General features: G+C 58.3%; 50 protein-coding genes (1 of these 50 running past the window's edge). 21 read left to right on the top strand and 29 right to left on the bottom strand.

The window, feature by feature from the left end:
* The 7 genes from GOW60_RS17385 to GOW60_RS17355 all read right to left on the bottom strand — a co-directional run.
* Window positions 1–376: the 5' portion of a DUF1523 family protein gene (locus GOW60_RS17385; protein ID WP_152459741.1), read on the bottom strand. 269 nt of this gene lie to the left of the window's left edge; 376 of the gene's 645 nt are visible here — the first part of the coding sequence; the start codon lies at window positions 374–376; its stop codon lies beyond the left edge, outside the window.
* A 10-nt stretch (window positions 377–386) separates the two neighbouring features.
* Window positions 387–653, bottom strand: coding sequence for a hypothetical protein (locus GOW60_RS17380; RefSeq protein WP_171120117.1), 267 nt, complete (start codon window positions 651–653; stop codon window positions 387–389).
* A gap of 1 nt (window position 654) precedes the next feature.
* Window positions 655–1,992, bottom strand: coding sequence for a DUF6638 family protein (locus GOW60_RS17375; RefSeq protein ID WP_171230266.1), 1,338 nt, complete (start codon window positions 1,990–1,992; stop codon window positions 655–657).
* Window positions 1,989–2,819 (bottom strand): hypothetical protein, encoded by an 831-nt coding sequence (locus GOW60_RS17370; RefSeq protein WP_171230265.1) that lies wholly within the window; start codon window positions 2,817–2,819, stop codon window positions 1,989–1,991. Before GOW60_RS17370 ends, GOW60_RS17375 begins: the two co-directional genes overlap by 4 nt.
* 4 nt (window positions 2,820–2,823) lie before the next feature.
* The gene (locus GOW60_RS17365) at window positions 2,824–4,755 is read right to left on the bottom strand and encodes an ATP-binding protein (RefSeq protein ID WP_171230264.1); all 1,932 of its coding nucleotides are present in this window, start codon (window positions 4,753–4,755) and stop codon (window positions 2,824–2,826) included.
* Between the two features lie 54 nt (window positions 4,756–4,809).
* Window positions 4,810–5,928 (bottom strand): hypothetical protein, encoded by a 1,119-nt coding sequence (locus GOW60_RS17360; protein WP_171230263.1) that lies wholly within the window; start codon window positions 5,926–5,928, stop codon window positions 4,810–4,812.
* 216 nt (window positions 5,929–6,144) lie between these two features.
* Window positions 6,145–7,224 (bottom strand): hypothetical protein, encoded by a 1,080-nt coding sequence (locus GOW60_RS17355; RefSeq protein ID WP_171230262.1) that lies wholly within the window; start codon window positions 7,222–7,224, stop codon window positions 6,145–6,147.
* 283 nt (window positions 7,225–7,507) lie between these two features.
* On the opposite strand from GOW60_RS17355, the gene GOW60_RS17350 reads away from it, so the two are divergent.
* A complete protein-coding gene (locus GOW60_RS17350) occupies window positions 7,508–8,983 on the top strand; it encodes an NAD-dependent succinate-semialdehyde dehydrogenase (protein ID WP_171230261.1) in 1,476 nt (491 codons plus the stop codon).
* A gap of 109 nt (window positions 8,984–9,092) precedes the next feature.
* On the opposite strand, the gene GOW60_RS17345 is transcribed toward GOW60_RS17350, so the two are convergent.
* The 7 genes from GOW60_RS17345 to GOW60_RS17315 all read right to left on the bottom strand — a co-directional run bounded on the left by GOW60_RS17345 (window position 9,093) and on the right by GOW60_RS17315 (window position 17,668).
* The gene (locus GOW60_RS17345) at window positions 9,093–11,318 is read right to left on the bottom strand and encodes a tetratricopeptide repeat protein (protein ID WP_171230260.1); all 2,226 of its coding nucleotides are present in this window, start codon (window positions 11,316–11,318) and stop codon (window positions 9,093–9,095) included.
* Window positions 11,319–11,462: 144 nt separating this feature from the next.
* Window positions 11,463–11,930 carry an Hsp20 family protein gene (locus GOW60_RS17340; RefSeq protein ID WP_170345716.1) on the bottom strand — a complete coding sequence of 156 codons (468 nt, stop codon included), beginning with the start codon at window positions 11,928–11,930 and terminating at the stop codon, window positions 11,463–11,465.
* 123 nt (window positions 11,931–12,053) lie between these two features.
* Window positions 12,054–12,869, bottom strand: coding sequence for a serine protease (locus GOW60_RS17335; protein WP_171230259.1), 816 nt, complete (start codon window positions 12,867–12,869; stop codon window positions 12,054–12,056).
* Complete coding sequence (locus GOW60_RS17330) at window positions 12,866–13,657, bottom strand: serine protease (protein WP_371813376.1); 792 nt, start codon at window positions 13,655–13,657, stop codon at window positions 12,866–12,868. Before GOW60_RS17330 ends, GOW60_RS17335 begins: the two co-directional genes overlap by 4 nt.
* A gap of 119 nt (window positions 13,658–13,776) precedes the next feature.
* Window positions 13,777–15,090: a glycolate oxidase subunit GlcF gene (glcF, locus tag GOW60_RS17325; protein WP_171230258.1), complete on the bottom strand. Its 1,314-nt coding sequence runs from the start codon at window positions 15,088–15,090 to the stop codon at window positions 13,777–13,779.
* Window positions 15,091–15,094: 4 nt separating this feature from the next.
* Window positions 15,095–16,195 (bottom strand): glycolate oxidase subunit GlcE, encoded by a 1,101-nt coding sequence (glcE, locus tag GOW60_RS17320; RefSeq protein WP_171230257.1) that lies wholly within the window; start codon window positions 16,193–16,195, stop codon window positions 15,095–15,097.
* Between the two features lie 24 nt (window positions 16,196–16,219).
* Entirely contained in the window at window positions 16,220–17,668 is a 1,449-nt protein-coding gene (locus tag GOW60_RS17315) for an FAD-linked oxidase C-terminal domain-containing protein (RefSeq protein WP_171230256.1), read from the bottom strand.
* Between the two features lie 79 nt (window positions 17,669–17,747).
* On the opposite strand from GOW60_RS17315, the gene GOW60_RS17310 reads away from it, so the two are divergent.
* Entirely contained in the window at window positions 17,748–18,458 is a 711-nt protein-coding gene (locus tag GOW60_RS17310; protein WP_171230255.1) for a DUF599 domain-containing protein, read from the top strand.
* Window positions 18,459–18,493: 35 nt separating this feature from the next.
* On the top strand, window positions 18,494–18,841 hold the full coding sequence (locus tag GOW60_RS17305) for a hypothetical protein (protein WP_171230254.1): 348 nt from the start codon (window positions 18,494–18,496) through the stop codon (window positions 18,839–18,841).
* 3 nt (window positions 18,842–18,844) lie between these two features.
* Here the strand turns inward: GOW60_RS17305 and GOW60_RS17300 are convergent, their stop codons facing one another.
* The 4 genes from GOW60_RS17300 to GOW60_RS17285 all read right to left on the bottom strand — a co-directional run bounded on the left by GOW60_RS17300 (window position 18,845) and on the right by GOW60_RS17285 (window position 21,723).
* Window positions 18,845–19,330: a flavodoxin family protein gene (locus tag GOW60_RS17300; protein WP_171230253.1), complete on the bottom strand. Its 486-nt coding sequence runs from the start codon at window positions 19,328–19,330 to the stop codon at window positions 18,845–18,847.
* 1 nt (window position 19,331) lies between these two features.
* Window positions 19,332–19,802, bottom strand: a complete 471-nt coding sequence (gene rlmH, locus GOW60_RS17295) for a 23S rRNA (pseudouridine(1915)-N(3))-methyltransferase RlmH (protein ID WP_171230252.1) — start codon at window positions 19,800–19,802, stop codon at window positions 19,332–19,334.
* A 44-nt stretch (window positions 19,803–19,846) separates the two neighbouring features.
* On the bottom strand, window positions 19,847–20,206 hold the full coding sequence (rsfS, locus tag GOW60_RS17290) for a ribosome silencing factor (protein WP_058276550.1): 360 nt from the start codon (window positions 20,204–20,206) through the stop codon (window positions 19,847–19,849).
* Between the two features lie 164 nt (window positions 20,207–20,370).
* Window positions 20,371–21,723: a mechanosensitive ion channel family protein gene (locus GOW60_RS17285; protein ID WP_171230251.1), complete on the bottom strand. Its 1,353-nt coding sequence runs from the start codon at window positions 21,721–21,723 to the stop codon at window positions 20,371–20,373.
* 31 nt (window positions 21,724–21,754) lie between these two features.
* On the opposite strand from GOW60_RS17285, the gene GOW60_RS21200 reads away from it, so the two are divergent.
* The 6 genes from GOW60_RS21200 (at window position 21,755) to GOW60_RS17255 (ending at window position 26,810) form a co-directional block, all read left to right on the top strand.
* Window positions 21,755–21,934 carry a hypothetical protein gene (locus tag GOW60_RS21200; protein ID WP_254442760.1) on the top strand — a complete coding sequence of 60 codons (180 nt, stop codon included), beginning with the start codon at window positions 21,755–21,757 and terminating at the stop codon, window positions 21,932–21,934.
* 43 nt (window positions 21,935–21,977) lie between these two features.
* The gene (leuC, locus tag GOW60_RS17275; protein ID WP_152459723.1) at window positions 21,978–23,381 is read left to right on the top strand and encodes a 3-isopropylmalate dehydratase large subunit; all 1,404 of its coding nucleotides are present in this window, start codon (window positions 21,978–21,980) and stop codon (window positions 23,379–23,381) included.
* 37 nt (window positions 23,382–23,418) lie between these two features.
* Window positions 23,419–23,973 carry an HdeD family acid-resistance protein gene (locus GOW60_RS17270; RefSeq protein ID WP_171230250.1) on the top strand — a complete coding sequence of 185 codons (555 nt, stop codon included), beginning with the start codon at window positions 23,419–23,421 and terminating at the stop codon, window positions 23,971–23,973.
* Between the two features lie 42 nt (window positions 23,974–24,015).
* Window positions 24,016–24,621, top strand: a complete 606-nt coding sequence (gene leuD / locus GOW60_RS17265; protein ID WP_171206408.1) for a 3-isopropylmalate dehydratase small subunit — start codon at window positions 24,016–24,018, stop codon at window positions 24,619–24,621.
* Window positions 24,622–24,954: 333 nt separating this feature from the next.
* Window positions 24,955–25,785: a hypothetical protein gene (locus tag GOW60_RS17260; protein WP_152459720.1), complete on the top strand. Its 831-nt coding sequence runs from the start codon at window positions 24,955–24,957 to the stop codon at window positions 25,783–25,785.
* Window positions 25,782–26,810: an endonuclease/exonuclease/phosphatase family protein gene (locus GOW60_RS17255; RefSeq protein ID WP_171230249.1), complete on the top strand. Its 1,029-nt coding sequence runs from the start codon at window positions 25,782–25,784 to the stop codon at window positions 26,808–26,810. Before GOW60_RS17260 ends, GOW60_RS17255 begins: the two co-directional genes overlap by 4 nt.
* Here the strand turns inward: GOW60_RS17255 and GOW60_RS17250 are convergent.
* Window positions 26,802–27,710 (bottom strand): epimerase, encoded by a 909-nt coding sequence (locus tag GOW60_RS17250; RefSeq protein ID WP_171230248.1) that lies wholly within the window; start codon window positions 27,708–27,710, stop codon window positions 26,802–26,804. The genes GOW60_RS17255 and GOW60_RS17250 overlap by 9 nt on opposite strands.
* A gap of 84 nt (window positions 27,711–27,794) precedes the next feature.
* On the opposite strand from GOW60_RS17250, the gene GOW60_RS17245 reads away from it, so the two are divergent.
* Entirely contained in the window at window positions 27,795–28,688 is an 894-nt protein-coding gene (locus GOW60_RS17245) for a LysR family transcriptional regulator (RefSeq protein ID WP_152459717.1), read from the top strand.
* A 3-nt stretch (window positions 28,689–28,691) separates the two neighbouring features.
* On the opposite strand, the gene GOW60_RS17240 is transcribed toward GOW60_RS17245, so the two are convergent.
* Window positions 28,692–29,219 (bottom strand): redoxin domain-containing protein, encoded by a 528-nt coding sequence (locus GOW60_RS17240; protein WP_152459716.1) that lies wholly within the window; start codon window positions 29,217–29,219, stop codon window positions 28,692–28,694.
* A 91-nt stretch (window positions 29,220–29,310) separates the two neighbouring features.
* Between GOW60_RS17240 and leuB the strand changes: the two genes are divergently transcribed.
* The gene (leuB, locus tag GOW60_RS17235) at window positions 29,311–30,414 is read left to right on the top strand and encodes a 3-isopropylmalate dehydrogenase (protein WP_152459715.1); all 1,104 of its coding nucleotides are present in this window, start codon (window positions 29,311–29,313) and stop codon (window positions 30,412–30,414) included.
* A gap of 76 nt (window positions 30,415–30,490) precedes the next feature.
* Here leuB and GOW60_RS17230 read toward each other — a convergent pair whose 3' ends face one another.
* Window positions 30,491–32,665, bottom strand: coding sequence for a transglycosylase domain-containing protein (locus GOW60_RS17230; RefSeq protein ID WP_171230247.1), 2,175 nt, complete (start codon window positions 32,663–32,665; stop codon window positions 30,491–30,493).
* 258 nt (window positions 32,666–32,923) lie between these two features.
* On the opposite strand from GOW60_RS17230, the gene GOW60_RS17225 reads away from it, so the two are divergent.
* On the top strand, window positions 32,924–33,262 hold the full coding sequence (locus tag GOW60_RS17225; protein ID WP_152459713.1) for a P-II family nitrogen regulator: 339 nt from the start codon (window positions 32,924–32,926) through the stop codon (window positions 33,260–33,262).
* 33 nt (window positions 33,263–33,295) lie between these two features.
* Window positions 33,296–34,618, top strand: coding sequence for an ammonium transporter (locus tag GOW60_RS17220; RefSeq protein WP_171230246.1), 1,323 nt, complete (start codon window positions 33,296–33,298; stop codon window positions 34,616–34,618).
* A 70-nt stretch (window positions 34,619–34,688) separates the two neighbouring features.
* Here the strand turns inward: GOW60_RS17220 and GOW60_RS17215 are convergent, their stop codons facing one another.
* From GOW60_RS17215 to GOW60_RS17200, 4 genes are all read right to left on the bottom strand, one after another.
* Window positions 34,689–35,873, bottom strand: coding sequence for an amino acid aminotransferase (locus GOW60_RS17215; protein ID WP_171230245.1), 1,185 nt, complete (start codon window positions 35,871–35,873; stop codon window positions 34,689–34,691).
* Window positions 35,873–36,727 carry a 3-mercaptopyruvate sulfurtransferase gene (sseA, locus tag GOW60_RS17210; RefSeq protein WP_152459710.1) on the bottom strand — a complete coding sequence of 285 codons (855 nt, stop codon included), beginning with the start codon at window positions 36,725–36,727 and terminating at the stop codon, window positions 35,873–35,875. Before sseA ends, GOW60_RS17215 begins: the two co-directional genes overlap by 1 nt.
* 71 nt (window positions 36,728–36,798) lie before the next feature.
* A complete protein-coding gene (locus tag GOW60_RS17205) occupies window positions 36,799–37,068 on the bottom strand; it encodes a hypothetical protein (RefSeq protein WP_152459709.1) in 270 nt (89 codons plus the stop codon).
* Window positions 37,065–37,628, bottom strand: a complete 564-nt coding sequence (locus GOW60_RS17200) for a helix-turn-helix domain-containing protein (RefSeq protein ID WP_171230244.1) — start codon at window positions 37,626–37,628, stop codon at window positions 37,065–37,067. Before GOW60_RS17200 ends, GOW60_RS17205 begins: the two co-directional genes overlap by 4 nt.
* A gap of 107 nt (window positions 37,629–37,735) precedes the next feature.
* Here GOW60_RS17200 and ilvD point away from each other — a divergent pair, with 107 nt between their 5' ends.
* On the top strand, window positions 37,736–39,568 hold the full coding sequence (gene ilvD, locus GOW60_RS17195; protein ID WP_171230243.1) for a dihydroxy-acid dehydratase: 1,833 nt from the start codon (window positions 37,736–37,738) through the stop codon (window positions 39,566–39,568).
* Window positions 39,569–39,767: 199 nt separating this feature from the next.
* Here the strand turns inward: ilvD and GOW60_RS17190 are convergent, their stop codons facing one another.
* Entirely contained in the window at window positions 39,768–40,586 is an 819-nt protein-coding gene (locus GOW60_RS17190) for a sulfotransferase family protein (protein WP_152459706.1), read from the bottom strand.
* A gap of 143 nt (window positions 40,587–40,729) precedes the next feature.
* On the opposite strand from GOW60_RS17190, the gene GOW60_RS17185 reads away from it, so the two are divergent.
* Both GOW60_RS17185 and GOW60_RS17180 read left to right on the top strand, forming a co-directional pair.
* Window positions 40,730–42,307 carry a DUF5928 domain-containing protein gene (locus tag GOW60_RS17185; RefSeq protein WP_171230242.1) on the top strand — a complete coding sequence of 526 codons (1,578 nt, stop codon included), beginning with the start codon at window positions 40,730–40,732 and terminating at the stop codon, window positions 42,305–42,307.
* Between the two features lie 328 nt (window positions 42,308–42,635).
* Window positions 42,636–46,235: a flavoprotein gene (locus GOW60_RS17180; protein WP_171230241.1), complete on the top strand. Its 3,600-nt coding sequence runs from the start codon at window positions 42,636–42,638 to the stop codon at window positions 46,233–46,235.
* Here GOW60_RS17180 and GOW60_RS17175 read toward each other — a convergent pair.
* From GOW60_RS17175 to GOW60_RS17165, 3 genes are all read right to left on the bottom strand, one after another.
* Window positions 46,232–47,395, bottom strand: a complete 1,164-nt coding sequence (locus GOW60_RS17175) for a hypothetical protein (protein WP_171230240.1) — start codon at window positions 47,393–47,395, stop codon at window positions 46,232–46,234. The two genes, GOW60_RS17180 and GOW60_RS17175, sit on opposite strands and share 4 nt — an antisense overlap.
* A 20-nt stretch (window positions 47,396–47,415) precedes the next feature.
* Window positions 47,416–50,691, bottom strand: coding sequence for an adenylate/guanylate cyclase domain-containing protein (locus tag GOW60_RS17170; RefSeq protein WP_171230239.1), 3,276 nt, complete (start codon window positions 50,689–50,691; stop codon window positions 47,416–47,418).
* 116 nt (window positions 50,692–50,807) lie between these two features.
* Window positions 50,808–51,692 carry a LysR family transcriptional regulator gene (locus GOW60_RS17165; RefSeq protein WP_171171890.1) on the bottom strand — a complete coding sequence of 295 codons (885 nt, stop codon included), beginning with the start codon at window positions 51,690–51,692 and terminating at the stop codon, window positions 50,808–50,810.
* A gap of 103 nt (window positions 51,693–51,795) precedes the next feature.
* On the opposite strand from GOW60_RS17165, the gene GOW60_RS17160 reads away from it, so the two are divergent.
* From GOW60_RS17160 to GOW60_RS17140, 5 genes are read left to right on the top strand one after another with little or no spacing between them, the layout of a single operon-like run.
* Entirely contained in the window at window positions 51,796–53,238 is a 1,443-nt protein-coding gene (locus GOW60_RS17160; RefSeq protein ID WP_171230238.1) for an aldehyde dehydrogenase family protein, read from the top strand.
* Entirely contained in the window at window positions 53,238–54,212 is a 975-nt protein-coding gene (locus tag GOW60_RS17155) for a membrane dipeptidase (protein WP_171230237.1), read from the top strand. Before GOW60_RS17160 ends, GOW60_RS17155 begins: the two co-directional genes overlap by 1 nt.
* A 4-nt stretch (window positions 54,213–54,216) precedes the next feature.
* The gene (locus tag GOW60_RS17150) at window positions 54,217–55,905 is read left to right on the top strand and encodes a hypothetical protein (protein WP_171230236.1); all 1,689 of its coding nucleotides are present in this window, start codon (window positions 54,217–54,219) and stop codon (window positions 55,903–55,905) included.
* The gene (locus GOW60_RS17145; protein WP_171230235.1) at window positions 55,902–56,531 is read left to right on the top strand and encodes a DUF3726 domain-containing protein; all 630 of its coding nucleotides are present in this window, start codon (window positions 55,902–55,904) and stop codon (window positions 56,529–56,531) included. Before GOW60_RS17150 ends, GOW60_RS17145 begins: the two co-directional genes overlap by 4 nt.
* Window positions 56,532–56,542: 11 nt before the next feature.
* Window positions 56,543–57,559, top strand: coding sequence for an Ldh family oxidoreductase (locus GOW60_RS17140; RefSeq protein ID WP_171230234.1), 1,017 nt, complete (start codon window positions 56,543–56,545; stop codon window positions 57,557–57,559).
* Window positions 57,560–57,671 lie beyond the last annotated feature (112 nt).

The raw sequence follows: 57,671 nt of genomic DNA, 5'->3' as shown, positions 1-57,671 counted from the left end.
TGCGCCACCCGTAGTGGGTTACGACCACCCATTTCGGGTTTTCTTTGGTGGATTTCGCATCATTGGCCTCGGTATACAGGTTCGCCGTGTCGAACTTGAAATACGGGGGCCATCCCCAGCCGGTATCCTCATTTCGGTACACGATGGGTTTTCCGTTGGCCCGCACCGCCTGAATGAACTGCACATCCCGGTTGGACAGGCTGGTGGATTGATCTTCCGGCTCTGACCAAAAGATCCGGGTCCAGTCGTTCAGATCCTGCCGTTCTTCATAGGTGTTGACGATGCGCACAATGTCATGTTGGGGCAGAGAATATTGCAGGATCACGGCAATCGTACCCCAGAAAATGATAATGAACGCCCATTTCACATAGGCCATGCCTAAACCCTCACATGTAGTTCACGATGTAGATCAGCGCGCCAATCGCCACCCACGGCACGATATAGACACCTAGGATCAGTTTACGCCGAAACGAGTTGTCATACACATGCAATCCGCGTTCGACAAAGGCTTCTTTGTTGCCCGTCTTGCCCTTTTCGTCCCACCAGTTCTCCAGTTTGCGCCGGCGTATGCCGCGCGAATAGAAAGACAGCCCGACATAGGCAATCGTCTGGATCACCAGCAAGATCAGCAAAAGGCGCAACAATCCAATCATTTCAACCTTTCCTCACCGAACCCCACGGACCGACCCGGGCAATTATGTCATCGCTGACGCGATCGTCGCCGCTCATATCCGGCTCATGTCCGAACAGGGCGGCGCGGGCGCCTTGCTTGTCCACCTGATATTCGCGTGCAAGGAAGTCGGCCACATAGGCCTTCTTGCTCTCGGGCCAGCCCGAATATGTTCGGTAGAACAATTCTTTGTGGCAGATGAACATCTGGCGCGGGTCCAGCGGGGCCAATTCGGACAACAGCATGTTCACCAGATCGCGGTTTGGCGTATCGGCGGCGCGTAGCGTGTAGAAATAGGCCGGGTGGTCCGAGGTGATGCGCGGCCACGGACCCCCGTCACTTGCCCAGCGCAGCAGTTGCGCAAGCCCGTGATAGGCCTGCGGCAGGCGATCCGCGTGGTTCCGGGCCAACCGCCGCATGTCGCTGCGATCCAGCCCGGTCAGGTTGACATCGGCATCTGCCGCCGCATCGACGGTCAGGAAATCCATCTTCTGTTGCAGGATCGCGGCCGCATCCACGCCGCGCGCCTTGACGATGGGCTCAACCAGATCGTTGTAGTCCAGAAATTTGGCGATCTGGTTCCGCTGCGACAGATCAAACGTGTATTTGATCGGCAGGTCGTCAGGCTTTTCACCCATGCAAATCGCTGCCGGGTGATCAACATCGGGAAAAAGATAAAGCCCACCGAAATGTGCCGTCCAGAAATTTCGCTGCTCAAAATCCGTATGGCGCAGGCGCACCGGGTTGCGGGTGACGTCGCCGGTTTCCCTGGCCGTTTCGATCATCTTGGCGATCAGCACATCATCGAACCAGGCGTCCTCTTTGGTTTTGAACCGTTCGACCATGCCCGCCAGTTGCTGCGCCTTGCGCAGGGTGCCGCCAACCGTGTCGGCCTCGATCTCGATCTTGCGCAGGTTCAGCAGGTCACGCGGCGTGGTAAGTCTGAAGACCGAGTTCACCAGCTCTCCGGCCACCGCATCGGTGGCGGTCAGGGCGAACAGCTGCGCCTCGTTCATCTCGATGAAGTCTCGCAGAATATCGCGTGAGGTCGAGAATTTGACGTTCAGCAAAGGCGCGCGTTTTTGTTCGGTCGTCAGCAGGATGAACTGCCGGTTGACCCCGTTGGGGTTGAGGTAGAGCGGGTCGTCCAGTTCAATCCCTACCTCCGGTGAATAGCCCGAGATATCGACATGGAAATCCGTCAGCGCCGTGGTCTTGCCCGCCAGATGCTGCAGCGCGCGGTTATACCGCTCGACCAGAGCCGGGCTGGAGATGTGGACAAGATTGCCGAACATCAGGCCTTTTTCGATGAGGCGGATCAACGAGATGCCCTTACATTCTGATTTAGACACTCCAAGAGTTGAGGGAACTCGTAGTCTCTAAACTTGATCTGAGTTGGGTTTCCGGCCTCACGGAGGATAACTTCGAGTTTTAAGCAATTCTCATAGATTACCATTAGTTGTTTCGAATAAAAAATGCCATTATTCGGCGAGCCTGATAGGATATTTTGAATCCCAATTCTTAACGCGATAAAGTATGGCCGTGGACTAAAGGGACCGGTCGTATTTATTAATTCACGCAGCTCAAGGCCCTCGAGTCGGTCGGGCAAATTATCCAACAACCTGCCTTCAATTTCACTATCTTCCAAGAAGCCAATTGTGTTCTGATTTCGAATGAAGTCGGCGATCAGGTCTTTTAGGTGTGAAGCCAAAGCATCAGAATTAGAAGACGCATAAATTTCCCTTCGTTGTTTTTGTTCATCTAGTAAGAGCTCGCTTTGGGTATTCAGTATCTTCGCTTGCTTTTTTTGCGCCTCAGCCATTTTCTGGAACTCTATCCTTGTCAATTCGAGTTCGGTGCGCTGAGCCGATAGTTCCTGACTTTGAAGCCAAACTGTTATAATGATCCAAAGAAATGCCAAAACTCCTGCAACCCCTGCGAACGTGTCGCCAATTTCATTCGCGGGCGCCGTTAAAAAAGCAAACGCACGAAGGTTCCATCCGTCATCTTGAGTGTGTTGTGGAAGAAAAGCCAAAACAACAATAACTGCGAGAAAAAGCTTTGTAAGTGCGCGACCAACCTCCATAGGGTGATCACTTGTAATTCCTGCTTTGACAGAATTGTTGAATTCTCGTAGTGGTTTAATCATAGCGTCACCCCTTCCCCTCCAGATACCGCCGCTTGGCCTCTTCCATCCGACCCATCTCGCGGACGGCGTTTTCGATGGCCACCTCGTCGCTCTTGTCGGCATATCGGAACTCGCTGTCGGCGTAGCGGTTGATCTCTTGCATCACCATCTCGACCGTGATCGGCTGACGCAGGTCTTCGATCATCGCTTTCTTGGTGTCGTAGTCGCGGAACAGGAACAGGTCGGGGGTCTCCATCCACTCGTCGGGCAATTCGAAATCCATCGCGCGGACCTTGACCGCGTCGGTGATGTTCTTGATCGCGCGGCCGGTGAACCGCTCATCCGCCTTCTGGATCGCCTTTAGATAGGTGCCCAGCTTAGCGATCGTGTCCATCTGGCCGATCTCGCCCGAAACCCGGTCATAGACCTGCAACAAAGCATCCTCATGCGGGCGCGAGTGGCTTTCGAAACTGGCGGCGACGGCCTTTTTGATCTCTTGCGCGGCATAGGCGTCGTGTTCGCCCAGCGGGATGTCGTGGTTGCGGCCCATCAGCAGGTGCAGGATGTCGATATAGTCCTCGCGCGTTTGCGGCCCGTCCACCAGAAACCGCGCGCCCGCCCGCTGGCGCAGGGCGTCGTCCACATTCTCGGGGTAGTTCGAAAACATGCCAAAGGTGCAATTGCCGCGCACGACGGTGTTGGCGCCGGCAAAGCTCTCCATCAGAACAGCGGTGATTTCCAGTTGGCCCGCGCTGGACTGCCGGTCGCCGCGTTTGCCCGCCAGCTGGTCGATATCGTCGATGGTCCCGAACCCGATGACCGAGGGGTCGATGATCGTGTTGATAAACGCTTTGGCGTTCTGGCCGGATTTGCCCTGATAACTGTCGATATTGTCAGTGCTCAGGTTCTGATAGCGGAAGGGATAGCCCGCGTTCTGGCAATAGTCATTGATCAGCCCGGCCATCATCTGGATCAGCGTGGTCTTGCCGGTGCCCGGTTTGCCGTCGCCCATGAAGGTAAAGATGAACCCGCCAAGCTCCGCAAACGGGTTCAGGCGACGGTCGAAATCATAGGCCATCAGCATCTTGGCCAGTTTCATCGCCTGATACTTGGCGATATGGTTGCCGACCACCTCGTTCGGTTTCTTGAACGTCATGGTCAGGGTGGTGGATTTGGCCTTCGAGGCCGGCTCAAAACCCCGGATTGTCAGATCATCGGCTTCAATATGCCAGGCGGCGTTCTGAAACGGGCCCAGATAGCCAGCAGATTGGGCGCGCAGGGCGACTTTTTCCATCAGTTGTTCGGCATAGGCGCTGGTGGCCGCAATCAGGTGGCCATCGTCGGGGGCGTGTTTGGCCAGCGTCTGGTCCAGCTCCCACAATGCACCATGCAGGGCGAGTTGGCCATTGTCGGTCAAAACCTCCTCGATCTCGCCAATATCGACGGTGGTCTCGCCCAGATGCGAGGACATCAAGTAAGCCAGCGCATTGCCGAACGTGTGCAAGGTGATCAAAGCCTCAGCCGTCAGCAGTTCCGAGAATTCAGTTTTGCGCGCAGCTGGCAAATCCCCGGCCAGATTGGCTCGTTTCAGATCGGCCAACGGCGTCTGGTCCGCATAAGCCTCGGCCACACCCAAAGCGATGGCAATGGCGCGGCGAATGGCTTGCTGTGTCGTAGCCTGAGGCGGAGACACCAGCGTATCCCCATCGTCCGACGCCTCGATCCGTTCAGCCAGATGCACTCCGTCCGAACGCACGGTTCGCCGCGTGACCAGACCCGGTGTCGTGGATCGAAACCGCCGCCCCGTAGAAACCCCCGGAGACCGCTCAACAACCGCTTCTACCGCCTTGCCAATCCTCGGCGCGTGTTCAAACCCATTCAGCAAAACGGTCGCTGCTTGATAGTGCTTGCGAATGTCGTCCTCGCGTAATTTCATCTGATCTGACATCAAACTCATCTCTTGAACCGCTCTTGCTTCATCTTTTCAAAAATACTCTCGCCGAAGGCGAAACTAATACCTCAAAACCTGCCCAGCTTTGCTGACGACAAACTTGTTCACATCGGCAAACCCCGGCGGGTTGCGCTCGGCCAGAACCTGAAACGGGCGTTGGGGCAGGATGATTGATCGCTGCGTGCGCGTCGCCCCGGTCTCAGCCCCCTGACCGCCAAAGGGGTCCAGCGCAAAGATCTCGCGTTCAACGGTGGAAAACCACCCGGCGCGTTCCTCGATCACCTGTTCGCTTTCCAGTTCCTCGGTGGTCCAGGCCAACGCCCAATCTTGACCTTCGGGGGCCTGTGCGTCCTCCAACACCTGCCGCAGCGGGCCGGATTGCTCGGTATAGGCCGAGGAATACATCGGCCCAACATGGATACGGCGCAGGTGTTTGGGGTGCAGGTCGTCGAAATCCTGATCGAAGCCTTTGGCGATTGTCACCAGTTTCAGCCCGCCCAAGGACTGCGCCATCAGATGCGCCTGCACCTCGGGCCAGCGGCGTTGATCTTTGGGCAGGGCGGTTTTGCCGCTGTCTTCCAACTGCATCAGATAGATCACCGGCAGGTTGATCTGGCTGTCATAGACCGCCCAGTGGATCAGGAATGTACGCCGTTCGCCCTCATTCCCGATCCAGTGACATTCGGGATCGTTGCGGGCCCAGAACAGGTGACCTTTCAGCAATTCCTCGTAATAGAGCCTTTGAGACAGCGCGAATTGCAGCTTGGTGGGGATCTCTCGGTCGCCAATAATCGTCCGCACCATGTCGGTTTTCAGGTCGTCTTCCGAGGGCATATTCGCCAGATGCACCTGCGCCTGCTGCGCGTCATTGGCCATTGTCAGCAATTCGGCCGCCACCGGAAACCCGCTGTCGCGCTTGTCCATGGCGAGACTGCCAAAGAACCGCCCCGTATCGCGCCCGACCAGCAGGTATTTCATGCTGAGCGCCCGGAACGTGTAGAGCAGTCCCGAGAGATAACGCGAGATGATCCGCACCTCTTGCTTGCTGATCGCGCCCTCGGCCTCCATCGTCGCGGCCACGCGCAGAAGGTGGACGGTGATCACCTCGAATTTGCGGAAATAGCGGCGCGAGGCGAAGGTGTCGGTCAGGCCAACATGGTCTTGGGTGGGGTTAGTCATCCTTGATGGTTTCTTCAAAATTGTTTGAACTCAGCCTAGAAAACCAAAACCCAACTATGCTGCCAAAGCAGAGCACAGCATATAGCAGCATCCATTTCGACGCATCGTTTGGAGCTAACCAGGCTATGAACGGAATGAGGCAGGCACCTAATGCTGATTGGTATGCCCACTCACCCAACGTTCTTGGACGCCCCACTAAATTGAACTCAGTGAGCTTCATCCGCCATACAAATTCTTATCATGCTTCTCGACAATCGAGGCAAACCGGCGGGCAAAGCGTTCGTCCGCCTTGGCCTTTTTCTCCAGCACGTCGCGGGCAAAGACCATGTGGTCCTCATGCGCCTCAAGCATGTCGGCCATCTTCTGGTTGGTCGCGGTGCCGATGGCGGCCATGGCGGTTTGCGCCTCCTGGTCGGTCTGCACACCAATCTCGTTGATGCGGTGGGCCACGTCCTGCTGTTGCGCGGTTTTCAGCGATTTGGTCAGGGCGTCATACAGCACCACGCGCTGTTGCGTGTCTGTTTGCAGCTTGTTGATCAGCACCATCTGCGTCGCCGCCTGGTTTTGCAGCGAATCGACCCAGGTCTTGCCCTTTTCGATATAACGCTCCAACGTCTGAGACTTGGCCAGCTTGACCTGCTCTTCCTGAACCTTGGCGTTGTATTGCTTGTTCAGCTCGGCCAGTTCGGTTTCCAGCTGGGTACGCGCGGCGGCGTCCTGTTCGACGCTGATCTTGTTTTCCAGCGTGATGATCGTCGGATCCATACCCTGAATTTCGGCGCGCAGCGCCTCGAGTTCCGCCACAGTCGCCTCGCGATCGTCCAGCGTGACGGTCAGGTTGTCCTCGACCTTGACGCGCTGTTCCTCCAGCACGGCCAACTGCCCTTGCAGCAGTTTGACGATCACGTCGGATTTGGCGATCAGGTCTTGCAGCTTGTCATCGATATTGGCGGTGCGCATCCGCTCCTGCCGCATCGACTCGGATTTACCTTTCGAGAAGATGCCGACAAACGACTCCCACCCGGTTTTCGAGCGCATCTCGTCAAAATCCTTGGAAAACGCGCTGGTGACGTCGTCCAGCCCCATGATCAGTTCGGCGATATTGGCGTTCATCACCTCGGTATGGGCGTGCACATCCTCGAGCGTGGCGTTTTCGATGTCGATATCGGCCTCGGCAGTGCCGATCTTGGCGCGGGCCGCTTCAATGCGCGAGGTCAGCCCTTCGATCTGAGACTGGCTTTCGCGCACTTTGGCTTGAGTCTCTTCTATCAACGCTTCGAATTGCTGGTTCGACATCGCTTCTATCCCTTTTTTCTTCTATTACCCAATAAGATAGGGAATGTTACACTGATTTACATCCCCTGGGTCTCAAAATTCACCCAGACTTTGGCAAACTCCTTGGCAAAAAGAAAGGCGAGACCGGCCAATGAAACGCGCAGATTTCGGGTGACTCAATTAAATTAACTTGTTAAGTATTTTTTGATCAAATCTGGATTGATTCCACATCCAGAGTGGCCATAGACAATTGAGACATCACCTGATTGGGTGCGCGCAACCCAATTCACGCCGGAGGCTTATCATGCTGGACGCAACGACCGATCTGAAGTCAATCCTGAAGAACCCCGAATTGCTTGTAACCAAAGCCTATATCGGCGGTCAGTGGGTGGACGGTGACAATGGCACGTTCAAAGTCACAAACCCCGCTCGGGGCGATGTGGTCGCCGAAGTGGCAGACGTCAGCCGCGCTCAGGTCGCCGGAGCAATCGCACAGGCCGAAGCCGCGCAGAAGGAATGGGCCAAACTGACCGGCAAGGAACGTGCAGCCATCCTGCGGCGCTGGTTCGATCTGATGATGGAAAACGCCGAGGATCTGGGCAAGATGCTGACCGCTGAACAGGGCAAACCCCTGGCCGAAGCCATCGGCGAGATCGGCTATGGCGCGTCATTCATCGAGTTCTTCGGTGAAGAGGCCAAGCGCGTCTATGGCGAGACCATTCCTGGCCATCAGCGCGACAAGCGGATCATGGTGATGAAGCAGCCGATCGGCGTTGCGGCCTCGATCACGCCCTGGAATTTCCCCAACGCGATGATCACCCGCAAGGCAGGCCCGGCTTTGGCCGCCGGCTGCGCGTTTGTGGCGCGCCCGGCCACCGAAACGCCCCTGTCGGCGCTGGTACTGGCGCTGCTGGCGGAACAGGCCGGCGTACCTGCGGGCGTGTTCAACGTGGTGCCCTCGTCGCAGGCCAGTGAGATCGGCAAGGAGTTCTGCGAAAACCCCGGTGTGCGCAAGCTGACCTTTACCGGATCGACCGAAGTGGGCCGCATCCTGCTGCGCCAGGCAGCCGATCAGGTCATGAAATGTTCGATGGAGCTGGGCGGCAACGCACCGTTCATCGTGTTCGACGACGCCGATCTGGATGCCGCCGTCGAAGGCGCGATGCTGTGCAAGTTCCGCAACAATGGCCAGACCTGTGTCTGCGCGAACCGTATCTATGTGCAGGCCGGGGTCTATGACGCATTCGCGGCCAAACTGAAAACGGCAGTAGAGGCACTCAAGATCGGCGACGGCTTGACCGAAGGCACCACCACCGGCCCGCTGATCAATGCCGACGCGGTCGCCAAGGTCGAAGAACATATCAAGGACGTGACCGACAAGGGCGGCGCGGTTCTGACTGGTGGTCTGCCTCATGATCTGGGCGGCACGTTTTTCCAGCCAACCATCGTGACCGGCGTGACGCAGGACATGCTGGTGGCGCAGGACGAAACCTTTGGCCCGCTGGCCCCGCTGTTCAAGTTCGAGGACGAAGACGACGTGATCGCCATGGCCAATGACACGATTTTTGGTCTGGCCTCGTATTTCTATGCCAAGGACCTGAGCCGCGTATACAAGGTGGCCGAAGCCTTGGAATACGGTATCGTCGGCGTGAACACCGGCATCATCTCGACCGAGCTGGGCCCGTTCGGCGGCGTCAAGCAATCCGGTCTGGGCCGCGAAGGCAGCCATCACGGCATGGAAGACTATCTGGAAATGAAATACGTCTGCATGTCAGTCTGATCCAATACGGTCTCTGTCCCATTGCGGTGGGCAGAGACCCCGTATCCGGAAACGCAATCGCGTCGTCTTTTGACTGTTCATGGCGGCGTCCCAGTCGACGCTGACGCGGCTATTCTGCGGACTTGTCGCGGATTTGTTCGATTGCACGGGTCGCGAACTTTCCCTGCAACGAACCGTCCACCATGGCTTCCAGCGCGGGCAATGCAGAGGACGCCGCGCCACCTATTTTCCCCAATGCAATGGCTGCCTCTTTTCGGACAAACACCGACGGGCTTTCAAGAAGCGCGATCAATTCCGGCACCGCTGGCTCTGCCTCGGGACCAAACAGGGCCAGCGATTGGGCTGCCGTCCGCTGATCTTTGGCATCCCCCCGTGACAGATCCGCCGTCAGACTTGCTATGGTTTTTTCCGGAGGCAACGCCGCCAGACGCAGCCCGTCGTTCAACCGGGCGTTCAAATGCTGGTTCTCACCGACCCAGCGAATGATGAAAAAGTAATTCTGAACAGCGTCCTGAATGACACCGGCATGCTTGCCCTTTTGCCATCGGTCGATGATCGCCCTACCCGCACGGCGATCTCCATTCAGGGCCAGAACCGAGGCTGCAAATGGCATCAGCTCAGTTGCCTGCGGATTTCTGTTCAACTCTTTCTCGATCACATCTGCCGCACCCGTCAGGTCATTCAATGCGTAAAGAGCCGCCGCTTCAAACAGCGCGTAGTGGCTGGGATAATTGGGATCCAGCCGGGTCGCGGCCTGTACAAAGGCCAATCCTTCCTCGGGCTCACCGGCTGCAATCAGCGCCCATCCCATCGTCAGATGCGCCTCGGGGTCGCTGGGTTGCAGCGCGATGGCTTTCGCCGCTTCTCGTCTGGCTTCTTCCGTCCCCCGACCTACCCGTAGGTTACTGTCCCAATCCGGAAGGTTGAGACTGACAATAGCCCGGATAACGTGCACCAGGGCGGTGTCCTGCTCCATCACATCCCGGTAATATCTGTAAAACAGGCCGATATGCATTTGCGCGCCTGACTCTGCAAACCCATTCCAATGATGAAAGATGTGCGGTCGCAAATGCGCCAGGGCAAGCGTCGCCCAGGCACGCCCATAATCCGGGTCAAGCTCCACGGCCTTTTCAAAATGGGGAATAGCCGCAAGGTTGTCCTGTTCGTTGAACTGCGAATACAACTCCCACCCACGTTGGAAGGCTTCGCGTGCTGCAATGGTCTGGGTTTCCACGCTTTCGATGGCTTGCCGGCTTTGAGGGTCGAGTGGAAGATCCAGCTCCTGAGCAATTGCGAGAACAATGGTTTTCTGCACTTCAAAGATGTCATCAATCGCGCCATCAAACCTGTCCGCCCAGATCAATCGCCCGCTCAATGTGTCGGTCAGGCGAATGTTGATCCGGAAGTCTTCATCCGCACGTCGCACGCTGCCGTCAACGACGTAGCGAACCCCAAGTTCTTCAGCGAAACGTGCGATATCTATGTTCCTGTCGCGGTATGCGAAGGATGAATTGCCGGCGATGACGAACAATCCGGATATTCGGGACAGGTCCGTGATCAAATCCTCAGAGATACCGTTGATCAGCATTTCCTTGGATGCGTCATCGGTGTAATTCGCAATCGGCAACACTGCGATGGAAGGTAGATCCGGCAAAGGGTAAACCATCTGCGCCTCTGAGGCGCGCAATTGGCCAGTCTTCCACGGTTTCGTCAGAAAAAGCCCAACAGCCGCCAACATCACGAGCAGAGCCGCCAGCGGCAGCCAGCGGGATTTCCTCAGTGTGCGGCTTTTTCGCGGTGAAGGCAAAATTTCCGCTTCTACGCGAAAGGCCTGAACTGGGTCTGCGATGTTCTTGACGTTCTGTGGCCCGATCGGGGCAAAACCATAGGGCACTTTGTTGCGCGCATAATCGACGATGGATTGTGAAACAATGATACCACCGGGATCTGACAGTGCCTCGAGCCGCGCGGCAACGTTCACCCCGTCGCCAAGGATGTCATCCCCGTTCGAAACCACATCGCCGACATTCAGGCCGATCCGAAACGTGATGACGCTATCTTGATCGGTACCTGCGTTTCTCTTTGCAAGGTCGGCCTGAATTTCCACGGCAGCGTGAACCGCATCGACGGCGCTGCGAAATTCGATCACAAAGCTGTCTCCCGCAGTGTTCGCGATGCGCCCTGAATGCCGGGCGATCGCCGGCTCTATGACTTCGCTGCGGATCAGGCGAAGCCTTGCGATGGTACCTTCTTCGTCCAGACCAACCAATCTTGAGTAGCCGGCGATGTCGGCTGCCAGGATAGCTGCTAGTCGACGTTTTGGTCGGCTTTCCATAATACCGAAGACTATCAGGCGGATAATTTGCTGGGAACCAGTTTTCGCACACGCCCAAAACACAACGCCCCGCGTCTGGAGGAACGCGGGGCGTGTGTTGCGGCAGTCCGGGAGGAGTGAACTGCCGCGGGATATTCAGAAGCCTCAGTTCACGGCTTTGGCGTCCACCACATCCTTCTCGATGGCTTTGGCCGAGGTGATCTCGATCCGGCGCGGTTTCAGGGCCTCTGGAACCTCGCGCTTCAGTTCGATGTTCAGCATGCCGTTTTCATGGCTCGCACCGGTGACGCGGACATGATCCGCCAGGGCAAACCGACGCTCGAACGCGCGGGTGGCGATGCCACGGTGCAAATAGGTGCGCTCTTTGTCTTCGGCGGCTTTTTTACCTGACACGACAAGCGAATTCTCTTTCACTTCCACGGTCAGGTCGTTTTCCGAGAAACCGGCAACGGCCACCGAAATCCGGTAGGTGTCGACATCGGTTTTTTCGATGTTGTAGGGTGGATAGCTGGGCTGGGCCCCATCGTTGGTCAGAACGCGATCCATCATGTCGGCGATCTGGTCAAAGCCAATGGTGGCGCGGTGCAGCGGTGCAAAATCAAACGTACGCATGTGTCATATCCTCATTCTTGAGCGATTTGCGATAAGTGCCCTCCGACTGGACGGGCGATTTCAGGTACCGGACCCCGTTGTGGCGGTCCGATACACATCACATGGGTAGCGATTTCGCCGAGTTCAACCCCCGCCAGAACTGATGAATTTCGCACCAGATCCTGACTTACCGGACCCGACCTGCAATCGGCGGATCGACGCCTTGGGCTGAGGTGCATCGCGCCGCATGATGGCCTTGAGCTCGGCGACGATCCCGTCAAGCTCCATGCCAAACCCCACCTTTCTGCGGCCGTTCGTCCCTACTGCCGATACCACGGACAGGATCTGCCAGCGCGCACCGTTTTTGGCCAGAATTGCAGACCCGGAAGACCCGAAAGTAATGTCGCAATCAAAGGTGATCAGACCCTGCCTGCGGTCGATGATACGGCAGGACCGTTCTCGGGTGATCGCTTCGGACCGTCCCCGCCCATACGAGGCAATGCTGATCTCGTTGCCCGGAACACGGCCGCTGTGCAGCGCAAAAGGGTCGGCGACCGAATACGGGATAGGCTCGTTCAGCCGCATCAGGGCCACGTCCAACTGGACACCTTCGTGCGACAGCGGGTTCTGCGCCCCATAGCTGGGATGAAGGGCGATTTGCGTGACTCGACGCTCGGCCAAGGCGTTGCCGTTGCTAAGGCCTGCACGAAACGTGATATCTTCGGGCACATAAGTCTTCCCGGTACGACGATCCACCGCACAATGGGCTGCGGTCAACACCATGTCCTGCGCGATCAACGTGCCGGTGCAATACGAGGCATCGCGGACATCCAGCCGACCGATAGCCTCCCAACCATAAAGGTCATCCCGGTCGGTCAGCTTGCGCTTGTTGGATTGCGCTTGCGGCGCTGTTGCCAAGACGCTCAGGCCCAATAACAGGCTCCAGAAGACTCTCATCATGGTCGAATGAACCTTGCGCCTATGTTCTTGTTCGTTCCCGATCCGGACGAGGAAAGCCCAAATCCCCGCCCCGCAGAAAGTTCGTCACGCAGCAATTGCAGAGAATGCTCAACCGCAGTTCCAATTGCGACACTTTGGCCGTCCATACTGGCCTTGGCCGCAACCACCGATACGATCTGAGGGCGCGCGCCCGTGAAAGAAAAAACGGGTGCCCCCGAAGACCCGAAATCAACATCGCAGGACATGACCATAACCCCGGCCTGCCGATTCATGACCGAGCAGACCTGTTGCAGCGACGGAGCTTCTGACCGGTCATGCGCATAAGACACAACGCCCACTTCAGCGCCACGTTTGGGCTGATCGCCCGACTCAAATGGAATGACGGCGGTATTACGGATCGGCTGCCACAGCTCGATCAAAGCCACGTCCGCGCTTACCCGGTCGGCCGTAGAATCGACGCCATATTGGTAGTCCGGATGGATCACAGCCTGGCGCGCGGTCCGATATGCCAACGCACGTCCCAAACGCCACCCGGCCAGAAACTCGATATCCGCGGGGTTAATCCGTTGTCCGGATCTTTTGTCAAACAGGCAATGCGCCGCTGTCAGTACAAGCGTCGGCGACACCAGCGTTCCGGTGCAAAACCCTGCGCCGGCGATATCCAACCGCCCGACAGCCATCCACTCGCGCCCGGAATCCGACGTATCCAGGCTTTCCAGCCTAGTGTCCTGCGCCGTGGCCGCCAATGGCAAGACACAGAGCACGGTTGCCTTGATCCAGTTACGCACGCGGTTCTCCGAGACTCACTTCGAAGCTTTTGTCCTACGTGCCGCGTTGGGCGAAAATAGGGCGGTCATGCACCAAAGGTATTTCCCTGGGAAATGATGCGCGCTGGCATCAGCATGATTCACCGCAAGACGGGAACCGAGTTCCCTGTTCCCTGCAAGGCCGGTGGCTTTGGCCCGCCGGTCGCCCAGTCCAGCAACTCTACTGTGTGAACAATCGGCAGTTGCGTACCAGAACCGATCTGCATCATGCACCCGATATTGCCGGCGGCAATGATATCAGGCTTTTTCGCCTCAAGTGTTCTGACTTTTCGCTGTTTCAACTGGCCTGATATTTCCGGCTGCATCAGGTTGTACGTTCCCGCGCTGCCGCAGCACAAATGACTGTCGGCGGGTTCGACAACCGTGAAACCCGCGTGTTTCAGCAAATCTTTGGGATAGGATTTGATCTTCTGCCCATGCTGCAATGAACAGGCTGCATGATAGGCGACGGTCAGGTTTTGGTTTTCCCCCGCCGGCAGGTCCAGCTGGATCAGAAGTTCACTGACATCCATGGCGATTGCAGACACACGCGCTGCATCTTCGGCAAGCGGGCCATTGCGAAACATATGCCCATAATCTTTCACGGTAGTGCCACAGCCAGAGGTATTGATGACGATGGCGTCCAACCCATCACCGTCCATTTCCCGTTTCCAGGCTCTGATATTGGCGCTTGCCGCCATATGACTGTCTTGCACTTTGCCCATGTGATGGGTCAAAGCTCCGCAACACCCGGCACCTTCGGCGATCACGACCTCGCACCCCAACCGTGTCAGCAGGCGGATCGTGGCGTCATTGATATCGGTGTTCAGCGCCTTTTGTGCGCAGCCTGTCATCAGCGCCACTCGCATTTTTCGTTCACCGCCGGGCGCAAAACTCTGCGGATCATCGTTGCGGCTGACAGGCGGGATATGCTTGGGCGCCATCTCCAACATCGCGCGCAGCCGGGCATCTGGCATCAGGAACCGGAAAGGACGACCCAGCCTGGCCCCGATCAGGGCCCAACGGAACCGCATCGGATAAGGCAGGATCTGCGCCAGAACCCAGCGCAACACCCGATCCGTCAGCGGGCGCTTGTAGTTGGCCTCGATATATTCGCGCGCGTGATCGACCAGATGCATATAATGCACACCTGATGGGCAGGTGGTCATGCAGGCCAGACAGGACAGGCAGCGGTCGATGTGCTTGACCGTCTTTTCGTCGGGCACACGCTCGTTTTCCAGCATGTCCTTGATCAGGTAGATGCGCCCACGCGGACTGTCGAGCTCGTCTCCCAGCACCTGATATGTCGGACACGTGGCCGTGCAAAATCCGCAATGGACGCAGTTTCGCAGAATCTCGTTCGAGCGCTGGATTGCCGGGTCTTGCAATTGCTCATCCGTGAATGTTGTCTGCATCGCCCTATCCCATCAGCCCCGGGTTGAACAAACCGCGAGGATCAAATTTCGCACGCAAGCCCTTTGTCAGAGCCGATATTGATGTGGGTTCCGGATGAAATCGCCCCAGTTTTCTGATCGTTTCGTGGTCGGATCGTACCAAAGTGGCATGACCCGAAAACCCACCAAGCCGGCCACGCACATCCGTGCCGGCCGGGACCCGCAGCCAGACAAGACCACCGCCCCAATCAAACAGCGTTTGACCCGCTTCGGCGCGCGCCGAAATCTCCGCCGCGTCACTCGGTTTTACCGAAAGCCGCCAGACGTCCCCGTCCTTGCCCTGAAATGGGTGAACGTCGCGGATCCCGGTCCAAAGCGCTGTGGCGTCTCCCTCGTCTGTCACCTCACCAAAATCTGCCAGTAAGGCGGTCAACCGACCGATCCTGTACGTCACCGACTCTGCAAATCCCTCAACTCTAAGCAGGGCATTTCCACCCGCCGGGTCATAGGCGGCACCAGTCACTTCAAAGGGTGATTTCAACGCAGCGGAAAGAATTTTCACCGCACGGCCGGCATCACGAACGGCGACGGACAAAGTCGCCACTTTTTCCGGCTTGGGCAGCACCTTCAATGACACTTCGGTCAGAATTCCCAGTGTTCCCCAAGACCCACCCATCAATTTAACGAGATCATAACCGGTGACGTTTTTCATAACTCGCCCACCATTCTTGACCACCTGCCCGCGCCCGTCGACGAAACGCACACCCAGCAGGAAATCCCGGCAGGCACCGACCTGAATCCGCCGCGGGCCCGAGATATTGGCCGCGACGACACCGCCGATCGTTGGTTCACCTTGAGTATCAAGCAAACTGCGGTGATCCATCGGCTCAAACGCCAGTTGCTGACCTTCCGCCTCCAGCACGGCCTGGATCTCTGCCAATGGTGTCCCGGCCTTGGCCACAAGAGTAAGTGCTCCGGGTTCGTAAAGCGAAATGCCACGCAGAGCCCCGGTTTCGATATTCGCTTCGGGACCGGTGACCGCGCGCGTTCCGCCACCGACGATGCGAACAGGGTCTTTCAATCCGGCCACCATGTCGGCCAGTTCAGATTCTGATTCAGGTTTCATGGCAAAATCCGTTATTAGAGCCTGTTACTCGGCAGAAATCTGCGCGTGGCGACGGGTTTCCGAAACGTTCAGTGGAAACACCTTGGCAGGGTTCAGCAGCCATTTGGGGTCAAAAACGTCCTTTACTGCCATCTGCGCTTCAAGATCGGCAGGCGCATATTGATGCGACATGAGATCCCTCTTCTCGATACCAACGCCGTGCTCACCGGTCAGACAACCGCCTTCGTCCACACATAATTTCAGAATTTCGGCCCCGAATGCCTCGCATTTTTCAAGATCACCCGCCTTGTTGGCATCGAAAAGGATCAGCGGATGCATGTTCCCATCCCCTGCGTGAAAAACGTTCCCGACAGGCAGACCGAATTCTTCACTCAACTCGCCGATACGGCGCAGCACCGTTGGCAGGGCCGACACCGGGATCGTACCGTCAAGGCACATGTAGTCGTTCAACTGCCCCATGGCGCCGAATGCGGATTTCCGGCCAAGCCATATTTTTGCGCTTTCTTCGGCTGACTGGCTTTCTCGCAACTCGACCGGGTTGTGGCGTTTGGCTATCTCGATGATTTTCGACAATTGATGGTCAATTTCGGCTTCCGACCCTTCCACTTCGGCAATCAACAGCGCATGGCAATCGGGGTATCCGGCGTGTGCAAAGTTTTCGCAGGCTTTTATGCACAGCGTGTCCATGAACTCGATCGCGACCGGCAGAATGCCCGATTTGATAATGTCAGAAACACACTGACCCGCGACTTCGTTGTCGTCGAACCCCATCAGAACCGGCCGCGCGCCTTCGGGTTTGCGCAGAATGCGCAGTGTTGCTTCGGTCACCACGCCCAACTGACCTTCCGAACCGCAAATGACGCCCAAAAGGTCCAGACCGGGCGCATCCAGATGCGCGCCGCCGATCTCGACGACACTGCCATCCATCATCACCATGGTCACGCCCAGAAGGTTGTTCGTTGTCACGCCATATTTCAGGCAATGCGCGCCGCCTGAATTCATCGCGATATTGCCGGCAATGGCGCATGCCAGTTGCGAGGAAGGATCAGGCGCATAAAAGAAATCCTCTTCCTCGACCGCGCCGGTGACGCTCAGGTTTGTGCGGCCCGTCTGCACCCTGATGAAACGGTTGTCATAGTCAACCTCCAGCACCTCATTCATCCGCGCGACGCCCAGAATGACGCAATCAGCCGTTGGCAATGCCCCACCGGCCAGCGACGTACCCGCACCGCGCGGCACGACCGGCACGCCCTCTTCATGGCAAATGCGCAAAACGTCCGAGACTTCCTGCGTGCTCGACGGCAACACGGCCAGCATCGGAGGGCATTTGTAGGCCGTCAGGGCATCGCACTCATAGGCTCGGGTTTCAGCCGGATCATGGATAATTGCCGTATCTGGCAAAACCCGCGACAGCCGCGAAACGATCGCGCTTTCCCGGTTCAGCACGTCCGGGCTTGGCTTTGGCATTTCCATGGCATCCCTCCCTTTGGTAAAATAATATTACCAATTTACCACTCTGGCAAGTTCCGATGTCCGGTCGTACTGTCGCGCCATGACCTGGATCGAACGTGCCGCCCTATTTTCCCCTCTGGATTATGCTGCCATTGCAATGTTGCTGGGTGCGTGGCTGTGGATCGGATGGAAGATCGAACACCCGTCACCACAGAAGCCGTCCGTCGCCCTTGTGATGGATGGCTACCGCCGCGACTGGATGCACGAGATGGTGACGCGCCAGCCACGGATGTTCGATGCGCAGGTCGTGGCTGCCATGCGGCAAGGCAGCACCTTTTTCGCTTCAACCACGATGATTGCCATCGGGGGTGGTCTGGCCCTGTTGGGCAATACCGAGCGATTGGCCGGGGTGGCGACGGATCTTGCCATCGGCAGCGCACCGGCGATGGTCTGGGAAATCAAGATACTTGTGGTTGTCCTGCTGCTGGCCAATGCTTTTCTGAAATACGTCTGGGCACATCGTCTTTTTGGGTATTGCGCCGTTTTGATGGCCTCGGTTCCAAACGATCCTGAAGACCCAAACGCCTATCCTCGGGCCGGTCAGGCGGCCGAGATCTGCGTGACCGCCGCCCGAAGCTTCAACCGCGGTCTGCGCGCCACCTATTTCGCCCTTGCTTCGCTGGCCTGGTTTCTCGGGCCGATGGCATTGGTGTTGGGCACAATGATCACATTCGGTGTCCTGTATCGCCGCGAGTTTGCATCGCATTCCCGCGCGATCCTCATGGCCCAAACGTCGAACACAGAGACGTGATCCCCAAGCGCGGCATTAAACCCTAGGTTCGAACCATGCGATATGTGATTCTCAGCGCCCTTCTGGCTGCACCTGCCCTTGCCGACCCGCCGACAATCGAACAGGTCCGCGCCAGTGCCACCGGTGACACATGGCGGTTCGACGTGACGATCCGGCATCCCGATACAGGCTGGGATCATTACGCCGACGGCTGGCGCGTTCTGGACATGGACGGGAATGAACTGGGAATGCGTGTGCTGCACCACCCGCATGAGACAGAGCAACCTTTTACCCGCTCGCTTGGCGGCGTGGTGATTCCGGAAAACGTTTCACAGGTGCAGATTCAGGCCCGGTGCAATGTGGATGGCTGGAACGAAGACACGACGTTGGTCGAACTAAACTAACCTTCAGAAAATCCCCATGGCAAGGCCCGCACCCAACGCGGCGCCGATCTCGCGACACCGATCCAGCTGATCTTCCGGAATGGTTTTTCGGGCCAGAATGGCCTCGGGCGTTTGCGCGTGCGTGCAGACAATCAGCGGCGACTGGACCTCTTTCAACCGCCAGCCAGTGGCGATCCGTGCGATCTGGCGGGCTGCATTCTCTCCGTCCGACCCGGCGCAAATCATCTGCGCATATGGGCGACCTTCGATCTGTCCAAGAACCGGGTAATAGCAGCGGTCGAAGAATTCCTTCATCAAGCCAGAGATCGCCGCCAGATTCTCTGGCGCGCAGAAGATGTAGCCGTCGGCGGCCAGCACATCCTCCGGCCCCGCCTGATCCGCAGGCACAAGCTCAACCTCGGTCTCTGCCCGTGCCGATTCAGCCGCCGCTTCGGCCATCTGCCGGGCACCACCTGTGCGCGAATGGTAAACGATCAGAAGCTGCGCCATGTCAGACCCGGTGATAGGGGCCACCTGACAGAATGGTCGCGGCCCGATACAGTTGCTCAGCCAGCATCACACGGACCAGCATATGAGGCCAGACCATCGACCCGAACGAGAGGGAAAAGTCGGCTTCGGCCCGCAAAGCAGGGTCTATTCCGTCCGCTCCGCCGATGATCAGCGCCAGATCCTGCCGCCCCGCATCGCGCCAACTACCCAGTTTCTTGGCAAAATCGGGCGAAGACATCACGCGCCCGCGTTCGTCCAGCGTACAGATCACCGCGCCCTTGGGCAGCGCCTTGCGCAGCAACGCGGCTTCGGCCCCCATGCCTGCGTTTTTCTTGTCCTCGACCTCGATCACCCGCGCGGGACCAATGCCCAAGCCACGGCCGGTCCGGTCAAAGCGGGTCAGGTAATCATCAAGCAGGGACTTCTCCGGTCCGGCGCGCAATCGCCCGACCGCAACTATGCTGATACGCATATCTCTCTCGCCTCCGGCCCCTCAATACGGGCCGGGATGGCGCCTCAGTTCGCCGAGGCGCTGCCGCCCTGAGGCAGCCACATCTTTTCCAGCTGGTAGAATTCGCGCACTTCGGGGCGGAAGATATGGACGATCACGTCGCCCGTATCGATCAGCACCCAATCGCCGGCATCCTTGCCTTCGACCTTCGAGGTGAAACCGAATTCCTGCTTGATGCGATCCGTCAGCTTTTCCGCCATGGCCGAGACCTGACGGGTCGACCGACCCGAAGCAATGACCATGTGATCCGCGACAGACGACTTGCCTTGCAGGTTGATCTGCACGACGTCTTCGGCCTTGTCATCGGAAAGTGAGGAAAGGATACGCTCAAGCAGCTTGTCGCTGATTGACTGAGAGTGGGCCATTACACCGGCCCCGTCTTCGGCGGGCAAACCCGCCTGTGTATGTAGTGACAGGACATAGTCCTCCTTTGCTGCGCGCCGTGAAACCCCGGCGCCGGGGTACTAATAAGGTAACAAGGGGAATGCAACATTTCAATGAAAGCGCGTCCGGCCCCGCGCAGGGTTGGTCACTCTTCTGCGATTTGTTGCATGTTTGCGTTTTCCGACAAAAGCCGAACCTCGCGCTGCGGGAAGGGGATCGAGATGCCTTCGTCCTGAAACGCATCCCACAGCGCAAGATAGACATTTCCCCTGATATTGGTCAGCCCTTTGGTCGGATCGCTGATCCAGAACCGCAGAACGTAATCCACGCTGCTGTCGCCAAAACCGGTGATATGGCAAACCGGTTCATGTTTTCCACCACTCAATACGCGGGTCACTGCCTTTACAGCTCGGATCGCCGTTGCGCGCACTTTGTGGGGGTCATCCTCATAGCTGGTGCCGAAATCCAGATCCAACCGCACGAATTTGTCGGAATGCGACCAGTTCACCACCTGGTTGGTAATCAGGTCCTCGTTCGGGATCAGGTATTCCCGCCCGTCCCGCGTGACAACCGAGACATAGCGTGCGCCCAGCGCATTGATCCAACCGAACGTATCGCCCAGCGAGATCACATCGCCTGGCTTGATCGACCGATCCATCAGGATAATGATCCCCGATATGAGGTTCGACACCACTTTTTGTAGGCCGAACCCGATGCCCACGCCGATCGCGCCCGACAACAGCGCAATGCCGGTCAGATCGAAGCCCAGCGTGCGGATCGCAGCCAGAAAGACCGCGCCATACAGCAGCACCTGAATTCCCTTGGCCAACAACACCTGCATGGACGGGGTGATGTCGTCATTGCTCTGCAATCCACGCTCGGCCGCGCGGGTGCCGATGCGGGCCAGCGTTAACAGGACTCCGATCAGCAGGATGGCCTTGAGAATGCCCAGCAAGGAAATATGCAGGTCACCGACGGAAATCGCGACCCCATCGAGGAATTCGGCCACGTCATCCGTCAGATTCAACGCAACAAGCGTTGCATAGACCCACATTGCCCACTTGAATATCCGTCGCAGCGTCCGGTTGCGGACAAGCCTCGCCACCAGTGCAATCGCCAGCCACGCAGTTGCCAGAGTTGCAATGATCCCAATGAGATAACTGCGCGACGGCCAGGTGACATGCTGCATAACCTGATACAAGAGCCAGGACAGCAGCACGAAATAGACCAGTGTCAGCCGCTGCATCAGCTGTACCATGGTGCGAAGCCGCCATTTCGGCCATCCGGTGCGGGCGCGCGTCCAGGCATCCCATCGCGGCTGTGTCAGAACTTTCAGAAGGAAAGCCAGCGCCCAAATGAAAAGGATGATGACCAACTGATACTGCCGCCAGCCCGGCGTAACCACCAACTCGACCAGTTCTTGAAGCTCGGAAGAGAACCCCGCGACCATGTTGTTGTAAAGGTCTGTCAGCGAGCTGGGGATCAGGTCTTGGTTCATACGCGCCTCCTGCACGGCAGCTTGGACAGCAATGCTGGGCGATGCAAGCCTGACACCGGTTTTGAACCTTGATTGCAGCAAAGGCGCGGTATATCTGAACCGCATGAGACTCAATGTGGCCCAAGAACAGAATCTGGAAGACCGCGCGCGTCTGCGCGAACGGTTCTTTGGGGCTGCCCGCACGGTCCTGGCGCGCCTACCCGTCGCCTGAGCCAACTCGCCAGCTATTTCTCATTACATACGGGAGAGGACACATGTCCCCCAAAACACTCTATGACAAGATCTGGGATGCCCATGTCGCGCACGAAGCCGATGATGGAACCTGCCTGCTGTATATCGACCGCCATCTGGTCCACGAGGTCACCAGCCCGCAGGCGTTCGAAGGCCTGCGCATGGCGGGCCGCAAGGTGCGCGCCCCAGAAAAGACTATTGCCGTGCCGGACCACAACGTTCCGACCACACCGGACCGGGTGAACGGGATCGAAAACCCCGAATCGCGCATTCAGGTCGAAGCGCTGGACAAGAACGCCCGGGATTTCGGCATTCACTATTACCCGGTGAATGACGTCCGTCAGGGCATCGTGCACATCGTCGGCCCCGAACAAGGCTGGACCCTGCCGGGCATGACCGTCGTCTGCGGCGACAGCCATACCGCCACGCATGGCGCATTCGGCGCATTGGCCCACGGCATCGGCACGTCCGAGGTCGAACACGTTCTGGCCACGCAGACCCTGATCCAGAAGAAATCCAAGAACATGAAGGTGGAAATCACCGGTAAATTGCAGCCGGGCGTGACCGCCAAGGATATCACCCTGGCCGTGATCGGCGAAACCGGCACCGCCGGCGGCACCGGCTATGTCATCGAGTATTGCGGTGAAGCCATCCGCAACCTGTCGATGGAAGGCCGCATGACCGTCTGCAACATGGCCATCGAAGGCGGCGCACGCGCAGGGCTGATTGCACCGGATGAGACCACGTTCGAATATGTCAAAGGCCGTCCGCATGCGCCGAAAGGTGCGCAGTGGGAAGCCGCGATGAATTGGTGGAAAACACTCTACACCGACGAAGGCGCGCATTTCGACAAGGTTGTCACAATTCGTGGCGAAGACATCGCGCCTGTCGTCACCTGGGGCACTAGCCCCGAGGATGTTCTGCCGATCACGGCAACCGTGCCGCACCCCGAGGATTTCGAAGGCGGCAAGGTCGAGGCGGCCCGCCGGTCAATCGAGTATATGGGTCTGAAAGCCGGTCAGAAGCTGAGCGATGTCGAGATTGACACCGTCTTTATCGGGTCCTGCACCAACGGACGTATTGAAGACCTGCGTGCCGCGGCCGAGATCCTGAAAGGCAAGAAGATCAAGGACGGTATGCGCGCCATGGTCGTGCCGGGTTCGGGGCTGGTCCGCGCTCAGGCCGAAGAAGAAGGCCTTGCCGACATCTTCAAAGAGGCCGGGTTCGAATGGCGTCTGGCAGGCTGTTCGATGTGCCTGGCGATGAACCCCGACCAGTTGCAACCGGGCGAACGCTGTGCCGCCACCTCGAACCGCAACTTCGAAGGCCGTCAGGGCCGGGGCGGGCGCACACATCTGCTGAGCCCGGCAATGGCTGCCGCAGCGGCAATCACGGGACGGCTGACAGACGTCCGTGAATTGATGTAAGGTGCCCTCATATCTAGATATTTGAGGGATTGAACAAATGAGTGACTGGGTCAAATGGCTCCTGCTGGGGCTTCTATCAATTGCGTTCGGCGTCTTTGCGCTGGGCAATGCGATTGCGGCTTCGCTTGCCGTAACGGTCGTAACCGGTGCGCTGCTGCTGATTGCAGGCGCGATGCAAGTGGTCGGCGGTTTCACCGTCGAAGGCACAGGCAACAAGATTCTGTCACTTATCATGGGTGCGGTCATGCTGTTCCTGGGCTGGTCCTTTCTGGATCACCCGCTACAGGGAACACTGACGCTGGCAACCGTGATGCTGATCCTGTTCATGGCAGGCGGCATCGCGCGGGTCATTCTGTCGTTCCAGATGAAAGGAACACAGTTTTTCTGGCCCACGATGATCTCGGGCATCTTGTCGATCATCCTCGCAGGTATCATCTGGTCTTATGCAAGCAGCGAACCCGCCGCTTTGCTGAGCCTTCTGGGTATCCTGCTGGGCATCGAGATGCTGTTCAACGGGTTCGGATTGGTGTTCATGGCGTTCTTCGTCAAGAACGCACCCAATGACGAAACAACAGAAGCGAAAGAAGCTTAATCGCGGGATACGGGCGCGGCCCTCTCCTGCAGGAGTGCAGACATGGAAAAGTTTGAAAAAGTCCACGGGGTGGCCGCCCCGATGCCACTGATCAATATCGACACCGATATGATCATTCCCAAAGTGCATCTGAAAACCATCAAACGGTCCGGCCTTGGCGTCGTGCTGTTTGATGAAATGCGCTATCATGATGACGGGCAGGAGAACGAAGAGTTCGTCCTGAACAAACCCGCCTATCGCGAGGCCGAAATTCTGGTCGCCGGCGACAATTTCGGCTGCGGCTCGTCGCGCGAACACGCTCCCTGGGCGATCAAGGATTTCGGCATCAAGGTCGTGATCTCGACCAGCTTTGCCGACATCTTTTTCAACAACTGCTTCAAGAACGGCATCCTGCCGATCGTGGTCGAGGAAGAACACCACGCGATCCTGATGGAAGACGCACATAAGGGTGAGAATGCCCGCATGACCGTGCACCTGGAAGATCAGCAGATCACCACTTCGGATGGGGTCGTGATCGAATTCGACATCGATCCGCACCGCAAGCACTGTCTGCTGAACGGTCTGGACGATATCGGTCTGACCATGGAGAAAGACCACCACATCGACAAATTCGAGGATCACGCAAGTCAGGCCCGCCCCTGGGTGTAAGGCCTTAGCCGATTCTTTGGATACTCAACCTAACGGGGTCGCCAAGGCGGCTCCGTTCTCATTCTTGGGGTTGAATTTACCAGAACCACAACATCTTGGTCTCATATTGAGATACACGTCGGATTTGCGTCGAAAATGATGCAATCCCGCACCAGTTGCGCCATCATTTTGCCCGAAATCACGTGTTTTCTGCACCCTGTCTTGAGCGAAATGCCGCTTATCGTCCATGTTGGCGCTAAAGAGGCATCCGTCAAAAAACTCGAGACGATGGGCACAAGTTGGAATGTAAGTCGGCGAAGATCGACTTATCCGGTTTGAAAAAGGGTTCGGATAGTGATTGCGCGCACAACAGGGGCGGCGATACGCGGAATACTTGTGGCACTGATGGTGCTGACACCCGCGTTGTACCTGCCTGTATCATCGACGAACGGGACCGAGATTCTGGTCTTCCTCGCGATTCTCGCGTTCATCCTGACATTCGCCGAGTACAATTCCGCCTTTCCCAGCTTTATTGAATTTCGCGATGCGCCGCCGGTGAACCGTCTGCGGTTTGTCGGGCTGATGTCGATGGTCACCTTTCTGACCCTGGTTTGCAAAAACGCCTATGAGCCGACTGAGCTGACCGCGTTCGCCTACACCGCGGGCCTGGCCGTTGCGAATGTCGCGGACTTTCCCTATTCTCCGGTTCGGTTGATCGTGCTGATGCTGCCCTTGGATGCGGGCCAGCCGTTGATCGAATTGGTTCGGATCGCAGCCAGTGTGGCCTATGTGGCCGCCTTGGTCACCGTCGCCAGCTTTGCCTATGCGGTCAAAGTGCGTGGCTGGCCCACGGGCAATGGCGCCTTCAACGTGTGGACCAATCTACCGTTGTTTGATCCCACCAAGGGCGGCGATGTCGTTACCCGCCTGCAACGCGATGGTCGCCTGAATATCTGTATTGGCGTTCTGCTTCCCTTTCTCATTCCGGCTGTCATCAAGCTCATGAGCAGCGTCGTCGCCCCGATCTCGCTGAGCAATCCGCAAACGTTGATCTGGACCATGTGCGCCTGGGCCTTCCTGCCCGCCAGCATGATCATGCGCGGGATGGCGACGCTTCGCATCGCGGGTCTGATCGTGGAAAAGCGCCGCGCCTATTCGACAAGCGAGACAACGCAAGCCGCATGATCCGTGCCCTTGCCCTGCTGCTGCTGCCTTTATCGGCACAGGCAGAGGTGTATCGCATCGCCACCTACAACACTGAACTCAGCAGAAACGGCCCCGGCCTGCTGCTGCGCGACATTCAGCGGGATGATGCGCAGGTTGAAGCCGTTGTCGAGGTCATTGCCGCGGCGCGACCTGATGTCATTGCCCTGCAAGGCATCGACTGGGATCTCGAAGGCGCAGCCCTGAGCGCCCTGTCCAAAAAACTGCGCGAGGCGGGCCTGGATTTCCCCTATCACTTTTCCGCCCAACCAAATGCAGGGTTGGAAACGCCGCTGGATCTGGATGGTGATGGCAAAACGCAAGGCCCCGGCGACGCGCAGGGCTGGGGGAAGTTCACCGGCCACGGAGGGGTGGCGGTGTTGTCCCGTTTCGAAATCATGACCGATGACGTTCAGGATTACACCGATCTGCGGTGGAAAGACCTGCCTGGGGCTGCTTTGCCACGCAAGGATGGGCTCCCCTTCCCGTCTCAAGCTGCGCACGACATTCAGCGCCTGTCCTCGACCGTGCATTGGGTGCTTCCGATCGAAACCCCGCAGGGGCGATTCAGCCTGATGACCTTTCACGCTGCCCCACCGGTTTTTGACGGACCCGAGGATCGCAACGGTCTGCGCAACAGGGATGAGATTCGCCTGTGGTCGGTTTTTCTGAATGGCGGTCTGGGGCCAGTTCCTCAAGGCCCCTTCGTGATAGCCGCGGACGCCAATCTCGACCCGAGCCGCGGAGAAGGCCACAAACAGGCCATTCGCGCGCTTTTGACCGATCCCAAGGTGCAGGACCCGATACCAAAGGATCCATCGGGGTCATCAGCAACGGTCGAATGGAAAGCCACCGGGGAAATGCGCGTTGACTATGTGTTGCCGTCCAGTGATCTGCAGATCTTGGAAACCGGCATTGTCTGGCCCGTGGAAGGTGACACGCTGTACGACAGTGCCCGACGCGCCAGCAGGCATCGACTGGTCTGGGTTGACATAACCCTACCCTAGAACCTCGCCCCTGTTCCCGGTTGTTGGCGACGAAGCGGCACGTTGGGGCGGAATGGCGGAACGCAAGGCATCCTCTAGCTTCGTTTTAGAAAACGAGGCCAGCAATTCATTCATATAGCCGCCATCCAATTGATGCGGCACGTGCCAGAGGTACCGCATCTCGATCAAATGAGGGGCCATGCTCCAGAACGGGCGGGCCAATTGCAGAGGCCACCATTTCATGCGCCGCACTGCAACCGGCCGGCCGGTGACTTGCGAAAGCGATTCAGCAATCTGCGTCCCGGTCAAAGTGTACCCTTCAAATGGAACATCGCAAAAACGGGGAAGGTCTTGCCGCATCTCAGCCAGCGCGACGGCGGCGCGGGCCAGATCAGGCAGAAAGGCCCAAGCGTGCGGCGCGTGCGGATCGCCGGGGTAAACGAACTGACCGCGCGAAAGACGCTTGATCATGACCTGATCGAACCAGTTTCCGGATGCATTGGTGTCGATGAAATCCCCGGCGCGCAAAAGGATGGTGTGCACGGTTGACGCGCGATAGGCCTCTTCCATCTCGATCCGAACCCGGCCCAGAGGGTTGGTGGCCTGATGCGGAGTCCCGCCCAACCATGGACCCGGCGTATTTTCACCAAATACGTAGACATTGCCCGGCACGATCACGGTCGCCCCCGTATCTGAGGCCGCATCTATCACCCGTTTGGTCAGCACCGGCACATCGCGTGCCCAATCGGGATAGGGCGGGTTCCATCCGTTCACGATGACGTCCACGCCGCGCGCCGCCTGTGACAGCGAATCAGACCTGCGGTCAAATTCTGTCACGTCCCAGCCCGCGCGCCTGAACGCCAGGGCTGCGTTGCGTCCAAAACGACCTGTTGCGCCCAGTACCAGTGCAGATTGTGCCATGTTTGCCTCCTGACTGAGATCAATCTAGCCATTCACTTCGCGCAAGGAATTGCCGCAATTCGCAGAACGTGTATTCATTTCTGAATGGACAAAGCTCTGACACATGCAGATTGGTCTCTGATCCAATGCTTTCTGGCCGTGGCCGAGACGGGATCGCTGTCCGCCGCCGCACGGCATCTAAATCGCAGCCAACCCACTTTAGGGCGGCAGGTCCAAAACCTCGAGGACGAGCTGGGTGTCTCTCTTTTCGATCGCCACGCGCGTGGTCTGAAGCTCAGCGAAGCGGGTTCACAGCTTTTGCCGATGGCCCAGCAGATGCACAGCGCCATGACCGCGTTCAGTCTTGCCGCTGCTGGGCAATCGCAACAGCTTGAAGGTTCGGTGCGCATCACCGCATCCGTCTTTGCCTCGCATCACCTGCTGCCACCGATACTGGCGTCCATCCGCAAGCAGGAGCCCACGATCCAGCTTGAACTGGTGGCCACTGACACCACCGAGAATCTGCTTTATCGCGAGGCGGATATCGCCGTGCGGATGTATCGTCCTGCGCAGGTGGATCTCATTTCCCGCTATCTCGGGGATGTGCCGCTGTGCTTTTGTGCGGCAAAGTCCTATCTGGACCGGAAGGGGCGCCCCAAGACACCCGAGGAACTGTTTACGCATGATCTGGTGGGGTTTGACGCGAACCAGGAGATCATCAAAGCCATGCGTGAAAAGGGATGGCCAGCCAGCCGCGACAGTTTTGCCACCCGCTGTGACCTGCAAAGCGCCTATTGGGAACTGATCCGGGCGGGCTGTGGCATAGGCTTCAGCCAGGTACAGGTTGCCCAAGCCGACCCCGACGTGGAAATCCTGCCGCTGGATGTAGACATCCCGATTCTACCCGTGTGGCTGGCCGCACCTCAGGCCATGCGCCAGACCCCGCGCATCCGCAGGGTCTGGGATTTGTTGGCAGAAGGGCTCAAAGCCGCTCTTTGAGGGTCAAAGCGGACCGGTATAAGTTCCACGCGCGGGATAGTTGTTGCCCAATGTGAATTTCAAACCACCCGCAATATCCGACATGGACGGGCGACCGAAAGGCGTGGTCTGTTGCCACGCATAGTACAGCGTGCGGTCGGGTGTGATGTAGAAATGCCCCGGCTCTGCGAACAGATCCGGTTCGGCGCTGCCTTCGCGCTTGGTCGAGATGTTAAGACCCCAATCATCCCGCGCAGCGGACAGGGGAAGGCTGTGGCCCACACGCAGGCGCGACGCTCCGGCTTTTTCGGCGGCTTCCGCTGCGCGCTCGGCTGTATCGGTGGTGATCATGATAACCTCGACGCCCAGCGCCGCGAAGTCATCCAGCGCCGCTTCGACCTCGGCCATCTGCTTGATGCAGATCGGGCAATGCAGCCCGCGATATTGAATCACCAGCGTCCCGTTTTCGCCCTTGTCCGCGTCAAGATCGAAGCTGCCATGGGCAACAGTTTCGATTTTCAGCGCAGGAACCGGATTTCCAGGAGTCAGCATGTGTTTTCCTTCTGTTTTGGCAGGTTCGTCTCATTGACCCGATGCAACGCAGACGCTAGGCCCTGTGCAACAAAACGCAAGGAGACCCTTCATGTCCAACCCTTCGCTCCTTATCCTGCCCGGAGACGGAATTGGCCCGGAAGTCATGGCCGAAGTGCGCAGAATCATCGATTGGTTCGGCGCCAATCGCGGTCTTCAATTTGACGTGAGCGAGGATCTGGTCGGCGGTGCCGCCTATGACGCCCACGGCAAGCCTCTGTCCGATGAGACGATGGCCAAGGCGCAAGAGGTCGACGCGGTTCTGCTGGGCGCCGTTGGCGGACCGAAATACGACGATCTGGATTTCAGCCTCAAGCCCGAGCGCGGCCTGCTGCGCCTGCGCAAGGAAATGGACCTGTATTCGAACCTGCGCCCGGCCCAGTGCTTTGACGCGCTGGCTGACTTCTCGTCGCTGAAGAAAGACATCGTTGCCGGTCTGGATATCATGATCGTGCGCGAACTGACCTCGGGCGTCTACTTCGGTGAACCGCGCGGCATCTTCGAGGAAGGCAATGAACGCGTCGGCATCAACACCCAGCGTTACACCGAATCCGAGATTGAACGCGCCGCACGCTCGGCCTTTGAACTGGCGATGCGCCGGAACAAAAAGCTGTGCTCGATGGAAAAAGCCAACGTGATGGAATCGGGTATCCTGTGGCGCGAAGTGGTCAACCGTGTTGCCGCTGACTACCCCGAAGTTGAGCTGAGCCATATGTATGCCGACAACGGTGCCATGCAGCTGGTGCGCGCGCCGAAACAGTTCGACGTGATCCTGACCGACAACCTGTTCGGTGACATCCTGTCCGACTGCGCCGCGATGCTGACCGGGTCTCTGGGTATGCTGCCGTCGGCATCGCTGGGCGCGCCGATGGCCAATGGACGCCCCAAGGCGATGTACGAGCCCGTACACGGATCCGCCCCCGATATCGCGGGTCAGGGCAAAGCCAACCCGATCGCCTGCATTCTCAGCTTTGCGATGGCTCTGCGCTACAGCTTTGATCAGGGTGAGGAAGCGGATCGGCTGGAAGCTGCGATCGAGAAGGTTCTGGCCGACGGCGTTCGCACCGGCGACCTGCTTGCGGATGAGGGCGTTCAGCCCGTCTCGACCAGCGAAATGGGCGACGCGATCCTATCTGCATTGGACGCAAGCGTCTAAGCAACGAAAGTAAGAAATAACAAAAGGCGGTGCACCGGGCACCGCCTTTTTTTGTTCTGTCGTTTTCGAGATTGCCTTAGTTGCCGCCGAAAATGTTCTTCAGCAGATTGTTGATGTCATTGGCAAAACCTCCGCGCTTTCGGCGGGGCTGCGGCTGGGCAACCTGAACCGGTGGTTCCGGCGCCATCATCGGCAAGGGCGTGGGCGTCATGCCCTCGGTCACGCGCAGCATGGTTTCTTTCCAGATCTCGGCCGGCAAGCCACCACCGGTCACGCCGGACAAGGGCGTGTTGTCATCATACCCCATCCAGACCCCGGTCACATAATCCGCCGTGAACCCGATGAACCACGCATCGCGCGCGGCCTGGGTCGTGCCGGTCTTGCCCGCCACCTGCCAGCCGGGCAATTTGGCCCGCCCGCCGGTTCCTTCAGAGACCACGCGCTCCATCATCCAGGTCAGTTGTTTGGCAGCCCTTTCATTGATCACCCTCTCGCCAATACCGGTCGTCGTGACCATGACGGGTGTTTCGTCGCCCAGCAGCTTCAGTTCGGTCAGCCCATAAGGTTCAACCTGTGACCCACCATTCAGGATGCCTGCATAAGCCCCGGTCATCTCGATCAACGTGCTTTCAGATGCACCAAGCGCCAGCGCAGGCCCCTGTGCCAGGTCGCTGGCAATCCCAAAGCCGCTGGCGACCGTCCGAACATTGTCCAGGCCGGAAATCTCGGCCACTTTCACCGCCGGTATGTTCAGCGAGTTTTTCAGCGCATCCGCCAAAGTCACCCGCCCATAATACTTGTTGGTGTAGTTCTTGGGGCACCACTGGCCTGACCCCGGAATATCGACGCAATAGGGTTCATCCATCACCGTATCCAGCGGCGAATATCCAAGTTCCAGCGCGGTGGCGTAAACGAATGGCTTGAACGATGACCCTGTCTGTCGCAACGCCTGCGTCGCCCGGTTGAACGCGCCAGACACGCGTGTCTTGCGCCCACCAACCATCGCGCGCACCGCACCGTCGGCCGACATCACCACAATGGCCGCCTGCGCCTTTGATCCTTCGCGCACTTTTTCCTGAAAGATGAACTTCAGCGCCTCTTCCGCAGAGGTCTGAATGCGCTGATCCAAGGTGGTCCGGATCACCACATCTTCGGTCGTGTTGCGGGTAAAGAACTCGGGCCCGCTGGCCATGACCCAATCTGCAAAATACCCCCCGGCCCGCGCAGCCGCCGCCTCGGACAGTTGGGCCGGGCGCGCCCGGGCTTCGCTGGCCTGCGCAGCGGTCAGATAGCCCTGATCCTCCATCAGACCGATTACAAGGCGGGCCCGGTCCTGCGACCGTTGCAGATTGTTCGTCGGCGCATAGCGCGTGGGCGCAACCAACAGCCCGGCCAACATAGCTGCCTCGGCCGGCGAGACTTCGGCGGCGGACTTGCCAAAGTACCGCTGGCTTGCGGCCTCGAACCCGCGCGCGCCTGCACCAAGGAAAGCCCGGTTCAGGTAGATCGTCAGAACCTCATCCTTGGAGTATTTCACCTCCATTGCCATTGCATAAATGGCCTCTTTGGCCTTGCGCCACAGCGATCCCTGACGGCAATCGGCTTCATAGGCGGCCTCTGATTCCCATTCTGTCGGATCATAAGGCACGCCCAGACACAGCAGTTTGGCCGTTTGCTGCGTTATGGTTGACCCGCCATGCCCGGACAACGGGCCGCGCCCTTCGCTCAGGTTGATGCGCACGGCGCTTGCCACACCGCGCGGGCTGACCCCGAAATGGCGATAGAACCGTTTGTCCTCGGTCGCGATGACGGCGTTTTTCAGATGCGGCGACACCGTATCAGCAGTGATCACCCCGCCAAACTGGTCGCCCCGCCAGGCAAACACTTTGCCGTCGCGGTCCAGCAGCGTGACAGACCCGCGCGCACGGCCGTCCAACAAGGCATCCAACTCAGGCAACGAGGAATAGACGACACCCACCGCCAAGGCGATCAGGATGGCCACGACCGCTCCGACGCGCCAGGTCAGACCCCAGACCATCCGCCAGACCCAGCGGAAAAAACGACGCAAGATGCCGCCGCCTTTGCCCCCCGATCTTTTGCGCGTCTTTTTGCGCGCAGTTTTGCGTGAGGTGGTTTTGCGAGCCGTCGCCTTCTTGCCCGCCGGGCGCTTGGATGCCGACGGTTTACGACCCTTTGACGGGTACCTTTTATCCGCAACCAATTTCGGCTTGCGTCGCTTGGACTCAGTCATGCTCAAACTCTGCCCGGGTTTTCTTTTGCGCCACCATACCCCGGTGATCTGAGTATGTAGAGGTCCGAATTTCCGAAATTTCCCCTCACAATACTGCCTATTATTTAATCAGCGTGCCTATTTTGTGCAAATAATGTGCAACTTTTCGCCGTTTGGCGATCCTTTGGCCCTCAAGAGCCGTTTCTTACCACGATCAGTCGCGCATTTTTCTGCAGGTGCAAACAAACCGGTTCCACCGGAGAACCAGAGGGGAAAGACGTGAAACTGATCATTGCGACAATCAAGCCGTTCAAGCTGGAGGAGGTGCGCGAAGCACTGACCGAAGCCGGCGTGCGCGGCATGATGGTAACCGAGATCAAGGGCTTCGGCTCGCAATCCGGCCACACCGAAATCTATCGGGGGGCCGAATACGCGGTGAACTTCGTGCCCAAGATCAAGCTGGAAATCGTGGTGCCTGCCGCGATGACCGACCAGATCGTCGAGACCATCACCAAAACCGCCAAGACCGGAAAGATCGGCGACGGCAAGATTTTCGTCCTCGATGTCGAGCAGGCGCTGCGCGTGCGGACCGGGGAAACCAACGAAGAGGCGCTGTAGGCGCCGCGACCGACAATCATTCGAGGACTGAACATGAACCTGATGAAATCTCTCATTCCTGCCGCGGCGATCGTCGCGCTGCCGCAGATGGGCCTGGCGCAAGAGGCCACCGGCGAGACTGCGCAGCATACGCAATACATCCTGACTTCGCTGTTGTTTCTGGTCGGCGGTTTTCTGGTATTCTGGATGGCCGCGGGCTTTGCCATGCTCGAAGCCGGCCTGGTGCGTTCCAAGAACGTTGCCATGCAGCTGATCAAGAACATGGGCCTGTTTTCCTTTGCAGCCATCATGTACTGGCTGGTGGGCTTCAACCTGATGTATCCGGGCGACGGCTGGACGATCACCGGCATTCTGGGCGCGTTCTCGCCAACCTCACTGGAACCGGTTGGTCTGGCAGGTGTCGAAACCGACCTGTCCTATGCGTCCGTCGGATCGGACTTCTTCTTCCAGCTGATGTTCTGCGCCACCACCGCGTCCATTGTATCGGGCACCATGGCCGAGCGCGTCAAACTGTGGCCCTTTTTCTTTTTCGTGATCGTCCTGACAGGCATCATCTACCCGATCGAAGCGTCCTGGCAGTGGGGTGGCGGCTGGTTGTCCGAGATGGGCTTCAGCGACTTCGCCGGCTCGACCCTGGTTCACGCCGCAGGTGGCTTCGCAGCTCTGGCCGGTGCCATCGTACTGGGCCCGCGCATCGGTAAATACAACAAGGAAGGCAAAGTTGTGCCTATCCCCGGCTCGAACCTGGCGCTGGCAACCCTGGGGACGTTCATCCTGTGGCTGGGTTGGTTCGGCTTCAACGGCGGCTCGCAGCTGGCCATGGGCACGATCGGTGACATGGCCGACATCAGCCGTATCTTCGCCAACACCAACATGGCCGCCGCCGCCGGTGCCGTCGCCGCCCTGATCCTGACACAGGTGATGTATGGCAAGGTCGACCTCACCATGGTTCTGAACGGCGCGCTGGCCGGGCTGGTCTCGATCACCGCCGAACCGCTGGCACCGTCGCTGTTCCAGGCGCTGATCATCGGCGGCATCGGCGGCGTGATCGTGGTCTACACCGTGCCGCTGCTGGACAAGATGAAGATTGATGACGTGGTCGGCGCCATCCCGGTTCACCTGATCGCGGGCTTCTGGGGCACCTTCATCGTGGCATGGACCAACGGTGATGCGTCCTTCGTGACCCAGATCATCGGCTTCGCGGCCATCGGCATCTTCGTCTTCGTGGTCAGCTTCATCCTGTTCTCGATCCTCAAGGCCACCGTCGGCCTGCGGGTGGGCGAGGAAGAAGAGATCAACGGGCTCGACATGGGCGAACTGGGCATGGAAGCCTATCCCGAGTTCTCGAAAGGCTGATCCCACTTCCACCCAAACAAAAAAACCCGGGCATTCGTGCCCGGGTTTCTTGTTTGGTAATGCCTGAAAATCAGACGCCGACGTCGACAATCGCCTGCGCAAGGATCGGAACGGTGTTGGCGTTCAGACCGGCGATGTTGAGGCGGCTGTCGCCAACCATGTAGATACCGTGTTCAACGCGCAGTTTCTCGACCAGTTCCGGGGCCGCACCCAAACGCGAGAACATGCCGCGGTGCTGGGCGATGAAACCGAAGCGGTCCGAACCGCTCAGACGCTGGAGTTCGTCGGCCAGTTGGCGACGCAGGCCCAGCATTGACAGGCGCACCTCTTCCAGTTCGGCCATCCAGTCGACGCGCAGGGATTCGTCCATCAGGATCGTGGTCACAGCACGCGCGCCGTGGTCGGGCGGGAAGGAATAATTCTGGCGGTTCAGGAATGCCAATGTACCCTGGTTCAAAGCGGTCTGCCCGGCATCAGCGCTGATGGCCATCAGCAAACCGGTGCGTTCGCGATACACGCCGAAATTCTTCGAGCATGACGCCGCTATCAGGCATTCCTTGACCGAAGACGCGACCAGACGTGTTGCTTGCGCATCCTCTTCCAGACCGTCGCCGAAGCCTTGATAGGCGATGTCGATCATCGCAACCAGTCCAAGTGCGTTGATCAGGTTCACGACCTCCTGCCATTGAACCATGTTGAGGTTGGCGCCGGTCGGGTTGTGACAGCAACCGTGCAGCAGAACCACGTCACCCGCTTTGGCGGTCTTCAGGTCTTCGATCATGCCGTCGAAATCGACGCCACGTGTGTCGCCATCGAAATAGCGGTATGGAACCGTCTCGATCCCCAGGTAGTTCAGGATCGACAAGTGGTTCGGCCATGTCGGGTTCGACACGAAGACGCGGGCCGACGGGTTGGCCATACGGATCATCTCGAACGCCTGACGGCAGGCGCCGGTGCCGCCCGGCGTCGCCACGGCGGCGATATTGCCGCGCTCAACCGACGTGCCGAGGATCAACCCGATCATCGCATCCGCATAGGCCGGGTCGCCGGCCAGCCCGGTATAGGCTTTGGTTTCCTGCTCTTCCCAGATGCACTGCTCGGCCGCTTTGACGGCGCGCATGACCGGGGTGATGCCTTCCGCGTTTTTGTAGACGCCGACGCCCAGGTCGATCTTCTGATCGCGCGGGTCTTCGCGGTACATCTGCATCAGCGCCAGGATCTTGTCGGCAGGCTGCGGTTTCAGGTTCTCGAACATCAGGTCTCTCCGGTTGCGACGGGCAGGGTCGGGAAGGCGCCCCATTCAGCCCATGAGCCGTCATAAAGCGAGTGGTCTTTCTTGCCCATGCGTTCAAGCGCAAGGCTGAGGATCGCGGCGGTCACGCCAGACCCGCACGAGGTGATCGCCGGTTTCGACAGATCGACGCCCGCGGCCTCGAATATGGCGCGGCACTCTTCCGGCGACTTCATGGTACCATTGGCGTTCAGCAACTGGCCAAAGGGGACATTGCGTGAACCCGGAATATGCCCCGAGCGCAGCCCCTCGCGCGGCTCGGCCTCGGCCCCGGAAAACCGGCTGGCAGAGCGGGCGTCGATGATCTCATGATCACCCAGCTTGGCGGCGGCGGAAACCTGCGTGACGTCCCGGACAAGCTGATTTTGCACCCGGACGGTCATATGACGATCACGGATGACCGGCGGCAGGTCTTCAACCTCGCGCCCTTCCGCCTGCCATTTGGGGAAACCACCATCCAGAACCGCGATGTTTTCCTGCCCCATCAGACGGAACAGCCACCAGACGCGCGCAGCCGACATCAGCCCAGCGCCATCGTAAACCACGACTTGATGACCGTCACCCACACCCATAGCGCGCAGGCGCGACATGAATTTCTCGACCGGAGGCGCCATATGCGGCAAGTCGGAACGGTGATCTGATATCTCGTCTATGTCAAAGAACCGCGCCCCGGGGATGTGGCCTGCGTCATATTCCGCCCGTGCATCACGATTTTGCGCGGGCAAGTACCACGACCCGTCCAGAATCCGCAGATCCGGATCCTTCATATGCGCGGCCAGCCATTCGGTGGATACGAGGGTTTTTGGATCGTCCTGCATCAAAGCCTCCCCTAAGCGCGCTTGATTTTTCCCTATACCCGGCGGCATAGGGGTTCAAGGCTGGATAGCGCTCACTTGGCGCTGCGCAGGCGGAAATGTTGGATAATCCCAATGAGGCTGATCAGAATCCAGAACCCTTCGATCAACATTGACGCGAGATTGAAATTCTGGAGCAGGGAATAGACGATCAGCACCGAGCCCAGCAGGTTGATCACCGGAAAGGCCAGATCATCCGAGTTCATCATACGCATCTGTGTTGCGAAATACGCGGCGACCACGATCAAGGCCCCGAAAGAGCCGATGGCGTCGACGATGGTCAGGCTGTCGAAAAATGCGGTCATGAATGGGCCTTGCCGTTCTCTACAAATTCGGTGTGTTGGGCGTAATGATGCATGTTCAGAAAGGCCGCCCCCGTTGGACCGGCGCGATACCCGTGCGGAAGATCGGCCGCGAAACGCAACCCCTGCCCGGCCTGTAGGGAAACCCACTCGTCTCCGCGCAGGATCTCAAGCGTGCCGTTCAGAACAAAGACCTCCTCGGTCACGCCTGTCGCGTGGGCGGGCGACTCGTGGCTTTGGTTCGGCTTGAGGTTGACGTGGAACGTCTCGGCCCCCAGAGCGGGATCGAATGGAAAGACGATCTTGACCTCGATCGTGCCGGGGAAAGTTACGGTCTGAAAAACCGAAGGATCCCCGTTCATCGTATCGATCAGCGCGCTGAGCGGCAGTTGAAACCCCTTGGCAATTTTCCACAGCGTTGCGATGGTCGGGCTGGATTCGCCGCGCTCAATCTGCCCCAGCATGGCTTTGCTCACGCCCGTCATCTTGGCCACTTTCGACAGGCTCAGGCCCGATGCCGCACGCACGTCTCGCAGTTTCAGCGTTATATCGTCAGAGTCCATCTCATCGTCCCGCGAATCCTCTTGTGCGTTATAGCGCACATGTGGTACGTGCGCTATAACGTACGAGCCCCAAGACATGCAACCCGAGGCAACAGGGAAACAGCATCATGCCATTGTACCGATCCAGAACCTCAACCCACGGCCGCAACATGGCTGGCGCACGCGGCCTTTGGCGCGCCACCGGCATGGGAGACGATGATTTTGGCAAACCGATCATTGCCATCGTCAACTCGTTCACCCAGTTCGTGCCCGGTCACGTCCACCTAAAGGACCTGGGTCAGATGGTTGCGCGCGAGGTCGAGGCCGCCGGTGGCGTTGCAAAAGAATTCAACACGATCGCGGTGGATGACGGCATCGCAATGGGCCATGACGGGATGCTGTATTCGCTGCCCTCGCGCGAAGTCATTGCGGATTCGGTCGAATACATGGTCAACGCGCATTGTGCCGACGCCATGGTCTGCATTTCGAATTGCGACAAGATCACCCCCGGCATGCTGATGGCCGCGATGCGCCTGAACATCCCTGCCATATTTGTCTCGGGCGGGCCGATGGAGGCCGGCAAGATCGATATCGCAGATCTGGATGCCAAGAAGATCGACCTCGTCGACGCCATGGTCGCCGCGGCGGACGACAAATTCACCGACGAACAGGTTCAACATATCGAAGAGAATGCCTGCCCGACCTGCGGGTCCTGTTCTGGCATGTTCACTGCGAACTCGATGAACTGTCTGGCCGAAGCGCTGGGTCTTGCCCTGCCGGGCAACGGCTCGACACTGGCGACACATGCCGACCGCAAAGAGCTGTTCCTTGAAGCAGGCCGCCGGATCGTCGAGATCACCAAGCGCCATTACGATCTGGATGAAAAAGGTTTTCTCCCACGCGAGATTGCCACCTTCGAAGCATTCGAAAACGCCATGAGCCTCGACATCGCCATGGGCGGATCCACCAATACGGTGCTTCATCTGCTGGCCATTGCGCATGAGGGTGGCGTCGATTTCACCATGTCCGACATGGACCGCCTGAGCCGCCGCGTTCCCTGCCTGTGCAAAGTCGCGCCCAACACCGAAAATGTGCACATGGAAGACGTCCACCGCGCCGGAGGTATCTTCTCGATCCTCGGAGAGCTCAGCCGCGCAGGCCTGCTGCACGAGGAATGCAACACGGTACATTCGGCCACAATGGGCGAAGCGATCGCCAACTGGGACATCAAGATCGCCAACAATCCAAAGGCGCAGGAGCTGTTCAAGGCCGCCCCCGGCGGTGTGCGCACCACACAGGCGTTCAGCCAGTCGAACCGGTACAAGGAACTGGACACCGACCGCGAAGGCGGCGTGATCCGTTCGAAAGAACACGCGTTCAGCCAGGATGGTGGTCTGGCCGTTCTGTTCGGCAATATCGCCCGCGACGGCTGTATCGTGAAAACTGCTGGCGTGGACGCCAATATCCTGAAATTCACCGGCGCGGCCTACGTGTGCGAAAGTCAGGATCAGGCGGTCAACGACATTCTTACGGGCAAGGTGAAAGAAGGCGATGTGGTCGTCATCCGCTATGAAGGTCCGCGTGGCGGCCCGGGGATGCAGGAAATGCTGTATCCGACGTCATATCTGAAGTCCAAGGGCCTGGGCAAAGCCTGCGCGTTGCTGACCGATGGTCGCTTCTCGGGCGGCACCTCAGGCCTGTCGATCGGCCACGTCTCACCCGAAGCGGCCGAAGGCGGTGAAATCGGCCTGGTGCAGAATGGCGACACGATCGAGATCGACATCCCCAACCGCACCATTCATCTGGCTGTGTCAGACGAAGAACTGGCCGCCCGCCGCGAAGAACAGGACGCACAGGGATGGGAGCCCGCCGCGCCGCGCAAGCGCAAGGTGTCAACCGCGCTCAAGGCCTATGCCAAGCTGACGACCAGCGCAGCAAAAGGGGCTGTGCGCCAAATCTGAACACCTGCGCAACCGGCTTGCCGAGGCGGTGCGCCGGGTCATCAACCGCCCTCAAGAGCTCCCGCGCCCAAATCGCACCATCAGCTTCGCTGATGCCACGTTTGGCCTTGGGCCCGGCGCCGCGCAACGCGCGGCGCCGGGCCCAACCGGAGGAGATGTTTCGCAAGAAAAAACGACGACGGGCGGGAGCACCCCACCGTCAGTCGCCCAGTTTGGCATGGATTTCGTCCAGATCGATTTCGCCGATCGGCATCTTGTTGGCTGGGTTTTCGAAGTCGTATTTGAACAGCTCGAAATCCTGCTTGTAGATCTCGTAGACCAGATGCATTGACAGATCGTCAAAGTAGTCCTCGACCGGATGCGCACGTTTTGGCCCGTGCCCTTCGGATTCATTGAACCGTGGAATCTCGGACAAATTGACCGGGTGCTTCAGCTCGACATTGTCCAGAACATCCTGCATCCCGTCATTGAACGCTTCTGTCCAGAATATCCGGTCATAGTGACCGCCATTCACGATGAAAGTGGACACGTGGCCTGACATCGCAGACCAGTGAATGTCCGGGTCCATCGGGCGCCGCCACCGGATGGTGTCACGTGCAAACAGCAGAAACCGGCGGAAGCTGGCGATCTGGTCGAACTCGCCCTTACCGTCATCTCCGCCTACTTCGATCCCGTAGTTATAGATCAGCGTCGGCACCAGATTGCCGCGGTATCTCTTGCCGTTGCGCTGAATGCCACAGATCTTGTCAAAGAATGAGCTGAGGATGCGGGTGTAGGGATTGCGCACGCAAGTGAACGAATAGGACGCGTGATTGCGCACATTGTTCGAGATCAGCTCCTGGCTCTGATCAAATGCCCATTTGTGCATGCCGTCCTTGGCATCATGGATATCACCGTCGAAGAACTGACCATGATCCGAGAAATACATGATCTGACCAATGGTCGAGCAGGCACATTTGGGCACCACGCGGTACACCATGCTTTCGCTCTCGGTCATCCAGGTACCGGGAAACCCCATCTGCTGCGCCTCCTCCGCTGGCCAGGTCTCGATGCGATACGCCAGCTTTTGGTTACAAAGAACCAAAATTATTCTGTTTATTCAATCGTTCATCCTCAGTATCACGGTTCAAATCAGGCAGAAACGGATATTGCGTAATCTCAATGGCAAAAGTCGCCTATATATTGCTGTGTCACAAGGACCCTAAAGCCATCATTGCACAGGCCGAACAACTGACCGCTGTCAGCGATTGCATGGCCATCCATTTTGACGCCAGCGCCAGCGCCAAAGCCTATGAGCGCATTCGTTCCGCACTGGATCAGAACCCCAATGTGACCTTTGCAAAAAAACGCGTCAGATGCGGTTGGGGAGAATGGTCGCTGGTCCGGGCCACGCTGAACGCCCTGGAAGCCGCCGTGGAAAATTTCCCGCGCGCCACACATTTCTACATGCTGTCTGGTGACTGCATGGCGATTAAAACCGCTGAATACACGCACCGTTACCTCGACGATAACGACAAGGATTTCATCGAAAGTCACGATTTCTTTGAAAGCAACTGGATCAAGACCGGCATGAAGGAAGACCGGCTGATCTATCGCCACTACTTCAACGAACGTACGCAGTCCAAGCTGTTTTATGCCGCCTATGAATTGCAAAAGCGCCTCGGTCTGACGCGGGACATCCCCCAGGACATTCAGATGATGATTGGCAGCCAATGGTGGTGCCTGCGTCGTAGAACCGTCGAAATGATTCTGGATTTCCTGCGTCAGCGCCGGGATGTGATCCGTTTTTTTTCGACCACGTGGATCCCTGATGAAACCTTCTTTCAGACGCTGGTGCGTCACCTGATCCCAAAAAACGAGATTGAAAACCGAACGCCGACATTCCTGATGTTCTCGGACTATGGAATGCCGGTCACGTTCTACAATGACCATTATGACATGTTGCTGGGCCAGGATTATCTGTTCGCCCGCAAGATCAGCGCCGAGGCGCATGAGTTGAAGGCCCGGCTCGGCTCGCTCTATGCCAGTGAGGGTGTCGATTTCCCGATCTCGAACGAGGGGCGCAATCTGTACGCGTTTCTCACCGGCCGCGGACGCATCGGCCGCCGGTTCGGACAACGCTTCTGGGAAGCCGGGAGCGTACTCGGCCCGGAACGGGAACTGTTCGTGATCGTCTGCAAGAAATGGCATGTCGCCAAACGTCTTGTGGATCAGATCGCATCTGAAACGGATATTCCTTGCGTAGAATACCTGTTCAACGAAGAAAAAACGTTGCTGCCGGACCTGGGCGGGATCGAATCCACACTGACTAAGCGCTCTCGTCACCGGCGCGCCGTTCTGCGCCTGTTGTTCGACAGTTTCGGGTCGGATCAGCTGGTGCTGTGCCTTGACCCGGCCTATCTTGACGCGCTCGAGGATTTCTGCGGCGACCAAGCCAAAACCCACGTGCTTGAGATAGAATGCGAATACTCGGACGATTATCTGATCGGCCACGCGCGTCGCGTCGGGCTGGCCGGAGACAACAGCCCAACGGAAACCGTTGCTTCCTTGCTGCCGACCCTTCGCAACGATCTGGGTTATGAATCCGAACGGATCCGCGCCGCCCGGCTGGACAATTACCTGCGCCTACGGGAAACAGCCACGCGCGCCGACAATGAAGCGGTTATTGCCAAGTTTCTTGGGGTTGGTGAAGACAAAGCCCAAGCCATTATGCAGTTGGATTACCTTTTCCTCGACTGATCCCCAAAGCCCTTCACAGATTGTCTGCCCGAAGGCTGGCACCCGTGACCCGCGCAATCCAAATCGCGGATGGCAGGTGTTCCGCCACGCAAGGCAGCAGCCGCTGCAACTGCACTCGTGATTTTTATTCAAATATCGGATACTGTGCAGCCAATTGGGCCATTTTGTTCATACTTTTTCCATCAGCAACACGGCCCTTGCCAGGAACAAACACGGAAAACAGGCAGGTCTTTTATTCTGAATGACCGGTGTCCGAGCTTCGAAGAACCAGAGGCACTGGCTGACCGAAGATTGAAGTATTGCAACGCAACTCCGGGGGGACACAGTTGTGACCATAGATCAAATTTCCAAATCCAGACCTTACACCCCAAGCGACGCAGACTGGAAGATGATATATGATGTTCTTCCGGGCAAGGCTCAGATCGCCGACCCAGCCGTCATCAACCCACAATTCGAATGTATCGAGGTGACCGGAAACGCGGTTCTGCCAGCGAACGGCATGTATATCGTGCTGCGTGGCGTGGTTCAGTTGCGCCAGAACGGGAAACCATTGGCCAGCGCGGATGTCGGTGATTACTTCTATGAAGAACACCTTCAGATCTCGGATATCCCTGTCAGCCTTGAAGCGCTTGCGCTGGATGGAACCCGGCTTGCGTATCTGTCCAGCCAAAACTGGCTTCAGATACCAGAGAGCGTCCGGCAACCCTGTTTTGCAACGATGTTTGGTGATCTGGTCAGCGTTCAGTTGCAGAATTTTCAGCAGCCGATCAATTGTTGCAGCGTCACGGCGGCCGCTCTCAGCATGTCGGCGCTGGGGTTCAGCTGCGAAGTGAATGACATCTTCCGCGAATGCGCATTGCCCTCGTCCTTTGTCGTGAACGACGGAATCTCGCTGGGCGAGCTTTTCGACGTCGCCTGCACCTACATTCACACGCAGGGGCTGCGCGAGAGGGTTCAGGTTCAGGCCTATTTCATGGACGCAGACACAACCAGTGTGCCGCTGCTGCTTGAGGCGATCGACGAATCCAACCGGCTGGGCGGCGACAACGACATTCTGGTCGCGAATTTCCAGGTCGGTCTGGCCCATGGCAAAGAGAACATGCCCGGCGGCCATTTTGCCGTCATCGCCAAGTGCAATCCAAGCACGGGGCTGGTGCATATGATGGATGTGCACCCTGAGAAATACGGCAAGCTTTGGGTGACAACCGTCGAACGGTTGTGGCAAGCCATGTCGGATCGTGACGGAACCTCGATGCGGTCCCGCGGCCTTTTGCGGTTTTCGGCACGGGCCGCCGTCAAGACGCACCTGAAGACCTTCAAGCAGCGGTGCAATTACGTCGACAGCACACGTTATCTGGCGAAAGATCCCAAGAAACGCCGCAACCTGTTCCGCCGGGCGACGCCCAACATGAACTCGATCGGCGTTTTGGTGGAAAGCCTCGCAATTCACGGCGACTACAGGGTGGACGAGGACGAGTTGCTGCGGGCGGCCCAGGTGTCGTTCACGGATACTGTCCGCCGGGTCGCCACCGCCAAAGATATGCACGACATGGTCGAAAAGTATATCAGACAATCCGAGAACCTGCATCTGAGCAGTTCGTTCCACAGCTTTGAGACCCGCGATGACAAATCGATCCAAACCCCCGAAGACTGGTTCAAGGCGCAGTTGAAAAGCCTGACCCCCGACAGCAACCGCCACCTGATGATCAACATCGACTTCAATCGCGTCACCGGGATCGAGGCGATCCGCCCGCCGGACAACGTGTTCCGGGAAACTGCGTTGCTCGAAGAGTTCTGGTGCCTGTGCATAGACTATGACGACGATGAAGACGTTGTGACCATAGTCGATATGAGCCCGGCAACCTCGCAGGTCTGGCAAGCGCCGCGCAGCAACATCTTCCGTGGTCTGCGGGATCTCGAAGACCCTGCATTGCTGGTGATCGAAGAGGTCGAACCGCCCGAAAACCCAAGCGATGTTGCCAGCATTATCAAGCACAATACGATGGTTCTGTTCTACGAGGACGAGGACCCGTGGTCCTATATGCTGCGCAGCATTCTTTCGAATATCGGGGCAACAACCGTCAAGCAGATCGACGTGGGCGGGCGCGATCCCAATATGATCAGGATGCGGCGGCAACTGGTGACGCTGGGCGAAAGACCGGACGTGCCGTATTTGTTTTTCAAAGGGAAATGCATCAGCAAAAGTGAAAAGCTGGAAGACATCGTAGACATGATCCAGGCCGGTGAATTGCAGGCCAGGATGCGCAAGGAAGGGCTGCCGGTATCCGAACTGAATGAAACCCCAAGCCTTGAGAAGAACCCGTTCGGCTACCCCAAGGGGGTGATGAATCAAGTGAACGCCGGAAAGCGAAACGTATTGCTCTGCGCCTGCGGGTCGTCGGCGGCGGACAAGATCCCCGAGCTTGTCGAACGCATTGTCGACGCAGGGCATAACGTGAAACTGATCCCGTCAGTTTCGGCCGAGAAATTCTTTCGGGATTTCGGCGCCGAACGGATCGACGCCAAAATCACCCACAATGACTATTACCGCGACGATGACGAGTGGAATTTCCGTTATTTGAATTTCGACATGCCGGTGCGCGCCTCGCATCTGGCACTGTGTGACTGGGCAGATTGCGTCATCGTGGCCCCCATCACCTGCAACACGATGGGCAAGGTTGCCAATGGCATCGCCGACAATCTTTTGACCTCGGTCTTCGTGGCCTGGCAATACCAGAAGAAACCCGTGATCCTCTGCCCCGCGTGCAATACGAATATGTGGAACAATATCACCACGCAGAACAACGTCGACAAGCTCAAGACGCTTGGGGTCGATTTCGTCGGACCGCGCGAAGGTCGCCTGTCGAACGGCCGGATGGGCATCGGCATGATGGCAACGCCGGACCAGATCATGGAAGCTTTGGCGGATGCGTTCGAGGAATTGGACGACCAGAAGTATCGCGTCTGCAAATGGGCGCGCGAGGCCGCCGCCGCCGATGACATCAACGAATGGAAGCGCGTGTTCCGTGCCATCGACGAAGGGGTCGTGGGCGTCAACATCGTGGACGAGGCCCATGGAGATTCACTGTTGCACTATGCAGCTGGCGGTGAAGGCGAACTGGGCGAAAGCGGCCATGATCTGGGCAAGCCGGATTATGAGGCCGCCCAGGACCTGATCGACAGGGATATCGACGTCAACATTGTCAACGATCACGGGTTCACCGCCTTGCATGTGGCGGTGATGAACAAGGCACCGAAGATGGTGGAAATCCTGCTGCGGGCTGAAGACATGGATGCGACCCCGTGCATCGAATTCGTTCAGGGCATGCAGATCGAACCGGAAATCCGTTCCATGCTGGACGCCTGGGCGCAAGATCACAACCTGAAGATGGCAGACCCCGAACAGGGGCGTGACGAAAGCTTCGTGGCGGTGAACGAACCCTCTTACCTGTATTTCACCTATGGATCACTGAAGCAGGGGTTCCCCAATCATGACGCACACAGCGCGGTCCTGAATGAATTCGTGGGAACGGCGCGCACCCGGCAACCAATGCCCCTGATCATCCCGAAGGAACCATTCTGCGACAATCCCAACTGTGGGTATCTGCATCGCATGGCAACCCTTGTGGATCAGCAGGGGATGGGCAAGCAAGTGGGTGGAGAGGTCTACCGTGTCACCGAATCCGGCCTCGGCGAACTGGACAGGCTGGAAGGGTATCACGGCCCCGGCTCACCCGAGAATGTCTATGTGCGCAAGAAAATCAACGTCGTCGTCGAAGGGGCGATGAAACCCGCATATGCCTATGTGATCGCGGATCCGGAAAAATACCTGAAAAGCTGGCGCGAGGGTACGTCCGAAGTGGTGAGCGACTACACGCTGGATATGGCGCAGGGCGAACCCAAACCCGGGTTTGAACCCGTGGCCTAACACTCCCGCGTGCTGATCGGTGGCGGTTCCGCGCTGTCCTTGATGCTGAGGTTATAGGCCGTGATCGCCACCATGCACAGCAGCACGAAGGGCCAGAAACCGGCCTTTGGAATCAAGTTGTCCCGATAATGGATGATCCGCAGCGACGGTACCGCCTCTGACGCGAAAAGGTACGTGTTGATCGAAACTGCCAACAGCATGAAATACATAAGGAAAAAGAACGACTCCATATAGATCACGGGCGATCCGGCGAATCCTTCGCGCAGTTGCACATGGGCCAGCAGGATCACGAAGAACAGAACCGAACAGGTGCCGATCACGCTGGACGTGCTGAAGTCATGCCGCTCTACCAGGCCCTCGCGGCGCGTGACGGTCATGACCGCACCGAACAGCAGCATCACCACGACCAGCAACGGGATCATGTGAACGATGAACGCGTTTGCAAAATTGCGTTTGATGACGAAGTTGTAATGCAACTCGGGCGTGTTGGTCTGGTAAGCGTTCTGCCGGATGCCCAGCGTCGTATCCAGTTTCGACAGCTTGTAGTCGAAATAGGTGTTCTCTCGCTCCCACGTGCCCATCACGATCCGGTTGTCGATCCCGAAAATGTCATCCGGTCCGGTCGCCGGATAAGCCTCGAAGTCAGGAACCAGTGCGATATTGACCTCGAAAGAAGCGGGCGAGAACCGCACCCAAACCGTTTTATGATCGAAGGGATAGCTGGTGTAGTCGAAGCTCTGGCGCAGGGTTTGTTCAAAATACCAACCAATCAAGACGCCGTCGGGTTGTGACAAGCGGTATGCCTCTTCAACAAGGCCGCTTGCCGTATCGACCGCTTCGGGCAGAAGAAATCCAACCTCACCTTCGGCGGGAAGGATCGCATCATGTTCCTTTTCCTTGTAGTGCTGCCAGATATAGCCGGTAAGCCGCACGTCACTGGCGCCCAGAAAGCTGAACGACTTTATGAAAATCCCCGTTCTCAAACGATAGTCCGGCGCCACGTCCATTCTGCACAGATAGGCATCTACCGAAGCCTGATCGGGCAGCTGCGTCAGGTCTTCCTCGAAATGGTTCAGTTCGATCCAAAGCTTGAGCAACAAGGCGGCCAACCCAAAGGTCAGCAGGCCAGAGATAAGCCAAACCTTTTTTTCGACGCTCATTCAGCCTCCTGCCTTGCCGCCTAACCGGTCAGAAAATCCGCGCGGCCCAGCAAGGATTGGGTAATGCCCATCGCGGCAAAATGCTCGGTCATACCGGCAAAACCGCTATGCTCTGACGGTGGAATATTCTGCCTTCCGCTCTCGGCCAACAACCGTGTTTGACGAATGGACAAGTCAACCATCGGCAACGGCTCGTTCCTGGTGAACGCGGCAAGGCCTTCCGCATATTCAAGTGCGGCATCCCAATCACCACGCGCCAGCATGACGGCGCTGGCATCGGGGAAAAAGTGCAGATGGCTGTGGCCGACACATCCCTCGGCGATGATCTCGGAACCCAGTTTCAAAAGGCGCGTTTGCTCATCCGGGTCCGTTTCGGCCATCGCCAGGGCTGAAAGGGCCTTGGGTCCAACAAAGTTGCGGCCATGTTCAAGCGCAATTTCGACCGCTCTCAGACCGGTTTCACGTGCGCGCCCGACCTGACCAGCATAAACCTGCGTTCTGGCCAGATGTTCCAACGCCTGCGCTTCAAGGCGTTTTGCGCCCACGCGCTCTGCGATTTCGGCGGAAACGCCAAAGGCTTCCAGCGCACGGTCGAGGCTGCCCAGAAAGGTCTCGGCCACACCAAGGCATGTTTGCGCGACACATTCCGGAACGAAGGCGAAATAGGTCTGCGAGATTTCAATCGCCTCATTGGCATCTGCTCGGCCCTGCCCGACATCCCCAGTATAGCTGCGCGCCACGCTGAGATTGTGCAGATTGGCCGCAAGGTCCCGAACCAGCCCTTTTTCGCGCGCCCTTTCAGCGGCTTGGGTATAGAACCCCGCCGCCGTCTTCATCGAGGCTTTCATGAAATTGGCGTCGCCAAATCCACTCAGCGCCCCAACCTCAAGGCGCGGGGATTCCAGCTTGCGGGCAAGCGAGAGCGCCCGCTCGTTGGCCTTCAGCGCTTCTTTGTTCCGGCCCAGCGGGAAATAGACGTTGCCGCGCACGTAGCTTATCTGGGCCTCATCTTCCTCGGACCCGCAGCGCTGTGCTGCTGCCTCGGCCGTGTCGAGCGCTTCCAGCGCGTCCTGATACAGGCTTGCTTGCCGCGCCGCCTGCGCAAGCCCGATATGGGCCCGGGCGATTTGCTCGTCTGTTTCAGCCAAACGGGCGGCGTCTTTGAACTCGTCCAAAGCTTCGTTTGACAACCCCTGCAACCGATGGGTTTCGCCCCGCGCGCACAGCAGGTCAAATCGGACACCCGCCGGGGACGGCAATTCCAAAGCACGCTCGATCAGCGGGCTGGCGTCATCGAACCGGAAGGCCTGAATCAATTTGTCGGCTGCTTCCAGATAGGCTTGTGCCGCGTTATTGGCCCCGGCCCGGTCCAGATGTTGGGCGCGCAAGGTTGCATCCTTGTCTTCGAACCACTGAGCCGCCTGCCGGTGCAGACGGGCACGTTCGGATTTGACCAATGTTGCATAGGACCCGTCCCGGATCAGCGCGTGGGTAAACATGAAATCGGGCCCTGCCTCTCGGATCAACGCCGAGCGGATCAGGTTGCTTGTGTCCAGATGCCCTTCGCCCAGAATGAAATTAAGAACTTCGGGCGAGAACCGTTGACCCAGAACCGATGCGGCCTGAATGGCGGTTCGGCTGGTGCGATCCAGTGCGTCCAATCGCGACTGAACGATACCCTGAATACTACCCGGCACAGTTTCCTGTTTGAGCACATCCGTGTTTCGCAACAGCTGTTCCAGAAACAACGGATTTCCACCAGCCCGTTGGACGCAGGTTTCCAGCAAGTCGCGATCGATGGCCCGGAACTCTTCGACCAGTTGCCTGACGTGCTCTTCTCCCATCGGTGCCAGTTCCAGTTTTGACACCAGCGCGCCATCCGTGGCCATCTGCCAGTCTCTGTCGATCGGATCGCCCTCGGCCCGGCTGGTCATCATCAACACACAGGGCGTGTTCCGCGTCACCGCGGCGATATGAGAACACGCCGCCAGGATGTCGGGCGTTGCCCAGTGGATGTCTTCAATCTGAATGAGCAGGGGCGATTCCCGACTGCTGGCGGAAAGCAGCTCCTCCAGCACCTGACGCCGCCCCCGCAGACGGGTCTTGTTGTCCATCACCGCATAGACCTCGGCCAGGCCCGGATCCTGCTCGAGTTCAAGCAAAGCATTGAGATGCGCAGCGTTGGAAGGGCTGACCCAGCCTTTGGCAATGGCCTCTTTAGCAACGGCCGCCCCGGTTTCCGTCCCGTCCGACGCTTCAAGCCCCAGAATGCTGCGTGCAACGGTCTGAATGGCTGAATGACCTTCGCGCGCGCCGAAATCCATCACAACGCCGTTGTGGATCGTGTACGACAGGCTTGTCGCCAGTTCCGCCACTTGCTCGGACAGATGGGTTTTTCCAATTCCGGGTTCGCCCAGAACGATATGCACTTCACCTTTTCCATGGCGTTGGCATCGGTCGAATGTGGCCGAGAAAATCGACATCTCGCGCTCGCGCCCGATGAATTTGTGCCGTCTGGTCCGAATGTTCCTGGCCAGCCGGTCCAGACGCCAGACCTCAACCGGCTCGTTCAACCCCTTGATCGCCTTGACCCCGATGGATTCGCCAACGAACAACGGGCCCAGCGCGCGTTGAATGTCATGTGAGACCAGAGTCTCGCCGCCCCCTGAGATATCTGTCAGCCGAGACGCCAGATTCACCCCATCCCCTGTCACTGTATATTCCGTGTGCGACTGGCTGCCTGTCGTACTGGCGATGACCTGACCCGAAGAGATACCGATATGGCAGGACAGTGGCGGTGATAACGTCGGAAGAACCGCATGAATTTCAGCTGCGGCCCGTGCTGCCCTTTCCGTGTCATTGGTATGTGAGATCGGCGCTCCGAAAACGGCCATGACCGCATCACCGATATGCTTGTCGATGCGTCCGCCGTATTTTTCGACCACATTGTCCACTTTGCTGAAGAACTGGTTGAGCAGCGCGTGCAGATCCTCGGCATCCAGCTTGCTGGACATTTTCGTGAACCCGGTCAGGTCCGCAAACATCACCGTGACCTGCCGCCGCGCAGGTTCGTGCGGCGCTGCGGGTTCAGGCTCCGTGGCGATCTGCGAGGAATCAAGTTGCTCGATGGCACGCAAAAGCCGCCGACGATCGCCGACAGCGGTCACACCGATTTCGATCAGATCCTCGGCCGTCAAATCAGGCAGAATGGAAAAGTCGATCTTGTTATCAATGAAGGCCTGCGCGTACTCGTTTAATCCATTTGCGCTCAACCAGCCCCTCAGGTCTTGAGACATATCGCCCCTCTGAAGTCCCCCACTTCAAACGAGAACCTAGCATGGCAGCGGGCGTGAGTCTGCAAAAACCAAATTAATTTGTGATTTTGAGCAGGGTTAATCCCCTTTTGATGCATTCACAGGCTTGAATTTCCAAATCCACTCGAAAGGACAAATGAACGGCAGGCCTCCGAGATTTCTCGGAATCGCGACCTTTCCCGAACGTATAGAAACACCTCGCGCCTGTCCGGCAAATCTGAAATCGGACGAAAGGCGACTGCGTCCGGGATGAATTGCGCGACGGTCTGCGGCAGGACCGTGATCCACTGGCCTGCCCTGACAGTCGTGATCAGGGAATGCGTGTTGTGGATGGTAACCTCGGCCCTGTCCAGAACTTCACGGAAAGGCGCGGACTCGATAAAGTCACACAGGGCGTTTCGCACGAAAGGCTGAGCCACCAGATCGGAAATGGCTGGCGGTTCGGCCCGTGTCATCAGCGGATGATCGGACGCTGCAACCAAGCCGAAGCGGTCCTGAAACAGCGGCTCTGCACTGACCCCATTCAGCGGAAAGTGGCCTGACGCTATCCCGATATCAGACGTGTCGCCGGCAACCGCATCCAGAACCTGCTGCGAATCTCCGTCGCGCAGCTCGATCTTCAGGCCGGGAAAGCGAGACGTCATATGATCCAGCAGGGCAGGAAAGACCAACGCCCCCACGGACGGCACGGATACGATACGGATCAACCCGTGCTCGGCCTGTGCCGCCAGTTCAATATTCTGAACGGCCTGATCGAAATCCCGCACCTGTTTGAGCGCAAGCTCGAGAACTTGCTGACCCAGCGGTGAAAGGTGGTTTTTCCGTTCGCCTTCAAACAGTTTCTTGCCAAGATGCTCTTCGAATTGTTTCAACATCATTGAGACCGCGGATTGCGTGCGGCCCAAACGGCTGGCTGCCTCGGCAAGGTTTCCGGTTTGGGCCACAGTGCAAAAGCACCGCAGCATTTCTATTTTCACGGCCATGCTTCAATCTTTCTGAAGTTTTCTAAAGTTATTTGAGTTTGACTGATATCGCCAGCAAGTTCCATTCTTTCGCAAACTGAAATTTGCGAATTTGGGGCCCGACGTGACCAAACTAAATCTGATTGCCGGCGAATGGCTGGCTGGTGAAAGCGAAATCGAAAACCGCAACCCATCGGATCTGACCGATCTGGTCGGCATGTTCGCGCAGGCCAGTGCTGATCAGCTTGAGACAACGCTGGATCAGGCACGGGCAGCCCAGGTGGAATGGGCGGCTTATGGGCTGGAGCGCAAGCAGGCCGTGCTGAACGCCATCGGCAACGAACTGATGGCCCGCGCCGAGGAGCTCGGTACTCTGCTCAGCCGTGAAGAAGGAAAACCGCTGGCCGAGGGCAAGGGCGAGGTCTACCGCGCCGGTCAGTTCTTCACCTACTATGCGGCCGAATGCCTGCGACAGATCGGTGAGAATGCCGATTCCGTGCGCCCGGACATCGAAATTGACGTGCGCTGCGAAGCTGTCGGCGTGGTTGCCATCATCAGCCCGTGGAACTTCCCCACCGCGACGGCTTCGTGGAAGATCGCTCCGGCGCTTTGCTATGGCAACGCGGTTGTTTGGAAACCTGCCAACATCACCCCTGCCTCGGCCGTGGCCCTGACCGAAATCATCGCGCGGCAAGACATCCCCAAGGGTCTGTTCAGCCTGGTGATGGGCTCGGGCCGTTCCATCGGTCAACGCCTTGTGGAAAGCCCCAAGGTCAATGCGATTTCCTTCACCGGATCGGTGCCCGTGGGCAAAGGTATCGCCGCCGCAGCGATCCAGAACCTGACCAAGGTGCAGATGGAAATGGGGTCCAAGAACGCGCTGGCCGTCATGGATGATGCCGATCTGGATCTGGCGGTGACGCTGGCGCTGGGCGGGGCATTCGGCGGCACCGGTCAGAAGTGCACGGCTTCGTCGCGTCTGGTCGTTCACGCCGGCATCCATGATGCCTTCGTCGAAAAGCTTGTGGCCGGCGCACAGGCGATGAAAGTCGGTCACGCGCTGGAGGACGGGGTTCAGATGGGTCCGGTCGTCAGCCAGCAGCAGTTGAATGAAAACCTTGCCTATGTCGACTTGGGCAAATCCGAAGGCGCCGAGCTGGCCTGTGGCGGTCAGCGCCTGGAGATGCCCCATGACGGTTTCTACATGTCGCCGGGCGTGTTCCTGAACACCACCAACGACATGCGCATCAACCGCGAAGAAATGTTCGCACCGCTGACCAGCGTCATCAAGGTCGGCAGCTATGACGAGGCGTTGAGCGTTGTGAACGACACCAATTTCGGCCTGACCTCGGGCATCGTGACCAAATCGCTGGCCCGCGCCACCCATTTCCGCCGCAACGCGCGCACCGGGGTGGTGACGGTGAACCTGCCCACCGCGGGTACCGATTACCACGTGCCTTTCGGTGGCCGCGGCGACAGCTCGTACGGACCCCGAGAACAGGGAAAGGCGGCGGCTGAATTCTACACGACCGTCAAAACCGCCTATATCAGCGCAGGCCCCGTCTGATGCGGATTGATGGCCTGCAATATGCCAACTGGTCGGAAAAGATCTTCCGCCAGTTGCGCGAAGGGGGCGTGGACGCGATCCACGTCACCATCGCATATCATGAAAATTTCCGCGAAACGGTACTGAATTTCGAGAAATGGAACCGCTGGTTCGAGCAGTACCCGGATCTGATCATGAAAGGCCGGTGGGCCAGCGATATCGACACGGCCCGTAATACGGATCGAACTGCCGTGTTTTTCGGGTTTCAGAACCCGTCGCCCATCGAAGACGATATAGGGCTGGTCGAAATCCTGCACGATCTGGGCGCGCGGTTCATGCAACTGACCTACAACAACCAATCCCTGCTGGCGACCGGTTGCTACGAGGCCGAAGACACCGGCATCACCCGCATGGGCAAGCAGGTCATCAAAGAGATGAACCGCGTGGGCCTTGTGGTCGACATGAGCCATTCGGCGGACCGTTCCACTATCGAGGCGGCTGAAATCTCGGACCGGCCCATTGCGATTACCCATGCCAATCCGCACGAATGGTCCCCGGCCCTGCGCAACAAGCGCGATGACATCATCCGCGCGGTAACGGAAAAAGGTGGGATGCTGGGCTTTTCGGTCTACCCTCACCACCTGAAAGACAAGTCCGATTGCACGCTGGAGAGCTTCTGCGAAATGATCGCCCGCACTGCCGACAAATACGGGGCCGAACATCTGGGGATCGGCACCGACCTGTGTCAGGATCAGCCCGACAGCGTCGTGGAATGGATGCGTGTGGGGCGTTGGACAAAAGAGATCGACTATGGCGAAGGCTCGGCCTCGGCTCCGGGATTCCCACCGATGCCGGGTTGGTTTCAGGACAACCGAGACTTTGGCAACATCGAAAAAGGGTTACGCGCGACCGGCCTGAATGATGACGAAGTGGCCGGGATCATGGGCGGGAACTGGTATCGGTTCTTTGCCGAGAACTTCGTCCCACAAAGGTAACCAAATGGAACCACACGCGCAGACAGAGATCGCCAGACGTGACCCATCCACGGTCATGCGGCTGTCACGTTTGGGATCGTTGCACCAATGTCGGCTCAGCTTTATGCGGCAGCTGACGCGTCGCATGGCCGAAGAAAACTGGAGCTTTTCGCGCCCCGCGTTCGAAATTGACAACAAGGGTGTGGGCCATGCGGTCTATACCGCGCAAGGCCCCGATCGGGCCTATTCGCTGGTCGCCTTTGCCCATGACCTGCCACCCGATCAACGATCGGACCGGGTGATTGCCGAGGCCTGGGATGCCACCTTCTCCTTGTTCGACGGCATTCCAACGGCAGAGGATATCGACCGTCTGTCGCAGAATGTTCCGTTGCAAGAAGCCGGACGCGTCAGCGAAGCCGAACTGTCTCTGTCGCGGGCGAACCGTTCCGTGCGGCTTTGGGCTCATGTGGTGGATCAGCTTGCCGCGGGGCGGCAACCCGACCTCGAACAGATCTACAAGGTCGGCTATCTGATGCGGACCACGGCCGTTTATGGTTCGGGCAAGTTTGGCGCGGCGGACCGCGAAAAGACAGCCGGCCGGGCCGAAGTCAGCGGTCCGTTCCAGATCGAGATGCTGTCGGTCTATCTGACCCGCGCCTTTGTGCGCGATCTGGTGCAGCACTTGGCGCGGGTCAAAGGCCAAGACCAGACCGCAGAGCTTGATCCGGACATCGCGCGTTGGCTGGGCATCGGGAATTCGACCGGCCTGGGTATGGCGCCGTTCATCGTCAATCACCCGGTACTGTTCAACAACTGGATCATGGTGCGCGAGGAGGCGATCTCGCGCGTTCGGTCCATTGATGCGGCTTCGGAAGATGAAGCACGTGTCTTTTGCGATGTCTTTGCACGCTGCAAACAGTCAATCGCCTGGTGGCGATCTGAACACCCGGTGCAGATGGAAAAGCTGGCGGCGCTGAAATCGGATCTGCAAGAAATCGAGAAGTACCTGGCCAAGGATGACCTGACACAGGATCACCCCTGGAACCGTCTGATCCTTTGGTCCGAAACCGCGCTGACCGAAGAAGGTCAGGAACTGCTGGCCTCTTTGATCCTTGAACCTTACGGCGCGCTTGTTGACGGGCTTGCGAGCTGCATGGCAGACACCGACGCGACTGCACAGGTGATTGATGGGGCAATGCCGGTATCAGCAGTGCGTGCGTTGATCCGGAACAGCTTTGACTGGGCTTTGAACCTTGATTGGGCCGCCGCCGAAAACTGCGCGCGGGCCTGGTACGTATCCGAAGAAAAGCTGGAACCCCGGCTGGGCGAGCGGTTCGAAGAGCCGATCTCGGATTATGAACAACCTCTTGCACCGGCGCGGGATGCAACCCTGGCTTTCGAAGCGTTGCAGAACTGGCCTGATGACGCTCCGATAGCAGAGTTTCTGTTGCGCCATCCGGAACACCGCCACAGCGTGCGCCGCGCGCAAATCAGCCGTATCGCACCCTACGGTGAAATTCGAGACAACACGATCAGCGCGCGGGTGATGCCCATTGATATGCTGCGCGCCAAACTGTCCTTCTTTGGGGCGACGCATTTCGACCCGCGTTCGGATCGGTGGGTGCGTATCTGCATGTATGCGGGCGCGCCCTACCCGGAAGAGCTGAACTCCGCGAACGCCGATCTTTGGGTTTATCCGGGGGTTGTGCAATGACCTTCTCGTTGAACGAAGTGGAAGCCACCGCCAAACGCTCAACCCGTGGGGCTGGATATGCCTGGGGTTTGGCGGAGGAAGCCGCGAAAGCAACCCGATGGCTGTGCGTCCAGGGGTTTGACGGACCTGCGATCCTGGCACAGTTGCTTGAGCAGGAATTTGCGCCCCACCTGGAACATCACATCCCAGAGGCCCGGGACGGCATGTGGACCGGCGCCCGGGATCTGTGTCCCCTTATGACCGGATCGGCATTATCAGATTTCCCGGACGCCCTGTCGCAAGGCAAAGTTCTGATTTCCAATGTTGCCGCACCTCTTCTGTTGCTGCCCTTTGTCGCCACCATGGCGAAACAGCGGAGATCGACTGTGGAAATCACATTGGACGGGGTTTCCGCGACCACTGATGGTGTTCACCTCAGCTGTGAAGATTTCGGAATGGAGAGGGCAAACCGCGTCGGGATAACCGAAACCGGCCACATAAAAGCCACCCGTTCCTTGCACAGCCGCGCTGACCCGGATCCGGGGGCGTGGCAATTCCTCAACACTGTGGCGCATCGCACCTATGCCCCCGCAACTGAAGAATCCCGACTGCTTGGCGCTGGTTCAGGCTTGTCAGACAACGATTGAAGGATCACCCGATGACCGAAACCAGAACCCTCTCGCTTGCCGAAATCGAAGAGCTGTCATTCAATGCGCTGGTGGCCGCCGGCACAAGCGACGAAAACGCGCGTCCTTTGGCTGTTGCCACAGCCGCGACCGAAGCGGACGGCGTGGCCAGCCATGGGCTGGCGTATATCCCGATCTATTGCGAGCATGTTCAATGCGGCAAGGTCGACGGTCAGGCAAAACCGGCCCTTGAAACCCCGCGTCCGGGGCTCATCCGGGTCGATGCCAAAACCGGGTTTGCACATTCGGCCATCGATCTGGGTTTCGAGGCGCTGATCCCTGCGGCACGGGAACAGGGCATCGCCGCATTGGCGATTACAAACAGCTACAATTGCGGTGTGCTGGGCTATCACACGTATCGGCTGGCCCAGGCGGGGCTGGTCGGATTGGGGTTCACCAATGCGCCAGCATCCATCGCACCTTCGGGCGGATCGAAACCTGTCGTCGGGACCAATCCGTTCTCGATCGCTGCACCGGGAACGGATGGTCAACCCGCACTGCTGATAGATCAGAGCGCCAGCACCATCGCCAAAAGCGAAGTGATGAAGCATGCAAGGGAAGGCAAGGCCATTCCCGTCGGATGGGCGCTGGACGCTGACGGCAACCCGACAACGGATCCTGACGTTGGACTGAAAGGCAGCATGGCCCCCTCGGGCGGCTACAAGGGCGTGGGTGTTGCTTTGCTGACCGAAGTCATGGCCGCAGCCCTTACCGGATCGACACTTGGGTTGAACGCATCGCCTTTTTCCGGAACGGCCGGTGGCCCCCCAAAGACGGGGCAGTTCTTCATTGCGATTGAACCCGTGGCATCCTCCGCAGGTTTGTTTTCAAATGCCATGGCAACTCTGGTTGAGTCCGTCAGAGCTCAGGACGGCGCGCATCTGCCCGGTGATGGCCGCCGCAAAAGCCGGCTTTCGTCAAGCAAAGCGGGAGTCGCAGTGAACTCCGCAACCCTGTCAAAGATTGAAGCAATTTTGGGCTCCGGCTAGGTCAGGACTCTTAACCAGTAGATGAGGTTTGCCGCGAGTGCGATGGCTGATAGGAAGACCTTGGGACAACGGTCATAGCGTGTCGCCACGCGCCTCCAATCCCTAAGCCTGC

The organism is Ruegeria sp. HKCCA4008, assembly GCF_013033125.1.
Lineage (GTDB): Bacteria > Pseudomonadota > Alphaproteobacteria > Rhodobacterales > Rhodobacteraceae > Ruegeria.
Note: the sequence above shows the minus strand (reverse complement) of the source record. Positions and strands in the feature narration are given on the sequence as shown.

What these genes read in the sequence shown, in the direction of transcription:
- GOW60_RS17345 (WP_171230260.1), bottom strand. Translation starts at nt 11,318, where the DNA reads ATGGAAAGCCGACCAAAACGTCGACTAGCAGCTATCCTGGCAGCCGAC.
- GOW60_RS17365 (WP_171230264.1), bottom strand. Translation starts at nt 4,755, where the DNA reads ATGAGTTTGATGTCAGATCAGATGAAATTACGCGAGGACGACATTCGC.
- glcF (WP_171230258.1), bottom strand. Translation starts at nt 15,090, where the DNA reads ATGCAGACAACATTCACGGATGAGCAATTGCAAGACCCGGCAATCCAG.
- glcE (WP_171230257.1), bottom strand. Translation starts at nt 16,195, where the DNA reads ATGAAACCTGAATCAGAATCTGAACTGGCCGACATGGTGGCCGGATTG.
- sseA (WP_152459710.1), bottom strand. Translation starts at nt 36,727, where the DNA reads ATGCAGGACGATCCAAAAACCCTCGTATCCACCGAATGGCTGGCCGCG.
- GOW60_RS17200 (WP_171230244.1), bottom strand. Translation starts at nt 37,628, where the DNA reads ATGGACTCTGACGATATAACGCTGAAACTGCGAGACGTGCGTGCGGCA.
- GOW60_RS17145 (WP_171230235.1), top strand. Translation starts at nt 55,902, where the DNA reads ATGACCTTCTCGTTGAACGAAGTGGAAGCCACCGCCAAACGCTCAACC.
- GOW60_RS17255 (WP_171230249.1), top strand. Translation starts at nt 25,782, where the DNA reads ATGATCCGTGCCCTTGCCCTGCTGCTGCTGCCTTTATCGGCACAGGCA.
- GOW60_RS17185 (WP_171230242.1), top strand. Translation starts at nt 40,730, where the DNA reads ATGGCAAAAGTCGCCTATATATTGCTGTGTCACAAGGACCCTAAAGCC.
- GOW60_RS17300 (WP_171230253.1), bottom strand. Translation starts at nt 19,330, where the DNA reads ATGGCGCAGCTTCTGATCGTTTACCATTCGCGCACAGGTGGTGCCCGG.
- GOW60_RS17170 (WP_171230239.1), bottom strand. Translation starts at nt 50,691, where the DNA reads ATGTCTCAAGACCTGAGGGGCTGGTTGAGCGCAAATGGATTAAACGAG.
- leuC (WP_152459723.1), top strand. Translation starts at nt 21,978, where the DNA reads ATGTCCCCCAAAACACTCTATGACAAGATCTGGGATGCCCATGTCGCG.
- rsfS (WP_058276550.1), bottom strand. Translation starts at nt 20,206, where the DNA reads ATGGCCCACTCTCAGTCAATCAGCGACAAGCTGCTTGAGCGTATCCTT.
- GOW60_RS17150 (WP_171230236.1), top strand. Translation starts at nt 54,217, where the DNA reads ATGGAACCACACGCGCAGACAGAGATCGCCAGACGTGACCCATCCACG.
- GOW60_RS21200 (WP_254442760.1), top strand. Translation starts at nt 21,755, where the DNA reads ATGCTGGGCGATGCAAGCCTGACACCGGTTTTGAACCTTGATTGCAGC.
- GOW60_RS17360 (WP_171230263.1), bottom strand. Translation starts at nt 5,928, where the DNA reads ATGACTAACCCCACCCAAGACCATGTTGGCCTGACCGACACCTTCGCC.
- GOW60_RS17335 (WP_171230259.1), bottom strand. Translation starts at nt 12,869, where the DNA reads ATGATGAGAGTCTTCTGGAGCCTGTTATTGGGCCTGAGCGTCTTGGCA.
- GOW60_RS17250 (WP_171230248.1), bottom strand. Translation starts at nt 27,710, where the DNA reads ATGGCACAATCTGCACTGGTACTGGGCGCAACAGGTCGTTTTGGACGC.
- GOW60_RS17230 (WP_171230247.1), bottom strand. Translation starts at nt 32,665, where the DNA reads ATGACTGAGTCCAAGCGACGCAAGCCGAAATTGGTTGCGGATAAAAGG.
- GOW60_RS17380 (WP_171120117.1), bottom strand. Translation starts at nt 653, where the DNA reads ATGATTGGATTGTTGCGCCTTTTGCTGATCTTGCTGGTGATCCAGACG.
- GOW60_RS17140 (WP_171230234.1), top strand. Translation starts at nt 56,543, where the DNA reads ATGACCGAAACCAGAACCCTCTCGCTTGCCGAAATCGAAGAGCTGTCA.
- GOW60_RS17190 (WP_152459706.1), bottom strand. Translation starts at nt 40,586, where the DNA reads ATGGGGTTTCCCGGTACCTGGATGACCGAGAGCGAAAGCATGGTGTAC.
- GOW60_RS17305 (WP_171230254.1), top strand. Translation starts at nt 18,494, where the DNA reads ATGCGATATGTGATTCTCAGCGCCCTTCTGGCTGCACCTGCCCTTGCC.
- GOW60_RS17310 (WP_171230255.1), top strand. Translation starts at nt 17,748, where the DNA reads ATGACCTGGATCGAACGTGCCGCCCTATTTTCCCCTCTGGATTATGCT.
- GOW60_RS17165 (WP_171171890.1), bottom strand. Translation starts at nt 51,692, where the DNA reads ATGGCCGTGAAAATAGAAATGCTGCGGTGCTTTTGCACTGTGGCCCAA.
- rlmH (WP_171230252.1), bottom strand. Translation starts at nt 19,802, where the DNA reads ATGCGTATCAGCATAGTTGCGGTCGGGCGATTGCGCGCCGGACCGGAG.
- leuD (WP_171206408.1), top strand. Translation starts at nt 24,016, where the DNA reads ATGGAAAAGTTTGAAAAAGTCCACGGGGTGGCCGCCCCGATGCCACTG.
- GOW60_RS17205 (WP_152459709.1), bottom strand. Translation starts at nt 37,068, where the DNA reads ATGACCGCATTTTTCGACAGCCTGACCATCGTCGACGCCATCGGCTCT.
- GOW60_RS17175 (WP_171230240.1), bottom strand. Translation starts at nt 47,395, where the DNA reads ATGAGCGTCGAAAAAAAGGTTTGGCTTATCTCTGGCCTGCTGACCTTT.
- GOW60_RS17215 (WP_171230245.1), bottom strand. Translation starts at nt 35,873, where the DNA reads ATGTTCGAGAACCTGAAACCGCAGCCTGCCGACAAGATCCTGGCGCTG.
- GOW60_RS17155 (WP_171230237.1), top strand. Translation starts at nt 53,238, where the DNA reads ATGCGGATTGATGGCCTGCAATATGCCAACTGGTCGGAAAAGATCTTC.
- GOW60_RS17240 (WP_152459716.1), bottom strand. Translation starts at nt 29,219, where the DNA reads ATGCTGACTCCTGGAAATCCGGTTCCTGCGCTGAAAATCGAAACTGTT.
- ilvD (WP_171230243.1), top strand. Translation starts at nt 37,736, where the DNA reads ATGCCATTGTACCGATCCAGAACCTCAACCCACGGCCGCAACATGGCT.
- GOW60_RS17315 (WP_171230256.1), bottom strand. Translation starts at nt 17,668, where the DNA reads ATGGAAATGCCAAAGCCAAGCCCGGACGTGCTGAACCGGGAAAGCGCG.
- GOW60_RS17370 (WP_171230265.1), bottom strand. Translation starts at nt 2,819, where the DNA reads ATGATTAAACCACTACGAGAATTCAACAATTCTGTCAAAGCAGGAATT.
- GOW60_RS17220 (WP_171230246.1), top strand. Translation starts at nt 33,296, where the DNA reads ATGAACCTGATGAAATCTCTCATTCCTGCCGCGGCGATCGTCGCGCTG.
- GOW60_RS17245 (WP_152459717.1), top strand. Translation starts at nt 27,795, where the DNA reads ATGGACAAAGCTCTGACACATGCAGATTGGTCTCTGATCCAATGCTTT.
- GOW60_RS17340 (WP_170345716.1), bottom strand. Translation starts at nt 11,930, where the DNA reads ATGCGTACGTTTGATTTTGCACCGCTGCACCGCGCCACCATTGGCTTT.
- GOW60_RS17270 (WP_171230250.1), top strand. Translation starts at nt 23,419, where the DNA reads ATGAGTGACTGGGTCAAATGGCTCCTGCTGGGGCTTCTATCAATTGCG.
- GOW60_RS17355 (WP_171230262.1), bottom strand. Translation starts at nt 7,224, where the DNA reads ATGTCGAACCAGCAATTCGAAGCGTTGATAGAAGAGACTCAAGCCAAA.
- GOW60_RS17285 (WP_171230251.1), bottom strand. Translation starts at nt 21,723, where the DNA reads ATGAACCAAGACCTGATCCCCAGCTCGCTGACAGACCTTTACAACAAC.
- leuB (WP_152459715.1), top strand. Translation starts at nt 29,311, where the DNA reads ATGTCCAACCCTTCGCTCCTTATCCTGCCCGGAGACGGAATTGGCCCG.
- GOW60_RS17350 (WP_171230261.1), top strand. Translation starts at nt 7,508, where the DNA reads ATGCTGGACGCAACGACCGATCTGAAGTCAATCCTGAAGAACCCCGAA.